This window comes from Methylobacterium sp. TK31 (assembly GCF_055361545.1).
Genome location: NZ_CM143964.1, coordinates 2941546 through 2998754, shown reverse-complemented (window position 1 = coordinate 2998754; position 57209 = coordinate 2941546). Strand labels below are relative to the sequence as shown.

Genomic DNA, 57209 nt, shown 5'->3' with positions numbered 1-57209 from the left:
GGTTACTTCATGCCATGCCGAAGCTCTGTGTCCGTCTCTGGCGCGGGGCTTCGGCGGTGTAGACGATCCGCCTCGCCAGCCCTGCTGCAGGCTGTTTCGTCTCGTCTCAGAGCCAGCGCTCGTCGAGATCCGTTGCATTGCGGGCGGCGATCGCCTGCGTCTCGTCACCGTTGGCGAAGATCACGACGTCGTCCGGGCCAACGTCGCGGGTCGCATAGAAATCCCAGCGGCGGTGAATGACCCGCGGTCCGCCGAAAACCCGATACGCATTCCAATATCGATCGTCGCGAAAACCGACATAGTGGATACTCCGCGGCGGTTGCCCGGATGCCATGTCGGCGCCGGCAGGATGCTGCGCTGATGCGCGGTCGGCCAGCATGGCGATCTTAGCGTCCTGCCAGAGAGGCAGGCTGGCCCGGCAGCGCCAGCCGGTTGCCCGTGTCGATGAGACTGTCGCCGGCGACGCGGTAGACGCCCAGGTTACGGTCGACGTAGTTTCCGACGTAGACGAAGGCCCCGGACGGACTGAACGCGATGCCCTGGGTGACCGCACCCGCCTCGGCCGTCGAAACGAGACGGACACCGTCGGGGGAAATCGCCAACAGGGCGACCGCGCCGGTGGGCGTGTAGGCCGGACTTCTGTGCGGTGCACTTGAGCCTCGGACCACGGAGACGGCCGCATGACGTCCATCGGGTGCGATCGCCAAGGCTTCGGGGGTGTCACCGATGCCCAGATGATCGATGACGCGGGGGCGAGGGCCGTCAACTCGGATCACACTTACCGTATCGGCGTGACCATCGCTCGGCTCCGGTCCGGTATTACCGGTCAGAGCGAGAGAGCCATCGGGTGTCAGGTCGAGTCCATACACGCCGGGGCCCACCGGCATGTCGAGATCGTGCTCGTAGCGTATCTGCGGCCCATCGATCGCCAGTATACCGATGCGCCCAACCTTATTCTTCGCCACGAGGGCGCGTCGTCCGTCGGGCGCGAAAGCAACCGCCGCCGCTTCGTCGCCGACATCGATCGTTGCGACAGGCCTTACCTCCATGCCTCGGATCGTGAGGGCCGTCACGCTGCGTCCCTCACGGTTCGCCACGAGGGCGAGGTCACCGGCCTTCGAGATCGCGAGACCAGACGGCTGAGGCCCGATCCTCACTGTCTCGACGAGGCGGGCCGGGCTCGCTTGCAGATCGATGACGTGGAGCCGGTCGTCGGCCCGGGCGTACCAAGCCGTTCCTTCTCGGTGCATTAGGACCGAGCTCGCGACCAAGCCGACCTTGCCGTCGGGCGTGATCCGGAGATTGGTCGGCGGACCGTAGACCGAATTGTCGAGCGGCAGAGTCTGGACGAGGCGGGGCTGGGCCTCATCGGTGACATCGATGATCCCGACCGCGTCCTCGCCGTTCGGTCCATTCCGACTGCCATCCGGTTCGAAGAAGGTCTTGCCGTCCAAACCGACGAGCATCAGGGCCGGCGCGTCGGCCGCGGCTGGCACCATGCTTGAGAGGACAAGCATCAGAAGGGCGGCTGGCCAGAAGCGAGCGGGATGCGAGAGGATCATGCTGCCCATCTAGGGCACTGATGGTGCAGATCCCGCCTCCACCGGATCCGAAACCCTGAATGGCCTCCGGCTCGGCATGAGCTCAGCTCTCACCGAAACAGCCGCAGTCCCGCACCCAAGAGTCCCAGGCCTGCGATCACCAGGGTGCCGCCGGCCCATTCGAGCGCAGCGCGTCGATGAGGAATATTCTGAGCCGCCGCTGCCAGCGCGGTACCGGCCAGCAGGCAGCTTGCGCTGATCGTAAACATCACGAACCGCCTCCCTTCAGACCTGAAGCCATTGCGGTCCTCATCGATTGATTGCCGGATTCTCCCAGTGCCTGGGTTCGCTTTTCTCCTTGAAATGACGGGTCGGCCGCATACCCCATTTGGGGGATCTGCGCAGCTTTCTCACAAGACAGATTACGTATCCCGCCCGCCGATGATCGGGATATTCAGTCGGTGCGAAGCCTCGTCGTTCTTCATGCGGACTAAAACAGGGGCGTTCGCAAAAAATTTTCGGCACGAAATCGAGTGGCCGGTTAGTCGCTAGTCACCCTTCTTTGACTGAACATCGCATTCGAGGTGAGCTCAGGTCTAGAAAATCGACAAAACACATATACAATCTCAGGTTGCTTAAAAATGAATTTGTCGGGACTTCCCGACGAAATGAAACACTCCTGACTTGTCGTATTGAACTTGAGAACTACGACCCGAACATGTCTCTAGCGATGCCGATTGCGTGAACTAAAACCGCTTCGCAGGTGGAAGTACACTTCGTTCGCCTATTAGAGGTCAATTTGTGATTCGCAGGTGGCCGATCTAGGGCAAAGTTTTCTGTGAGAAACATTGGCTCAGGGGCCAGGCCTCCAACGGGATTGGCAGTGCAGGCGGCAAGCGGAGAGGCGACGTACCAAGTTGCCTGATGGGCACAGGTGGTGCCTCTTCAGGGATGGTCGATGTCAGCGAGTGCCGGGCGTGACCCGTGCGGCGGCTCCGCTGAAGCGAGAGGCGGCCAAGTCGTCGCCGGGGCTACGTGCCGAGAAGCGTGTCGCGACGCCGGCTGGCGGCGTGACGATAGCACCCGGAGCCCCGTCGAGCTTCGCCTTGGCATTGGCGAGCTTCACTGGGGCGGCGCGGCTCGCTGGTTCGGCGTCCGCGGCCGCCGCAGCAAAGAGGGCACGAAGCTGGGTGCGTGAGTCGGCATTCGCCGGGACGAGGGCTGCGCGGGCGGGTGTCTGCGTCGTGACCGGAGCCAGGTTTACCATGCCTGCCATGCCGAGGCCGGCGACCTGCACAGCGGGCCGTGGCGGCGGCAGGGGCATCGTCAGTGCGGCGGTGACGGCCGCGAATTCCGCCGGGCGCCGGGGCGGGAGAGGCAGGGCGGCCAAGACGGCCGCCTCGGGAGCCGGCGTCCCGGCCGTGACCGGTGTTTCGCCTGTCAGCAGGCTCTGTGCATCGCGTCCGTCACGGCGAAGGAGATTACCCTTGAGCGCCTCGTCGCTGGCAGGAGCCGCGTAAGCGAGGGCGGCGCGGGCGCCGACCGGATCCTCCGGATCGGCGCTGGCGACGACGACTGGTGTCGGCTTGCCCCGCGTCCGCTCGGGCGCCTTGGTGGCCACCTGAATCGGCGGTGCCGTTTCCTGGGCACGTCCGCCGCCGAACAGGCTGGCGAAGAAGCCCTTGATGCTCGGGCCGTCATCCTCGTCCATCTGCGCCAATTCCGTAACACCGAGAACGGTGCCGCCGCGCGAAAGAATCTCGGCGCGGGCCAGTTCGTAGCCGGGGAGGGGGCGATTGTCGGAGGGTAGGTGAACGGTTTTGCCGTCCGGGAACAGGCGGGCCAGCTGGTCGTGCGTCATGCGCGGCCAGGACCGGACCGAGCCGACATCGAGGTGCACGAAGGGCGAATTCGAGCGCGGATACCAGCCGACGCCGCCGCGCTGCATCCGCATGCCGACCGCGCGAATCTGATCGATCGAGATGTCCGGCAGATAAAAGTCCATGGCCTTGCCGAGCATATGCTGGCTGTACTCGGCGACCATTCTCGACCGGCGCCGCAGCATCGCGTTGGTTCCGGGTGAGCGATAGGCGGAGACGACGTTGATCGGCTCCTGCGAGCCTACCGAACGGTAGGCCTCCCAGACCGTGTCGAACAGCCGGGGATCCATCTTGATCGGCTCATCGACGCGCCAGTCGCGCAGGAGCCAATTCAACTGCTCGAGAGCCGCCCGGTCATAGCGCCCGTCGCGCTTGAACGTGACGGTCAAGCTTTCCTTGGTGTGCGTGTGGTAGATCGAGATCGTGCGGGTGTCACCGTTGGCGACGGCATCCTGGGTGCCGCGCGTTCCAACGACCAGGGCGAGTCCGAAGCTGACGGCGACGCCGATAAGGCGCCCGGCTCGCTTCGAAACGGAAAGGTGCAGCACCGAACGGTCGTGTCGCAGAAGCTTACCCACCGTGGTCTCACCCTCTACCCAATCGCGCGCGGTGCACGGATCATGGTGAACGCAAGGTTGCCGAAAACCGTAAACGTCCGGTTATCGGGTCCTCGGCGCGTCGCCGCTCGTCGAGCGAATGGCTAAGTCTGAACCGTGGCAAAATCGTGCCGCGATGTGCGCGGCCGCACTGGAGAGATTTTCTTCCTTTCGGTGAGACTTTTCAGACAAGTCGAATGGAAAGCTCTGACGATTCTCCAGACTCCCTTGTGGAGAGCGCGGCGGCGATCGTCATGCGTCGCTGGTCTTACCACCACCCGTTTGAGGGACGGGTCTGACGCGGCGTCCAAAGGTCGGGCTCTCCAAAATCGGCGGGCGGACGGACGGCGGCGCGGGCCGCCGTCACGCCTTCGGAATTCACCTCACGTACCCGCTGGCGCCGGGCCTCGACCACCGGCTTCGGCGTACCATTCAGGGCCGGGCCAGTTCGCGCCGTCACCGCCGGCTTCTTCTGCGTTCCGCGCCGGGAATCGGGCGTCTTGCCGTCCGTCCCGCGGGCCACGAGGAGGCTGCCCGGGCTGAGGCCAAGAGCGACCTTCATGCGCGAATCGTAGCCGTAGAGGTCGGGCAGCGTGCGGACCATTCCAGCTTCATCGACCGAGGTCGTGAAGTAGGCGAGATGGACCGGGAGCTTCTCGGTCAGCCGGATCTGGCGTTCGCCCTTGCCGATGAGCTTCTTCAGGCGCTCGCTCGACCACGCCTCCGGCAGGACCGCGTCAGCGAATCGGAACGGGTCCTCGACGCGCACGCAGCCATGGCTGAGCGCACGATGGGCGGACGAGAACAGACTGCGGTTGGGCGTGTCGTGCAAATAGACCGCGTGGTTGTTCGGGAACATAAACTTGATGAAACCGAGGGCGTTGCGCTCGCCTGGCGGCTGGCGCACCGATACGTTTCCGTTGCGGTAGACTACCTCGTAGCCGCGGCGCGCGGCATAGTTCGGGTCGCGAGCGAGCCCGGGCAGGAACTCGTTCTTCAGGATCGACGGCGGTACATTCCAAGACGGATTGACGACGGCGTATTCCATCATACCCGAGAAGATCGGGGTCGGGGATTCGGTCTTGCCGACGATGACCCTTGCCTCGTCGCGCTGACGTCCATCTCGGATCACCCGCACGCGGAACTCGGGGATGTTGACCATGACGTAGTCGCGACCGAGGTCCGACGGTAGCCAGCGCCAACGCTCCATATTGACAAGGAGTGCAGCTTCCGCGTCGTCGGTGCGCGTTGCGGCCTCTGGCCGGGCAAGGGCGGCGACCGTCTGCACGGTCAGGGCGCCGTTAGCGGGCAGGCCCCGCGAACGCTGGAAGGCCGTCACCGCTGCGACTACGCCGGCATCGTAGAAATCTGGATCGCCCGGTGCTGCATCGAGAGTGCCAGCCGTCCGGGCCTCCAGGCCGAAGCGGCTGCGCAGGGTCGGAACTCGCGGGTCAGTCATGCCGAGCTTCAGTACCGGCCCAGGAGGCAGTTGCACGCTGGGTGCGGAGAGAACCTGCCCATGCCCACGCAGTGTCGCGAGACGTGCCTTCAGGGCGAGATAGCCGGGCTGGGCCGGATTGTAGCCTTGGAGCAGGGATCCGGCAGTTGGCCCACCCAAGGCGACGCGAGAGAGGACGGCGTCCGGCGCCGGCAGGTCGAGGGCTGGCGTGATCAGGCGCGACAGGCTGGCGAGATGGACGCGGCCACCCCGTGCGTCGCGGGCATAGAGTACCACGGCGGCCGAAAGCTTGAGATCCGCCTCGGCGATCTGGGACTCGGTAGCCCTCTGTGTGCCGAGGACCGGTACGGGATAGGCCGAGGCGGCCAACCCGTCCTCGCCAGCGGCGGCCAGACGCGCGGCGGCAGACTTCGCCGCGGGGGTCAGGGCTCCGTCGACAATCCAGACCGGTCTGAAGGCGCCGAGCGCATAGAAGGCCTGGATCGCCTCTCGGTCCTTCGTCGAGAGCCTTGCCAGGAGAGGAGCCGGATCGGCCAGCCGCGCGGCGATGGCCGCGGCCTGCGGATCTGTCGGCAGGGGCGGCGGTGCCGTCGCCTCGGTGGTGGGCGATGTTCCCGCCGTGGATGGGTTCGCGTCCGCCGCCGGAGCCGAGATCGGCACGCTCCCATTGACGCCGGTCGCTGAAGGGTCGGGCTTGGCCGGCTCAGGTGCAGCCGGATCGACCGAGGCCCTATGCATGACGGGGCCCGAGACCGGTGTCTCTTGAGCCGGTGTGGGCTGGACTCGAGGGCTTCGGACCTCGGGAGCCGGATCAGGCGTTCGCCCGTCGGAGACCTGGGCGTGAGCCCCGTAGCCGACGCAGCCTGCCAGGAGGGCGGACAGCGCGACGGAGGCAGAGCGCAAAACGCCCATGGTGGCAACTCCTCGGAACCGACCATTCCGGCCGATGGGACTAGGATAATCGGATCATGCGGGCGCGTGCGCAATCGCACGCTTTCCACGGGGTATTCGTCAGGCGGCGGCCTCGTCGGCCTTTTCCTCGTCCGCGAGCCCGAGGTCCTTGAGCTTGCGATAGAGGGTGGATCGGCCAATTCCGAGGCGGCGCGACACTTCCGACATCCGGCCGCGATAGAACTGAAGCGCGAAGCGGATGATCTCCGCCTCCAGCCCCTCCATGGTCTTCATCTCACCGGTTTCCTCGGCGACGAGACTCATGGCGTGCGGGTCGCGCACTTCCACTCGGACGATCTCGCGCACCGGCTCGGGCGCGCCGCCCTGGACCATCGGCTGAACGGGTGCGGCGGGGATGCGGATGTCGAAGCCTTCGACCTGCGCGGCGATTTGGGGGAATTCGGAGACGGTGAGCTCGTCCCCATCCGCCAGCACGACCGCGCGAAACAGTGCGTTCTCCAACTGGCGGACATTGCCGGGCCAACCGTAGCGGGTCAGCAGCGCCATCGCCTCGGGCGTGATGGCCCGGACCTTCTTGCCCTCCTCGGCGGCGAAGCGCGCGCAGAACGATCGAACCAGATCCGGAATATCCTCCCGGCGGGCGCGCAAGGGCGGCAGGGTCATGGGGAAGACGTTGAGGCGGTAATAGAGATCTTCGCGAAATCGGCCCTGCTTCACGAGGTCGAGGAGCGAACGGTTCGTCGCCGAGATCAGACGGATGTCCACGCGCACGCTGCGCTTGCCGCCGACCGGGTCGACCTCGCCTTCCTGCAGGGCACGCAGGAGCTTGACCTGCGCGTCGAGGGGCAACTCACCGATTTCGTCGAGGAAGAGCGTTCCGCCCGAGGCCTCCACGAACTTGCCGACATGTCGCTCGGTCGCCCCGGTGAACGCGCCTTTCTCGTGGCCGAACAGGGTAGATTCGACGAGGTTGTCGGGAATCGCCCCGCAATTGACGGTGACGAAGGCCTTTCCGCGCCGGTCGCCGGACCCCTGGATCGCCCGGGCCAGCACTTCCTTGCCGACGCCGGATTCACCCTCGATGAGCACGGGGATGTTCGATTTGGCCGACCGTTCTGCGAGGCGGATCACGCGCTCCATGTCCGGGCTGCGAGATGTCAGGTCCTTGAAGGTGAGGGCGCCGGAGGCGCGCCGACGCATGCGCCGGACTTCCTCCTCGAGCTGATCGACCTTCAGAGCGTTCTTGATCGAGACCTGGAGGCGCTCGGCCCCGGCGGGTTTGACTACGAAGTCGGTGGCCCCGGCCCGCATCGCCGTGACGACGGCGTCGATCGAGCCGTTCGAGGTTTGCACGATCACCGGAACGTCGAGGCCGGTCTTTCGCATCTCGGCCATCACGCCGAGGCCGTCGAGGCCGCCGGGCATGACGAGGTCGAGGAGCACCACGTCGACCGCATCGCCGGACCGAAGCGTTTCGAGGCCCTGCTCGCCGCTTTCGGCCACCTTTGCTTCGAAGCCGAGACGGCGGACCATCGCCTCGGCGAGGCGGCGCTGCACGGGATCATCGTCGACGATCAGGACCGTTGTCGACATGGGGCAGCCTCGCTATTCGCAAGCGCAGGGTGGCCGGCGACGGGGAGTCGTCCGAGCGCCATCTTCGCTGGCGTGTTTCGTTTCGAACCGCAGGGTGGCCCAAGAGCGTAAAGCCGCGCTTAACGACGATCCGACTTTTCCGACGGCGGCGATCTCGCGTCGTGAGGGCGGCTCGCCAGTCCCCTGACAAACCGTCTCGGCCCTCAGGTTTCTGCCGGTTTCGGATTGATCGGACGGCCCCTGCACTCGATATCACCGCGCACGGCACTCACCGGGCCGAGAGGGAACGAGACCATCATGTCGAGCCGAGCCGTCGCCCATGCCACTCGTTCGGGCATCGTCGCGAATGCCGAAGGGGCCAGTGCCGCCAGGGCCGCCGCGCACGCGGCCGATCTCGGGGCGTTGCCGGAATGGGATCTGACGGACCTCTACGCGGGGATCGATTCTCCGGATTTCACAGCCGATCTCGCACGGGCGGAAAGCGCATGCGCCGAGTTCTCCGAGCGCTATGCCGGACGTCTTCAGGTGATCGCCGAAGGACCCGAGGCCCCGGTCGAACTTGCCGAGGCGATAGCAGCTTATGAAGGGATCGAGGATCTACTCGGCCGTCTGATGTCCTTCGCGGGCCTGGTCTATTCCGGCGACACCACCGACGAACTACGCGAGAAATTCTACGGCGACACCCAGGAGCGCCTGACCACGGCCTCCAGCCACTTGCTGTTCTTCGCCCTCGAGCTCAACCGCATCCCCGATGCAGCGATGGATCGGGCGATGACAGCCGGCCCGCTCGCCCATTACGCGCCTTGGATCGAAGACCTGCGGCGAGAGAAGCCGTTCCAGCTCGACGACCGGACCGAGAAGCTCTTCCTCGAGAAGTCCGTGACTGGGCGCTCGGCCTGGAACCGCCTGTTCGACGGCACCATCGCCTCACTGCGCTTCTCCGTTCAAGGCGAGCAACTCACCCTGGAGCCGACCCTCAACAAGCTTCAGGATCCGGACGGTGCCATCCGCCACGAGGCGGCGGGCGCTCTCAGCGAAGTCTTTCGTGCCAACCTGCGCACCTTCACGCTGATCACCAACACGCTCGCGAAGGACAAGGAAATTTCCGATCGCTGGCGCGGCTTCAAGGACGTGGCCGACGCGCGCCACCTCTCGAACCGCGTCGAGCCTGAGGTAGTCGCCGCCATGGTCGAGGCTGTCCAGGCGGCGTATCCACGCCTGTCGCATCGCTATTATCGTCTGAAAGCGAAGTGGTTCGGTCGCGACACGTTACCGTATTGGGACCGCAACGCGCCGTTGCCGAAGGTCGACCAGCGTACCATCTCCTGGAGCGAGGCGCGCGATACCGTTCTCGATGCCTACCGGGCCTTCTCGCCCCGCATGGCCGACATCGCCCGGACGTTCTTCGACCGCAACTGGATCGATGCGCCGACCCGGCCCGGCAAGGCGCCCGGCGCCTTCGCGCACCCGACCGTGCCCTCCGCCCATCCCTACGTTCTGGTCAACTACCAGGGGAAACCGCGCGATGTGATGACTCTCGCGCATGAACTCGGCCACGGGGTGCATCAGGTGCTCGCTGCCTCGAACGGGGCCTTGATGGCGCCGACGCCCCTGACCCTGGCCGAGACCGCCAGCGTGTTCGGCGAAATGCTGACCTTCCGCCGCCTGCTAGCTGCGACCGCGAACCCGAGCCAGCGCCGCGCCATGCTGGCGGCGAAGGTCGAGGACATGATCAACACGGTCGTGCGTCAAATCGCGTTCTATGCCTTCGAGCGAAAAGTTCACCTTGCCCGCGCACAGGGTGAGTTGACGGCTGAGCAGATCAACGGTCTCTGGATGTCGGTACAGGCGGAGAGCCTGGGGCCGGCGATCGCGCTCGACACGGGTTATGAACCGTTCTGGGCGTATATCCCGCACTTCATCCACTCGCCATTCTACGTCTACGCCTATGCCTTCGGTGATTGCCTGGTGAATTCGCTCTACGGCGTCTACGCGAAGGCCGAGGATGGGTTCGTCGATCGCTACTTCGCGCTGCTTTCGGCCGGCGGCGCCAAGCCCTACGGTGAACTTCTTGCTCCCTTCGGTCTCGACGCCCGAGACCCGGGCTTCTGGCAGATCGGCTTGTCGATGATCGAGGGTATGATCGTCGAATTGGAGTCGATGGAGGCCACGTAGGCACCTTTGTCATGACCACCTTGCATTTAACATTCTGTGCAATGCAAGGTGGTACGCCATTGAACTCGAAGTCGAGAAGCCAAGAGATTCGGTTAGATTGGCGGGCGACGAAGTCCTATAGCGATCTTCAGGTCGAATCCGTAGAACGAGACGATGCCTTTTCGAGAAAATATCATCGGGTTGAGAAGACTGAATCGTCGCTTGATTGGTAGCGGCATATGCATTCAAGCATCGCGAATGCCGCTGCTCCTATATAGAATAGACCGTGCGCTGTTCCGCTGGCATCGATCGCGTCCTCGGATCGTGCACACTGGTTTTCCTGCGGGAGATCCTAAGCCTTGGTGATCATCCGGTGGCGCAGCTCGTGAATTTGATCCAGACTGTGTTCACGCAGCGGACACGTGAGGATTGGCTGGAATCCAGGCCGTCGAGCCGCGACCCATGAGCCCGCTGCCCTGGCAGGCGACGCGGCTGCGCTTATCTCGGGAAAAGCTTTTCCCGACGAGTTGATTGATCCCAATGGCCGACACCGATCGTGAAGCCAACCGCTTCTCCGCCAGAGCCAGCCGCTATGCCCGCGTCGGCGCCAATGTCGGCGGGGTGGCGGCGCGGATGGCCGGCGCCAAGCTGTTCGGCAGTAAGGAAGCACCGACCAACGCGGCGGCCCTGGCGCAAGCCCTCGGTGGCCTGAAAGGTCCGATCATGAAGGTCGCGCAGCTACTGGCCACGGTGCCGGATCTGCTGCCGCCGGAATACGCCACCGAACTTCAGAAGCTTCAGGCCGATGCGCCGCCGATGGGGGCGGCCTTCGTGAAGCGCCGCATGATGGCCGAGCTCGGAACAGATTGGCAGCGCCGCTTTCAGAGCTTCGACCTGAAGCCCGCTGCGGCGGCGTCCCTCGGACAGGTCCATCGCGCCACGGCGCAGGATGGTACGCACCTCGCCTGCAAGCTCCAGTATCCCGATATGCAGTCGGCGGTGGAGGCCGACCTGAAGCAGCTCGAAGTGGCCTTCGCGTTGCACCGTCGGCTCTCGTCCTGGCTCGACACCCGCGAGATCGCCAAGGAAATCGGCGCCCGGGTGCGGGAGGAGCTCGATTATGAGCGCGAAGCCAAGCACGCTGTCCTCTACGGCAACGTTTTACGCGACGTCGACGCGGTACGGGTCCCCGCCATCCACAAGGATCTCTCGACGAAACGCCTGCTGACGCTCGGCTGGCTCGAAGGCCAGCGGATCCTGGATTTTGCCGATGCGCCGGTTGAGATCCGCAACCGGTTGGCGCAGTCGATGTTCAAGGCTTGGTGGCATCCATTCAGCCGCGCCGCGGTCATCCACGGCGATCCCCACCTCGGAAACTACACGGTCTTCTCGGAAGGCGGTGAAGCACAGGGTATCAACCTGCTTGATTATGGCTGCGTCCGCATCTTCCATCCGCGTTTCGTCGGCGGCGTCGTCGACCTGTACCGGGGTCTCCTCGACAACGACAACGCTCGGATCGTGCACGCTTACGAGACCTGGGGTTTTAAGAACCTGAACAAAGAGCTCGTCGAGATCCTCAACATCTGGGCGCGCTTCATCTATGGACCGATCCTCGAGGATCGGACCCGAACCGTGGCCGATGGCGTCAAGCCCGGTGAGTACGGCCGTCGCCAGGCCTTCGAAGTGCACCAAGCTCTCAAGGCGCGCGGCCCGGTCACGATCCCGCAGGAATTCGTGTTCATGGACCGCGCTGCGGTCGGGCTCGGCGCCGTGTTCCTCCACCTTCGCTCGGAGTTGAACTACCATCGGTTGTTTGAGGCCGAGATCGATCGTTTCTCCCTCTCGGACCTCGAAGCCCGCCAGGGCGAGGCGCTGACGACGGCGGGACTTGGATTGCCGGCTTGAAAGCGTGGCCACAAAAAGCCGTTTGAGGCGATTGCGGGGCACGCATGTCGATTGCGAGCGACCTTGGCTTGCGCTAAATCCCCTTGGAACAAATCAAGATGATGCCCTAGGGGACGCCCACAAGATGGCCGATACCAAGACCGTGTCCGGCGCGCATTACAGCCCGGCGATGGATGAGAAGACCCACGAGCAGACCTATCGCGGGTTCGTTCGGTTCGTGGAGATCGGCACTGGTGTCGTGCTGTGCTGGGTTCTGGCCCTCGCCGTCGGCGGAATCCGTGAGGCTTGGCTAACGGCCATCTTCGGCGTGATCCTGTCTGGTGTCGCCGGTGCGGTCGGTGCTCTCGCACCAGCCATCGGTTGGAAGGCCCCTCTGGCGGTCGGTATTCTGCTCGCCCTCTATCTCGCCTTCGCCTGACCCTCTCCGAACGACATCTTGACTGATTTTGCGGGTCGCCTTCGGGCCGTCCTCTAAGGAGCATTCCTGCATGCGCATCGCTGTATTATCGGAAACCGATCCCGCGGAGCCGCGGGTTGCGGCGGTGCCAGAGACGGTCAAGAAATTCATCGGTCTCGGAGCCGATGTGACCGTGCAGTCCGGAGCCGGCCTTAAAGCTGGGGTCCCGGACTCGGAGTACGAGGCCGCCGGGGCGTCCATCTCCGGTTCGGCCGCGGATGCGGCCGGGTCCGCCGATCTCGTGCTCAAAGTGCGCCGCCCGTCCGCCGATGAGATCGGCCTGCTGAAGCGCGGCGCCAGCGTCATCGCGATCATGGATCCCTACGGCCACGAAGCCGAGCTCGGAGCCATGGCGGATGCCGGTCTCGATGCCTTCGCGATGGAGTTGATGCCCCGCATCACCCGTGCGCAGGTGATGGACGTACTGTCCTCGCAGGCGAACCTCGCCGGCTACCGCGCCGTCGTCGACGGCGCTGCGGAGTATGGCCGTGCCATGCCGATGATGATGACTGCCGCCGGGACCGTTCCGGCCGCCCGCGTCTTCGTCATGGGCGTCGGCGTCGCCGGCCTTCAGGCGATCGCCACCGCGCGTCGGATGGGTGCGGTCGTCACCGCGACCGATGTGCGACCCGCTACCAAGGAGCAGGTCGAATCCCTCGGCGCGAAGTTCGTCGCCGTCGAGGACGAGGAGTTCAAGCAGGCCGAGACCTCCGGCGGCTATGCCAAGGAGATGTCGGCGGAATACAAGAAGAAGCAGGCCAATCTCGTCACGACCCACATCGCCAAGCAGGACATCGTCATCACGACGGCGTTGATTCCCGGTCGGCCGGCTCCTCAGCTCGTCTCGGAGGCGATGGTCGCCTCGATGAAGCCGGGTTCGGTCCTCGTCGATCTTGCCGTCGAGCGCGGCGGCAACGTCGAGGGCGCCAAGGCCGGTGAGGTCGTTACCACCGAGAAGGGTGTCAAGATCGTCGGCCACCTCAACGTACCAGGCCGCCTCGCGGCCACGGCCTCCAGCCTCTACGCCCGCAACCTCTACGCTTTCGTCGAGACGCTGATCGACAAGGAGGCCAAGACCCTGGCGGTCAAGTGGGACGATGAGCTCGTCAAGGCGACCAACCTGACCCGTGACGGTCAGGTCTCGCATCCCTCGTTCCAGCCCAAATCCTGATCCCGCCGGAGGATACGATGGCCACGCTTCCCCCCGATCAGGCCGCCGAGCAGGCGCGCGCCGCCGCCGCTGCGGCCCGAACCGCTGCCGACATAGCGCAGCAGCACGCGCTTCAGGCGCAGAAATACGCCGACGGATTGGGTCACGGTCTCAGCGCCGTGACCCACGGCGCCGTCGACCCCACGGTATTCCAGCTCGCGATCTTCGTGCTGGCGATCTTCGTCGGCTACTACGTGGTCTGGTCTGTGACCCCGGCCCTCCACACCCCTCTGATGTCCGTCACCAACGCGATTTCGTCCGTGATCATTGTCGGTGCGCTCCTGGCTGCCGGCGTTCCGTACGTTGAGCATGGCACCGGTTGGGCCCGTTTCTTCGGTTTCGTCGGCATCATCCTCGCCAGCGTGAACATCTTCGGCGGGTTCCTCGTGACGCAGCGCATGCTCGGCATGTACAAGAAGAAGGCCTGAGACATGTCCCAGAACGTCTCATCCCTTCTCTACATCGTCTCCGGCGTCCTGTTCATCATGGCGCTGCGGGGGCTCTCGCATCCGACGACATCGCGTCAGGGCAACCTGTACGGCATGATCGGCATGGGCCTCGCCATGCTCACCACCCTGGTCGGTCATCCGCCGGCCGGGCTCGGGGCTTGGGTCATCGTGATCCTCGGCCTCGCGATCGGTGGTGGTGCCGGCGCGGTGATCGCCAAGCGCGTACCGATGACGGCCATGCCGCAGCTCGTCGCCGCCTTCCATTCGCTTGTCGGCCTCGCCGCCGTGATGGGTGCGGCCGCGACCCTCTACGCCCCGCAGGCAGTGGGCATCCTCGAAAACGGCCACATCCACAAGGAGTCGCTGTTCGAGATGGCGCTGGGCGTCGCCATTGGCGCCATCACCTTCACGGGCTCTGTCATCGCCTTCGCCAAGCTCGACGGGCGTATGTCCGGCAAGCCGATCATGCTGCCCCAGCGTCATCTCATCAACATCGGCCTCGGTATCGCGCTGGTGGTGCTGATCGCGATCTTCATCGGCAGTGAGAGCAAGGCGATCTTCTGGCTGATCGTCGTGCTGTCATTCGTGCTCGGTGGACTGCTCATCATCCCGATCGGCGGGGCGGACATGCCCGTCGTGGTCTCGATGCTGAATTCCTATTCCGGCTGGGCAGCGGCCGGCATCGGCTTCACGCTGGGCAACCTCGCGCTGATCATCACTGGTGCTCTGGTGGGTTCTTCCGGCGCGATCCTATCCTACATCATGTGCAAGGCGATGAACCGGTCGTTCTTCTCGGTCATCCTCGGCGGTTTCGGTGGTGATACCGCGGCGGTGGCCGGTGGTGCCGTCGAGACCCGTCCGGTCAAGCAGGGCTCTGCCGACGACGCGGCCTACATCATGAAGAACGCCGAGCGTGTCATCATCGTGCCGGGCTACGGCATGGCGGTGGCCCAGGCCCAGCATAGCCTTCGCGAGATGGTCGACATGCTGAAAAAGGAAGGCGTGGACGTGAAATATGCGATCCACCCCGTCGCCGGCCGCATGCCTGGCCACATGAACGTGCTGCTCGCCGAAGCGAACGTGCCCTACGACGAGGTCTTCGAACTCGAGGACATCAACGGTGAGTTCCCGCAGGCCGATGTGGCTTTCGTGATCGGCGCCAACGACGTCACCAACCCGGCCGCCAAGACGGACAAGGCCTCGCCGATCTACGGGATGCCGATCCTCGACGTGGAGAAAGCCAAGACCGTGCTGTTCATCAAGCGCGGCATGGGTTCCGGTTACGCCGGCGTCGAGAACGAGGTGTTCTTCCGCGACAACACCATGATGCTGTTCGGCGACGCCAAGAAGGTGGTCGACAGCATTCTCAAGAACCTCTGATCGGCAGTTCGGGCGACGGTCCGAACGACGTTCAGGTCACGCTCCATGAGGGGCCGGCGCAGGTTCGCCGGCCCCTTTCTCGTTTTAGGATGCAGCCCTGCGGTGCGCATGGCGCTATGATCCCTCCGTGTCAGCCGCCATCGCCATCCACACGCCCCGCGCGTTCCTCGATGTGACCCGTTCGGTCCTCGGCCGGCCCTGGCGAGACCGGTGCGCCGATCCCGCCCTCCAAGCCTATGCGGCGACGATGGTCCAGGCACATGCCCTCCCCGAACTTCTGGCGCGGGTCCTGGCCGGTCGCGGGATCCGACCATCCGAAGCCGATGCGTACCTCCAGCCGCGCCTTCGCGACCTGATGCCGGACCCGGATTGCCTCGTGGATATGCCGGCGGCCACCGAACGACTCGCTCAGGCGGTGCTGACCGGCGAGCAAGTCGCGGTCTTCGGCGATTACGATGTCGACGGGGCCGCCAGCGCTGCGCTCCTGGCTGGATACCTGCGAAGCGTCGGCCTGACGGTTCAGATCCATATCCCCGACCGGATCACGGAGGGCTATGGCCCCAACGTTGCCGCCGTGGAGGCTTTACGGGCGGCCGGTGCCACGCTGCTCGTCACTGTCGACTGCGGGACCAGCGGGCATGCCCCCCTCGAAACCGCAGCGGCCTTCGGCCTCGACGTGGTCGTACTCGATCACCACGGCGCACCCGAGCACTTGCCGCCGGCCCGCGCCGTCGTGAATCCGAACCGTCTCGATGATCTTTCCGGTCTCGGACATCTCTGTGCCGCCGGTGTCGTTTTCCTCACCCTGGTGGCTCTCAACCGCCGCCTCCGGCGAGAGACCGGCTACGCGGATCAACTGCCCGATCTCGCCGCTGCCCTGGACCTCGTCGCCCTGGCGACAGTGGCGGACGTGGTGCCGCTCACCGGCCTCAACCGCGCTTTTGTGGTCCAGGGTCTTAAGGTAATGCGGACCCGTGGTCGCGTCGGCCTTGCAGCGCTTCTGGACGCCGCATCCCTGACCGAGCCGCCGGAGGCCTGGCACCTCGGGTACCTCGTCGGACCGCGCATCAATGCCGGCGGCCGTATCGGAGATGCGGGCCTGGGCGCGACTCTCCTCACCACGTCGGATCCCGCCGAGGCCGCACGAATCGCGGCGGAACTCGACCGGCTCAATCGCGAGCGGCAGGTGATCGAAGCCGAGGCGGTCGCCGCCGCGGAGGCCGAGATGGACCATGCCCTCATCCTCGATCCGGACCGGCCGGTGCTGGTAGCCGCCTCGGCGGACTGGCATCCCGGCGTCGTCGGGCTCATCGCGGCTCGTCTAAAGGAACGCTTCGGTCGCCCGGCCTTCGCCTTCGCCCTGCGGCCGGACGGTACCGCCACCGGCTCGGGCCGTTCGATCGTGGGGGCGGATCTGGGGGAGGCGGTTCGGAGCGCGGTCGAAGCGGGCCTTGCCCTTAAGGGTGGCGGCCATGCCATGGCGGCAGGCGTCACGCTGCCGAGCCCAGACGTCAGGGGCTTTCGTGACCACCTCGCGGCGTCGCTGTCCGCGACCGTGGCAGAGGCACGGGCGGTGGAGGCGCTGCTCGTGGACGGGGCGATGAGTGCGGGCGGCGTCACGGCCGAGCTCGTTCGCACGATCCACCGGGCAGGCCCTTTCGGATCCGCTGCGCCGGAGCCGACCTTCGTCCTCCCGCGCCACCGCCTCGTCGACGCCGCGGTCGTCGGCAACGGGCATGTGCGAGCTCGCCTGCGTAGCCGCGATGGCCAGGCCATCGGTGCCATCGCGTTCCGTGCCGCGCAGGGACCTCTCGGACAGGCCATCCTTTCTAGCATCGGTCGCGAGGTGCACGTCGCCGGCACGCTCTCGGTGGACACTTGGCGCGGAGCCGAACGGGCGCAAATGCGGATTTGCGATCTCGCGTATTTCGATTGATCGACGCGGTTGACTCGGCGTCGAGCGGTCATCATAAGGACGGCGCGCCGTCGAGAGGCGGTCGGTTTGGGGGAATGTCCCGAGCGGCAAAGGGGGCGGACTGTAAATCCGCTGCGTAAGCTTCGTAGGTTCGAGTCCTACTTCCCCCACCAAACCTTTACCGAGATCCCGAGCTCTTTCGGGCTGTCTCGAGCCTCGGTGACCTGCTACGAAGGTCGGCGATGCGGGTGTAGCTCAATGGTAGAGCAGCAGCCTTCCAAGCTGAATACCCGGGTTCGATTCCCGGTACCCGCTCCAATCTCTCCGTTGACGACGTATTGAGCCTGGCCAGCATCATGTGAACTGTGCCATCGGTGGGATTTATTATTTAAATCCGCCCATTATTGTTTTCGTCGAGGCGCCGTCTAGTACCGAATTTAGGATCGGTGTGCTTGCGGGGATTTATGTAAACGCTGAGTAGTGTTTTGTCCTGTAGAGGTTTTCTGAATACAGCAGACAGATAGTAGCTGCGTTGCGAATTTTTGATCGGCGTCGTAGGTCAAAGACTTGTATTGAGCACTTAAATTCCAGATCTGTGCGCGCGGTCAACTAAGATTTGCGATTTGCGAGGGCGCGATTTCGATTGCTTCTCTGTCATATTCAGATGATTGCTTGATCATATGTTTCAAGCCTTTGTCATAATTTTTGAGACCATACTTATAATAGGTCTGCGTTACGATAAGTACGACCTTACATGAATTTAAATAATATTCATGCGCAGAAAGCTGTAAATGCCTTTATATTTCATTTTTCCAGGGCGGCAATGTGCATTTTGATGCAATTACTCGCCTCCGCGCCGTCGAAATTCCTTAGTATGGTTTATGAGATATGTGGACCGATCTTTGCTGAGGAAAGATCGGTTGCCAATCTTTGAAGCGAAATGGGACGGAACTGCCCCGTTTCGCTTCAGCGCCAACGGGCTGATGCGAACCGATGTCTGCTTATCCAGAGGGCTCCGTCACGATGGACACCACTTCTGCTCGGAAGAGCCTCGCGGCCGGATCGGACACCGCCGTCCTGGCCCGGTCGCGCCCGAGCCTGTCCGCCGTCCGTCCCGCCCTCGATCCCGCCCTGGCGGCCCTCGCCCTGTTCCTGGTGGCCCCGCTGCTGATCCTCGTGGCCCTGCTGGTGCGCCTCGACAGCCAGGGCCCGGTCCTGTTCCGCCAGACCCGCACCGGCAAGGACGGGCGCCCCTTCCAGATCTACAAGTTCCGCACCATGCGGGTGCTGGACGACGGGGCGGTCGTGCACCAGGCCACGCGCGGCGATGCCCGGGTGACCCGGGTCGGCGCCCTCCTGCGCCGCACCAGCATCGACGAGCTGCCCCAGCTCCTCAACGTGCTGCAGGGCGACATGGCCCTGGTCGGCCCGCGCCCCCACGCCCTGGCCCACGACCTCTACTACGGCGCCGAGATCCCGACCTACCGCCACCGCTTCGCCGTCAAGCCCGGCATCACCGGCTGGGCCCAGATCAACGGCTCGCGCGGGCCCACCCCCACCCTGGCCGACATGCAGCGCCGGGCCGCCCTCGACCTGTGGTACATCGAGAACCAGAGCCTGCGCCTCGACCTCCAGATCCTCGTGCGCACCGTCCTGGCCGAAATCACCCGCCGCACCAACGCCTTCTGAGCCTGACGCGAGACGCGGATCGGGTCCTTCAGGGGGGGGCGCTGTCGGAAGCACGACCTAAAGGCGGGAACGGAACTGGATTTATTTCTACAGTCTTCGTCAAACCAATCGGAGCTTAGGGATGCGCCGTGGCCCTATCCGATGCCTTAAGAGGTCAGAGGATTGAAATGGTGAAAGACACGGTGACGATCCATTTCCAGGATTCCGTGGTCTCGTCGGATCGACCAGACGATCAATCCTTTCTCCAGAAACTCACCTGCTACTGCTAACGCTTCTTCTTCGCCGCGCAGAGCGAGGTAGACGTGAGGCGTGATGTCTTCTTCCGTCGTTCCGGGGTCAACTGGCTCACTCCAATGGACAGTCCAGGACAATGTAGGATTCCTTTCGCGTGCCAACCCCGCGCGACCGATGGAACGGGGTTCGATGTCGGTTACATCCGCTTGCATCGAGTGAATGATGTAGTGATGCATTGGTTTAGGAAGACAGGCAATGAACGCGCCGACCACGGACAGTTCCGTTGCATCGCTACCGTTTCATGTCGAATGGCGAGCCGGTCGATCCGACTGAACGATGACAGGGCTTGATGCCGTAACACATTGACGATCGCATACCGTCGGACAGAGGACGCTGACATCCTATCCGAGCGAAGGCGGCCGGACCCGTTATCAATACGTTTCTCATGAGCACAGCCACCGCGATTGAATCCTTCCCGCTCCGGTGCTGGATTGGGAACGGATTCATTTCAAAGAACTTGTTGGCTGGATGCGCAATCGGCGCGTCGACGGAAGATGGAACTCATGACCAAACTTGCGATCGCTCTGGCCGCCAGCACGTTGCTCGGTGCCATCGGATTGACGTCCGCCTCGGCCGCTCCCGCGATGCCGGCACCCGCTGCCGCCGTGGCCGGTGACCAGGGCATCGATCAGGTGGTTTACCGCCGTCACCATCATGGCATGCGCCACCATCGTCACCACCGCGGCATGCACCGCATGCCGCGTTCGCGCATGATGAGCGATCCAAATTCCCGCAACCCGTCGCAGCCCGGCTACCAGCAGCAAAAGGGCAACACTTCGGGCGGCCCGCGCTACTGATAGCTGTTCAAGGTCCAGGCGAACGGTGTCGATCGGGGGCTGGTGTGCAGGGCACGCCGGCCCCCTCTCGTTGGGAGACGGGTCTCGCCCCGGTTTCTCCCCAGGCCAAACGCAGCGCCGCGATGATCCTAACGCGTGCGCTCTGCTATGCTGGCGTCATGTCACAGCGTCCCGCCCGCTCCGTCGCCAAGACCGGTTCCGCCCCGTCGGACTACACCACCAGCGCTGCCGTCCTCGATACGGCCGGTGCCACACCGATGATGGCGCAGTACATCGAGATCAAGGCCGCCAATACGGACTGCCTCTTGTTCTACCGGATGGGCGACTTTTACGAGTTGTTCTTCGAGGATGCGGAGATCGCTTCGCGCGCTCTTGGGATCGTGCTCACCAAGCGCGGCAAGCACGGGGGCGCCGACATCCCCATGTGCGGCGTTCCCGTGGACCGCTCCGACGATTATCTCAGCCGCCTCATCGCCCTCGGTCACCGCGTCGCCGTCTGCGCGCAGACTGAGGATCCGGCCGAGGCGAAGAAGCGGGGACCAAAATCCGTCGTCCGACGTGAGGTCGTTCGCCTGGTCACGCCCGGAACCATCACGGAAGACCGGTTGCTCGACCCCACCCGCGCCAACGTCCTGCTGGCGATCGGCCGCCGCAAGGCCGGCGAGACCGCCTCCGTCTACGGCCTCGCCGCCGTGGATATCTCTACCGGACGCTTCTCCCTGAGCGAGGTGCCGGCCGGCGAACTCGGTTCGGCGATCGCCCGCCACGATCCGCGCGAGATCGTCCTGTCTGAGGCGATCCATTCCGATCCGTCCCTGGCGCGGCTGTGGCGCGAATGCCCGGCGCCCGTGACCCCGCTGGCCGAGGCCGAGCTGGAACCGTCTGCAGCCGAGCGCCGGATCAAGGCACAGTTCGGAGTCTCTACCTTGGAGGGGTTTGGCCAGTTCGGACGGGCCGAGATTGCCGCTGCCGGAGCTGCTTTGCTCTACATCGAGCGTACGCAGATCGGTGCACGCCCGACCCTGTCGCCGCCGACGCGGGAAAACTCCGGTGCATCTCTCTCGATCGATGCGTCCACCCGCGCCAACCTCGAGCTCACCCGAACCCTCTCCGGCGAACGCAGGGGCAGCCTGCTCGACGCTATCGACCGGACCGTCTCCGCCGGCGGGGCCCGTCTCCTCGCAGAGCACCTCGCTGGGCCCCTGACGGACCTCGAAGCGATCCGACACCGACATGCGGCCGTGGAGTTCCTGGCCGACGACGCTGCGACCCGCGCGGCTTTTCGCGACAGCCTCGCCCGGGCGCCGGACCTCGCGCGCGCGCTCTCGCGTCTCGCCCTCGGACGGGGTGGCCCGCGCGATCTCGCAGCCCTGCGCGATGGCCTCGACGCGGCGCAGGACCTGGCGGTCCGCTGTGCGACCCTCGACGGCCTGCCGGAGGACCTCGTTACTGCTGCGACCCGGCTGGCGGCGGTGGACCGCACCCTGGCGGCGGAACTCCGCGCGGCACTGGCCGACGACCTCCCCCTGAAGCGTCAGGATGGTGGCTTCGTGCGCGCAGGCTTCGATCCCGAGATCGACGAGAGCCGCCTGCTCGGTCAGGATTCGCGAAAGGTGATCGCTGCCCTGCAAGCGCGCTACGCCGAGGAGACCGGCTGCCGCACGCTGCGGATCAAGCACAACAACATGCTTGGCTACTACATCGAGGTGCCGCAGGGGGTGGGCGAGGCCTGCCTGAAAGGCGTGATGCGCGAGACTTTCATTCATCGGCAGACCATGGTCGATGCGATGCGCTTCACCAGTGTCGAGCTCGGGCAACTCGAAAGCCGGATTTCGGGCGCGGCCGACCGAGCACTCGCCCTGGAAAGCGCGGTATTCGATTCGCTAGCGGGACAGGTTCTCGCGCAGGCGGCCGCCATTGCGGCGGTGGCCGAAGCGCTGGCATGCCTCGATGTGGCGGCCTCGCACGCGGAATTGGCGGTCGAACGCGACTGGCGCCGGCCCCAGGTCGACGAGAGTTACGCCTTCGTGGTGGAAGGCGGCCGCCACCCGGTGGTGGAGGCGGCGCTACGGCTCTCCGGCGCGCCGTTCATCGCCAATGACTGCGACCTGTCGGGGGAGGGACGCGGACGCATCCGACTCGTCACGGGGCCGAACATGGGCGGCAAGTCGACCTTCCTGCGCCAGAACGCTCTGATCGCCGTACTGGCGCAGATCGGAGCCTTCGTGCCGGCGACGCGGGTTCGCCTCGGCCTCGTCGATCGGCTGTTCTCCCGTGTCGGTGCCGCCGACGATCTCGCGCGCGGGCAATCGACCTTCATGGTGGAGATGGTCGAGACCGCCGCGATCCTGAACCAGGCCAGCCGGCGCTCTCTCGTCATCCTCGACGAGATCGGCCGCGGAACCGCCACCTTCGACGGCCTCTCCATCGCCTGGGCCTGTCTGGAGCACCTGCATGAGCAGAATGGCTGCCGGGCCCTATTCGCCACCCATTTTCACGAACTCACCGCGCTCGGACAGCGTCTCTCTCACCTCGACAACGCGACCCTGCGGGTGGCCGAGCACAAGGGCGAGGTCGTCTTCCTGCACGAGGTCGTCCCGGGCGTGGCCGAGCGTTCCTACGGGCTTCAGGTGGCCCGGCTAGCAGGCCTGCCCGCCAGCGTCATCGCGCGGGCGGGATCGATCCTGAAACATCTCGAGAAGGCCGAGCGCGACCGCCCGTCACGCCCGCGTATCGACGACCTGCCGCTCTTTGCCAACCTTGCGCCGCCGCCCATGCCGGAGCCCGCTCCCGAGGCGCGCGACGATACGCTGCGCCGCGCACTCGACGCCATCGACCCGGACGCCCTGACGCCGCGCGAGGCCCTGGAGGCTCTGTACAGGCTCAAGGCCGTCGGCAGGCAGGGTGATTAGGGCCGGGCCCGAAAATCTCGTCGTGTCGTGCCCAGGATTGGGAAGGAGCGCCTGGGTCATCCGCCATGCTTCCCGAGCTGACCTTGAGGGCCCGCCAACTCACCCGCGCAGGGTGAGCCTGCCGCCATTCATGCTGAATTCGTTCAATCGCTTCAGGAACGACATACCGAGTAGGCTGGTGGACAAGCGCCCGCGCGGCATCACCATGCCGTTGACACCCTGAACGGTGATGGTGCCGATCCGCATCTCGGGAATTCGGATTGCCGCTGCCATGGTGATACCGTTTGCGGTCTGAACGGGGACGCGGAAGTCGCTTTCGCTGACCCGCAGTCCGGCGCGCTGCGCATCCTCGTAGGTCAAGGCACAGGTCGTAGCGCCGGTATCAACGAGCATGCGCAGCCGCTGCCCGTCGATCACGACATCCGTCGAAAAATGGCCCTGCGCGTCTGCGAAGAGCGTCATGGTGCTCGGGCCGCTTCGGGCGGGTGCGGGGGGCGAACGCTCCGCCAGCGGCGTGGCGACCGTGGCGCTCGCTGGCGCCGGGCGCTGGAATCGATCTGCCAAGCCGACAGCCCAGATTGCCGCTGCCGCCGTCACGCCGAGCGCCCACACGATCGGTCGCGTCATCGAATCCATCCCTCTCCCAAGCTGAAGGCTAAGACAGGAAGGGTAAACGAGCCGTCGGCAGCGGGTCGCATATTATGCGCGATCGCGGGTGACCCTGCCTTATGGTGTCGAAGTCGCTGATGGTCGCAATCGGATCGCGGGAGTTCAAACCGAGCCAGTTGCAGGCAAAGTGGGCGGCGACCGCGGATGGAAAGGTGTCCCATCCGGTGCCTGCAACTCGCTTCACAGACCGGCTCAGGCACGTGCCGGACCGGGTCGGTCTCGTTCAGCCGGTGATCGTCCTCGTCCGCCAGTACGACGCGCCGGTTGTCCCATGCAACTGAGTTGCCGAAAGCCCTCGGCGCTTGAAAGGCTTCGGCTTCGTCTTGATTGGCGCTCAATCAGAGGGCCGTGCCTGCGCGAGCGCGGAGCCGGTGAGCGCCTCCGCGCACTCCCACGCATTGGTAGATTGAGCTGCTGATGGCTCTGTCCGCAGCGCGGCGCATCGAAGGGGCCGGACCAAATCTTCGAGGTGACAGACCAGGGCGGTCAAGGCGGCTCTCGTGACGGTCCACCCCAGCCACCTTAGAGCCGACGCCGTGGTCGCACCAAAGCGGGCCTAGACGTCCGACGGTACCGTCGCCGCGAACGAAGCTGCAGCGTCAAACCGGAATTTGAGCACCGGAGCGCAAGGCGCTCCGTGATCGAAAATTGCCGAACCGAACACGCTGTCGACACAGCTCCAGCGTCATTGATGTGATCAATACTCGCTATCGAATGCATCTGTTTGAATGATGCCGTGGCGCAAATACATTCCGATCACCGAACGGGGCAAGAGCCCCTGGGAAACCAAGGATTTACATCATGACGTTCCGTACTCTCGTCCTCGCCGCACTCGCCACGGCCAGTCTGGCGAACACTGCATTGGCGGACGACCGCATCTTCCTCACCCCGCCGCTGTATCGCGAGCAGGCCCGCGCGACGGCCACCCTGCGTCCCGCATCCGAACTGACCACGACGCCTTCCCTGACTCAGCGCGTTCCGGCGACCCGGCGGAGCGTTGCCGAGACTGCCGACGCGTCGATCCGTTAGGACGGCTGCCCCGTGTATCCGGGCAACATTCCTCTGACCTACGCTCCGATGAGATTCCTCTCATCGGAGCGTTCGGATCACCGCAGTGCGGTGGGCACGACGTCGACATGGCGGATCAAAATCCAAGGTAAGTTCGCAGAAACATGATGTGTGCTGGAATCGAGCTAATCTCGCAGACCCCCATGGCACGCAGCATGAGCCCGATGGCGACGCGCCATTGTAGTTCTGATCTGTTCGACCGCCTCAGGGCGATTGCTCAGCTCGAAATGACGCTCTTGGCGAGACGCTCCGGTTGCGCCGCCCGACGCTTGAGGGTATAGGCCGCGCCAGCGCCCGCCAGACACCCTTGGAGGCACGGGCGCTTCGGGGATCGGGGTATGGCCGTCCGTTTCGGGCGGCCTTTCGCGTTTCCCCGGGTTTTCAATTTCAAAAGGATCACGCCATGAGCGCAGTCAAGACGCTTGAGGCCGTGGCACGCGACCGGGTCGGCAAGGGGGCCGCCCGGGCCGTTCGTCGCCAGGGTCAAGTTCCCGCCGTCATCTACGGAGGCGGTCAGGCCCCGCAATCCATCGCCGTGGACCTCGTCCGCGTCCGCACGCTGATCTACACCGGTGGCTTCAAGACCACGCTGTTCGAGATCAATGCCGGCGGCAAGAAGACCCGCGCGATCCCGCGGGACTTCCATCTCGATCCGGTATCCGGCGTGCCGATCCATGTCGACTTCCTGCGCGTCGTCGCCGGGCAGTCGATCACGGTCGAGGTTCCGGTGCACTTCTTGAACGAGGACGCGGCCCCCGGCATCAAGCAGAAGGGCGGCACGCTCAACGTCGTGCTCCACACGTTGCCTCTCGAGGTCGCGCCCGACGCGATTCCGGATGCGATCGAGATCGATCTCACTGGCCGCGAGATCGGCGACGCGATCCACATCACCGACGTGAAGCTGCCCTCCGGCGCCACCTTCACGGGTGAACCCGACGCCACCGTCGCCAACATCGTGCCGCCGACCGTTCTCGGCGCCGAGGTCGAGGCCGAGGAGGCTGCGATCGCCGAGGCACAGTCCGCCGAGGCCGCCGAGGAGAAGGCCGAGGAAGAGGCTTCCGAGGAAGCCGCCGAGGACGAGAAGAAGGAGGATTGAGGTCAGGGCGCAAGCCCTGTCTCACCCCATCTCTGCGGGTGCCCCGGCCATCAGGCTGGGGCATCTCCGTTTCCGGGGCCGCGCTTCGTGGCTTCCTCCGCAAACCTGTCTGGATCGATTCGCGCCATGCGCCTGATCGTCGGCCTCGGCAATCCTGGTGCCCGCTACGCCAAAAATCGCCATAACATCGGCTTTCTCGCCGTGGATGAGATTGCGCGCGTGCACCGCGCCGGACCATGGCGCCGCAAGTTCCAGGGTGAGATCGCCGAGGTGGCCCTCGGCCCCGAGCGGGCGATCCTGCTGAAGCCGCAGACATTTATGAATGAGTCCGGGCGCGCGGTGCAGGAAGCGCAGCGCTTCTACAAGATCGCCCTCTCCGACGTCATCGTGCTGCACGACGAACTCGACCTCGCCCCGGCCAAGCTGCGGGTGAAGACGGGGGGCGGCAACGCTGGGCATAACGGCCTGCGTTCGATCACAGCGCAATGCGGCAACGACTATCGCCGGGTCCGCCTCGGCATCGGGCATCCGGGGGACAAGGCCCTGGTACACGCCTATGTCCTGAACGACTTCGGCAAGGGCGAGGAGGCCTGGGTCGACGACCTCTGCCGGGCCGTCGCCGATCATGCGCCTCAGCTGGCGGCCGGCGAGGATGCGAGCTTCCAGAACAAGTTCCATCTCGCCATGGCGGGGCGCGGCTGGGACGACGTCAAGCAGGTCAACGCGCGCGATTGACCGCGGCGGCCACATCGGATTTCACGCGGGCAGGCTTTCAGCGGACCCGCGAACGGACAGGTGACCCATGGGCTTCAAATGCGGCATCGTCGGCCTGCCGAACGTTGGCAAGTCGACCCTCTTCAACGCGCTGACGCAGACCGCTGCGGCGCAGGCGGCGAACTACCCGTTCTGCACCATCGAACCCAATGTCGGCGAGGTCGCTGTGCCGGATCCGCGCCTCGACGATCTCGCGAAGATCGCCGCGTCGAAGGAGATCATCCCGACCCGGCTCACCTTCGTGGACATCGCCGGCCTCGTGCGCGGCGCCTCGAAGGGCGAGGGCCTGGGAAACCAGTTCCTCGCCAACATCCGCGAGGTGGACGCCATCGCCCATGTGGTCCGCTGCTTCACCGACGGTGACGTGACCCATGTCGAGGGCAAGGTCGATCCGGCTGCCGACATCGAGACCATCGAGACCGAGCTGATGCTGGCCGACCTCGATAGCCTCGAGAAGCGCGTCATCGCCCTGGAGAAGAAGGCCAAGGGCGCAGACAAGGAAGCCAAGGAAACCCTTGATCTCGTCCAGCGCGCCCTGCCGCTGCTGCGTGAAGGCAAGCCGGCGCGGCTCGTGCAGCGCAAGCCCGAGGAGGAGCGCCTGTTCCAGAGCCTCGGCCTGATGACGGCGAAGCCCGTCCTCTACGTCTGCAACGTCGACGAGGGCGACGCCGACAAGGGCAACACCTATTCGGAGGCGGTGATGGCCCGTGCCAAGGTGGAAGGGGCCAAGGCCGTGGTGGTGTCTGCCAAGATCGAGAGCGAGATCGCGGTGATGCCGCTGGCCGACCAGGGCGATTTCCTGGAGGCGGTCGGCCTCGCCGAGCCCGGCCTCAACCGCGTCATCCGCGCCGGCTACGAGCTCCTCGGCCTCATCACCTACTTCACCGTCGGCCCCAAGGAAGCGCGCGCCTGGACCATCGAGAAGGGTACCCGTGCCCCGGCCGCCGCCGGCGTGATCCATACGGATTTCGAGAAGGGCTTCATCCGTGCCGAGACCATCGCGTTCCACGACTACACGAGCCTGAAGGGCGAGGCCGGCGCCAAGGAGGCCGGCAAATTCCGCCTGGAGGGCAAGGAGTACGTGGTGCAGGACGGCGACGTGCTGCACTTCCGCTTCGCCAACTGATCCGACGCGGGTGGGAGCGGCACCGCTCCCGCATCGCCGGATGCATATCGGCGATTTGCTCCCCAGAGCCTGAGAGAATCCGCATGACCGGCATCGCGTTCGAGGACTTCACGCCCGGGACGGTGATCGAGGGTGGTCCGGTGACGGTGACGCAGGCCGAGATCGTCGCCTTTGCGCAGGAATTCGATCCACAGCCCTTCCACCTCGACCCGGAGGCCGCCAAGGCGACCTTCGTCGGCCAGCTGATCGGCTCCGGATGGCAGACCGCCGGCTTCGGGATGCGCCTGCTGCAGAAGCACGTCTTCCGCGGCGCCACCTCGATGGGCTCGCCCGGGATCAACGAGCTGCGCTGGCTCCGGCCGGTGCTGCCGGGCGACCGCCTCAGCATCTCGGTTCGGGTCGACACCTGTCGGGCCTCGAACACCAAGCCGGACCGCGGCTTCGTCGGCTTCGCCATGACCGTCCTGAACGGTGACGGCGAGCGCGTCATGACGCAGATCTTCACCGTAATGTTTCCCCGGCGCGGCGCGACCCCTCTGCCGCCGCGGACCGTCTCCCCGGCGGACACGGCACCGCCCGTGGAGGCCGACGACGCCGAACGGCTCGACTTCCTCGAAGCGGCCCCCATCGGCAGCGTACGGGACCTCGGCGGCCACCACTTCACGCCGGAGGCCGTCACGGCCTTCGCCCGGGCCTACGACCCGCAGGCCTTCCATCTCGATCCAGAGGCCGCCCGGCACACGCATTTCGGCGCGCTCTGCGCCTCGGGCTGGCACACGGCCGCCGCCTGGATGAAGCGGCTGCACATCACCCGCGGCCGCGACGTCGCCCATACGGGCAAGTCCGGACCGGTCCCGCAGCTCGGTCCGTCGCCGGGCTTTCGCGACATGCGGTGGCTCGCGCCGGTCTATGCCGGCGACACCATACGCTACAGCTGCACCCTGATCGACAAGCGCGAGACGGCGTCCCGCCCCGGCTGGGGCCTCGCCACGCACCAGAATACCGGCCTAAACCAGCGCGGCGAGAAGGTCTTCGCCTTCACCGGTTCGGTGTTCTGGCAGTGGGAGCCCGAATCCTGAGGCGTCAGGCGGCCTTGCGCCGCTCCGGGTAGAGGCGCAGCAGCCCCTCGGCATCGGCCGAGGCAATGCCGCGCTCGGTGATGATGCCGGTGACGAGGCGCGCCGGCGTGACGTCGAAGGCCGGGTTCGCCACGGGGCTTCCCGGCGAGACGACCTCGACGGTGGCGAAGCCGCCATCCGCGAGGCGTCCGGTGAGGTGCGTGACCTCCCGGCCGTCGCGCTCCTCGATCGGGATCTCGCGCACGCCGTCGTCCAGCGTCCAGTCGATCGTCGAGAAGGGCAGGGCGGCGTAGAACGGCACCCGGTTGTCGCTGGCGGCCAAGGCCTTGAGATAGGTGCCGATCTTGTTGCAGACGTCGCCCGAGGCCGTGGTCCGGTCCGAGCCGACGATGCAGACGTCGATGGCGCCGTGCTGCATCAGGTGCCCACCGGCATTGTCGGCGATGACCGTGTGCGGGACGCCGTGGGCGTTGAGCTCGAAGGCCGTCAGGGCCGCGCCCTGGTTGCGCGGGCGGGTCTCGTCCACGAAGACATGGACCGGCACGCCGGCATCGTGCGCCACGTAGATCGGCGCCAGGGCCGTTCCCCAGTCGACCGTGGCGAGCCAGCCGGCGTTACAGTGGGTTAAAACGTTGATGGTGCGGCCCTTTTGGCGATGCAGATCGCCGAGGATCCGTGCGCCGTGGACGCCGATGGCGTGGCAGCTCTCGACGTCCTCCTCGGCGATACGGCCGGCCTCCGCGTAGGCGAAGGCGGCCCGCTCGGCCTCCGGGACCGTGCGGAGCTTGGCGGCGACTCGGTCGAGGGCCCAGCGCAGGTTGATCGCCGTGGGCCGCGTGGCGGCGAGCGTCGCGACGGCCTGGTCGAGCCCGGCCTCGGAGGCATCGGCGCGCAGGCCGAGGGCGAGCCCGTAGGCGGCGGTGACGCCGATGAGCGGGGCGCCGCGCACCACCATGGTGCGGATCGCCACGGCGGCGTCGTCCAGGGTCGAGAGTGTCTTCAACTCGAAGGCGAAGGGCAGGCGGGTCTGGTCGATCACCGCCACGGAGGCGCCGTCCTCGGCGGGGAAGATGGTGCGGTAGGGCTTGCCGTCGATCTTCATGAGGGGCGTCCGAATGCTGGCGGGCGGGAGGCCGGCGCGCGGTCCCGGCCGAGATCGGGGCCGCGCATCGGCGTTTTTCGCGCGTGGAATACGACGGGGGTCTCGTCGAGGTCGCGCGGGTTTTCAGGCCGCGCGGGCGAGTTTCGCCTTCTCGGCGGCGAAGGCCCAGTCGAGCCACGGAGTCAGGGCCTCGAGGTCCGAGGACTCGACCGTGCCGCCGCACCAGATCCGCAGGCCGGCCGGGGCGTCGCGGTAGGCGCCGATGTCGTAGGCGATGCCCTCGCGGTCCAGGGTGTCGGCGATGCCCTTGGCGACCGCACCGACCGCGGCGTCGCCGTGGGCGAGCACGTCCGGGTCGGTGATGACCAGGCAGACGCCGGTGTTGCTGTAGGTGCCGGCATCGGCCGCGAGATGTCCGATCCAGGGAGTCCGGGCCACCCAGTCGTGGATGATCCGGGCGTTGGCGTCGGCCCGGGCGTGGAGCGCCGGGAGGCCGCCGATTCGCTCGGCCCATCTCAGGGTGTCGAGGTAGTCCTCGACCGCCAGCATCGAGGGCGTGTTGATGGTGTCGCCCTTGAAGATGCCCTCGATCAGCTTGCCGTCCTTGGCGAGGCGGAAGACCTTCGGCACGGGCCAGGCCGGGACGTTGGACTCGATCCGGGCGACGGCGCGGGGCGAGAGCACGATCATGCCGTGCGCGGCCTCGCCGCCCATGACCTTCTGCCAGGAGAAGGTGACGACATCGAGCTTGGCCCAGTCCAGCGGCATCGCGAAGGCGGCCGAGGTGGCGTCGCAGATGGTGATGCCCGCGCGGTCGGCCGCGATCCAGTCGCCATTCGGCACGCGGACGCCGGCGGCGGTGCCGTTCCAGGTGAAGATCACATCGTTGTGCTGGGTGTCGACGGCCGAGAGGTCGGGCAGGATGCCGTAGGCGCCGACATGCACCCGGGGCGCGATCTTGAGTTCCTTGAGGGCGTCCGTGACCCATTCGAGGCCGAAGGCCTCCCAGGCCACGACCTCGACGGTCTTCGGCCCCAGCATCGACCACATCGCCATCTCGACGGCACCGGTGTCGGAGGCCGGCACGATGCCGATGCGATAATCGACCGGCACCTGCAGCACGCTGCGGGTGAGGTCGATCGCCTCCGCGAGCTTGGCCTTGCCGATGGCCGAGCGGTGCGAGCGGCCGAGCGGCGCGCCGGCCAGCGCCTCGAGGCTCCAGCCGGGACGCTTGGCGCAGGGGCCGGACGAGAAATTCGGCACGCGGGGGCGCGTGGCGGGTCGGTTGGTCACGTGCGTCATCCTTCCAGATGAGAGCTCCTCGTCGGGGAGGAGTCACCTGGAGACGCCAATGGACCCGCGCCGTTCGCGACGCAAGCGGGCGCCCGTCCGGGCAGGATCGAACGGCATGCATGCCGGTCAGGCTTCGCTGAGGAAGCTCCAGAGCTGGTCCGCGGCGTGGTTCCGGCAGGCCAGCGACCGGAAGAGGCGGATCTCGATGGGCACGTCGAAGGCTTCGGCTCCGGCCCGCACCAGGCGGCCCTGGGCCTGGTCGTCGGCCGCCAGCGTCCGGGGCAGCCAGGCGACGCCGTGCCCTTCCCGCGCCATGGTGGTGAGGGTGGCGGCCAGGTGCGAGGTGAAGCGCGTCGCGGGGTGGAACGCCGCCCCCGCCTGGCGCTGCGCCAGGATGCGGCCGAGGCCCGAGGCCTGGCTGTAGGCGAGGTAGGGGATCGGATCGGCCGCCGAGCCGGGCAGCGACCACAGGCCCCGTCCGTCCGGGGCCGGCGCGCAGAGCGGGACCAGGCGGTCGTCGCCCACGCGCAGGCTCTCGAACCGGTCCGGCTCGAAGCGCGTGGGCGCGTCCGGGTGGAAGTGGCAGAGCAGGAAGTGCACCTCGCCCGAGAGCATGATCTGCTCGCAGGCCTCCATGCTGTCCGAGACCAGGTTGAGGGTGCCGAGCGTGCGCGCCTGCATCACCCGCCGGACCCAGCCGGGGAAGAAGGTGAAGGACAGGGCGTGGGTCGCCGCGATCGACAGCGTCGCGGTGTCTTGGCTGCCCACCTCCCGGGTCGCGCGCCGGGCCCGTTCGAGGTCGCGCAGCAGGTCCTGGGCGGCCGGCTGGAAATGCGCCCCCGCCGGCGTCAGCGCCGCCCCTTGCGCGCCGCGCACGAATAGGGGGGTCCCGACCCAGTCCTCGAGCGCCCGGATGCGCCGGCTGAAGGCCGGCTGCGTCACGCAGCGCGCCTCGGCCGCGCGCGAGAACGTCTTCTGCTCGGACAGCGCCAGGAAGTCCTTCAGCCAGTCCAGGTCCATCCCCGCGCCCGAATTCCGTTCCCGCCTCCGATGCCGTTCGCGCATGGCGCGCACCGAACATGGCATTGGCCCGTCGCGGGTGTCCAGGCGTAGCACGGCCCCAAGCCCCGCAGGCGGCACCAAGCCCCGCAGACGGCCCCAAGCTCCGGAGAGGGTACCAAGCCCCGCAGAGGGATCACCGACAAAGCTGCCCGATCCGCGGCAGACAGGAGGAAACCGGGCATGACGTCATGGCTCAGCCGGCTCTACGTCCAAGTCTTCATCGCCATCGTCCTGGGCGCTCTCGTCGGCGTGCTGGCGCCCGATGTCGCCGTGACGCTCCAGCCCCTGGCGGACGGCTTCATCAAGCTCATCAAGATGCTGCTCGCGCCGGTGATCTTCGGCACCATCGTGGTGGGCATCGCCAAGATGGGCAACATGAAGGAGGTCGGCCGCATCGGCGTGCGGGCGCTGATCTACTTCGAGATCGTCTCGACGCTGGCCCTCGTCATCGGCCTCGTGGTGGTCAACCTGATGCAGCCGGGCGCCGGCATGAACATCGATGCCAGCCACATCGACGGCAGCGCCATCGCGGCCTACGCCAAGCGGGCGGAGGCCCAGCCGGGCCTCGTCGGCTTCCTGATGGACATCATCCCCACCACCATCGTGGACGCCTTCGCCAAGGGCGCCATGCTGCAGATCATCCTGATCTCGCTGCTGCTGGGCCTCGCCCTGGTCCAGGCCGGGGAGCGCGGCCGGCCCGTAGTCGCCGTCATCGACAGCCTGCTCGACGCGCTCTTCCGCATCGTCGCCATGGTGATGCGGCTGGCCCCAATCGGGGCCGGGGCGGGCGCGGCCTTCACCATCGGCAAGTACGGCTTCGGCACGGTCTGGTCGCTCGCCAACCTGATGCTCGGGGTCTACGTCACCTCGATCCTGTTCGTGGTGCTGGTGCTCGGCTCCGTCTGCGCCTGGACCGGGTTCTCGCTGGTCAAGGTCCTCGGCTACTTCAAGGACGAGATCCTGATCACCTTCGGGACCTGCTCCACCGAGGCCGTCATGCCGCGCATGATGGCCAAGCTGGAGCGCCTCGGCTGCGAGAAGTCGGTGGTCGGCCTGGTGCTGCCCACGGGCTACACCTTCAACGCGGACGGCACCTGCATCTACCTGACCATGGCGGCGATCTTCGTCGCCCAGGCCACCAACACGCCGCTCGGCCTCGCCGACCAGCTCGTCGTGCTGGGCGTGCTGCTCCTGACCTCGAAGGGCTCCGCGGGGGTGGCCGGCGCCGGCTTCGTCACCCTGGCTGCCACCCTGTCGAGCATCCACACCGTGCCGGTCGCCGGCCTCGTGCTGCTGCTGGGCGTCGACCGCTTCATGAACGAGGCGCGGGCGGTGACGAACCTCATCGGCAACGCCGTGGCCACCATCGCCATCGCCAAGTGGGAGGGCGCCTTCGACCGAGACCGGGCGGAGGCCGCTTACCGCGACCGGGCCGCCCTGGCCGCCGGCGCCGTCGTGCCCGGCCCGCAGGCACCGGTGCCCGCCGCCCTCGCCACGTAGGGCCGCGCGCCTAGCCCCGTCACCCCGTCGTCGGACCCGTCCTGCGACCGGACCCCGTCCCCCGCCAATTCCGGAGAACTCCCATGCGCATCGTCGACGTCTGCGAAGTCACCAAGCCGATCGCCTCGCCCATCCGCAACGCCTATATCGACTTCTCGAAGATGACCGCCAGCCTGGTGGCCGTGGTCACCGATGTCGAGCGCGACGGCCGCCGGGTGGTGGGCTACGGCTTCAACTCCAACGGCCGCTACGGCCAGGGCGGCCTCATCCGCGAGCGCTTCCGCAATCGCCTGCTGGAGGCCGAGCCGGGCAGCGTGCTCAACGAGGCCGGCGACAACCTCGACCCGCACAAGCTCTGGGCGGCGATGATGACCAACGAGAAGCCCGGCGGCCACGGCGAGCGCTCGGTGGCGGTGGGCACCCTCGACATGGCGATCTGGGACGCCACCGCGAAGATCGCCGGCAAGCCCCTGTTCCGGATGCTGGCCGAGCAGAAGGGCATCGAGGCCGACCCGCGCGTCTTCGTCTACGCGGCCGGGGGCTACTACTATCCGGGCAAGGACGACACCCAGCTGCGCGCCGAGATGCGCAGCTACCTCGACCGGGGCTACACCGTGGTCAAGATGAAGATCGGCGGCGTCCCGATCGCGGAGGACCAGCGCCGGATCGAGGCCGTGCTCGCCGAGATCGGCCCGGCCGCGCAGCTCGCCGTCGACGTGAACGGGCGCTTCGACCTCGAGACCGCCATCGCCTACGCCAAGATGCTGCGCCAGTACCCGCTGTTCTGGTACGAGGAGATCGGCGATCCCCTCGACTACGCCCTGCAGGCGGCGATGTCGGAGTTCTATTCGGGCCCGATGGCCACCGGCGAGAACCTGTTCTCGCACCAGGACGCGCGCAACCTGCTGCGCTACGGCGGCATGCGGCCCGACCGCGACTTCCTACAGTTCGACTGCGCCCTGTCCTACGGCCTGGTGGAGTACCTGCGCACCCTCGACGTGCTGGAGCAGTTCGGCTGGTCGCCCCGCCGCTGCATCCCGCATGGCGGGCACCAGATGTCGCTGAACATCGCGGCGGGCCTCGGTCTCGGCGGCAACGAGAGCTACCCCGACCTGTTCCAGCCCTATGGCGGCTTCCCCGACGGGGTCCGGGTCGAGAACGGCCACATCGTGATGCCCGAGCTGCCCGGCATCGGCTTCGAGGGCAAGTCCGACCTGATCCGGGTCATGCGCGAACTGGCCGCGTAAGATCCCGGGGCGGCCGCGCGGGGCGAAGGCTCCCGCGCGGCCGGAAGGGCAGTCTCACGGATCGGCGTGCAGGGTCCGGCGGAACAGGGCGCGCATCGCGGCCCATCCGCGCTCGGCGGCCTGCGGATCGTGGACGGGGAAGTCCGGCATCATCCAGCCATGGGCGGCCGGGTAGGTCTCGGCCGCATACCGCACGCCGGCCTGCCTCAGCGCATCCTCCAGGCGCTCGGCCATCGCGGGCGGGTAGCTGCCGTCGTTCTCGGCCGCCGCGATGTAGACCTCCGCCCGCAGCTTCGGCACGGACCGATGCGGGCTCGTCGGCGCGTCGGTGGCGAGGTTGCCGCCGTGGAAGCTCGCCACGGCGGCGAACCGGTCGGGTTCGGTGCCCGCCGCGGCCAGCGCCATGCCGCCGCCCATGCAGAAGCCCACCGCGCCGATCCGGCGGCCCGCCACGTCGTCGCGCGTGTCGAGATAGGCCAGGAAGGCGCCCGTATCCTCCGCCGCCTTGACGGGGCTGGTGGTGGCCATCAGCGGACCCAGGACGGCGCGGAAATCGCCCGCGAACACCTCCCTCGGCACGAAGGGCCCGTAGGGGCCGTAGCGGTAGAACAGGTCCGGCAGCAGCACGGCGTAGCCGGCCTCGGACAGGTGCCGGGCCATCTCCCGCATGCCCGGCCGGATGCCGCCGGCATCCATGTAGAGGATCACCGCCGGCCAGGGTCCCGCGCCGGGCGGAACCAGGACCTCGGCCGGGCAATCCCCGTCCCGCGTGCGGATCGTGACGGATTCGTTCGGCATGGCCTCTCCTCGGGCGGCATCTCGTCGGACGACAACGTGTCGGACGGTCTCTCGGCGCTTCGCGTTTCCCCGCGCCGACGATGACCCCTCGCGGGGGGAGGCCGCAATCCGGCCCGCCTGCGACCCGTCAGCCCTCGCGCGGCCGCAGCAGGTCGGGCCGGCGCTCGCGGGTGAGGCGCAGGGCCTCCTCCCGGCGCCAGCGGGCGATGGCGCCGTGGTTGCCGCCGGTGAGCACGTCGGGGATCGGCCGGCCCTCCCAGTCCCGCGGGCGGGTGTAGTGCGGGTATTCGAGATGGCCCGTCTCGAAGCTCTCCTCCTCGCCGGAGACGACCTTGCCCATCACGCCGGGCAGCAGGCGCACGCAGGCATCGAGCACCACCAGGGCGGCGATCTCGCCGCCGGACAGGATGTAGTCGCCGATCGAGACCTCCTCCAGGCCGCGCCCCGCGATGACCCGCTCGTCCACGCCCTCGAAGCGGCCGCAGACGATGAGCACGCCGGGTCCCTCGCTGAGGGCCCGGACGCGGGCCTGGCTCAGGGGCCGCCCGCGCGGGCTCATCAGGAGCCGGGGCCGGGAATCCTCCGGCGCGGCGGCGGCGTCGATGGCGGCGGCGAGGACGTCGCAGCGCAGGACCATGCCGGCGCCGCCCCCGGCGGGGGTGTCGTCCACCGCCCGGTGCCGCCCGAGGCCGTGCTCGCGGATGTCGCGGGCCTCCAGGCTCCAGGTGCCCCGCGCCAGCGCGTCCCCGGACAGGGACATTCCGAGCGGCCCCGGAAACATCTCCGGGTAGAGGGTGAGGATCGTGGCGTTCCAGGGGCAGACGGTCATGGCGCTTGATGGCGCCTGCACGTCCTTCGGGTCAACGGGCGGCGGGGGCTCGGTCGATCGGGCCTGGGTCGATGTGCCCTGCGTCGGTCCTTCCCGGCACCGAAGCGGCGGCGGCGGGTTGTCCTGCCATGGTCGCTTCCCGCCCGCTCCGCTCCCGCGCCGTCGTCCCGATCGCCCGGACCCTCACCCTGGCCCTCGCGCTGGCCGGGTTCGCCCTGGCGAAGCCCCTGCGGGCGGCCGAGCCCCTGGCCCCGGCGGGCGCGCCCGCCTCGGCCTTTCCGAAGCCCGACCGGCCGGTGGCCGAGATCGTCGCGCCGCTCTGGGCCTCAGAGGCGCAGCGCGATTCGGTCGACGAGGTCGGCCAGGTGATGCGGCTGATGGGGATCGCGGCCGGCCAGACCGTCGCCGATATCGGCGCGGGCAGCGGCTACTACACGGTGCGGATGGCCGAGCGCGTCGGCCCACAGGGCCACGTCTATGCCGAGGACGTGACGCCCCGCTACCTGGCGGGGCTGGAGACGCGGATCGCCAAGAGTGCGCTCACCAACGTCACGGTGGTGCGCGGCGAGCCGCACGACCCGCGCCTGCCGGCGGCCTCCCTCGACGCGGCCGTGCTGGTCCACATGTACCACGAGATCGCCCAGCCCTTCGGGCTGCTGCACAACCTGGCGCCGATGATGAAGCCGGGCGGCAGGATCGGGATCGTCGATGCCGACGACGTGCCCTCGCGGCACGGCACGCCGCCGGCGCTGCTGGCCTGCGAGCTCACCGCGGCCGGCTATCGCCAGACCGGGTTCTCGGTGCTCGAGGGCGGCGTCGGCTACCTCGCGTTGTTCGAGGCACCTGCGGCGGCCGAGCGGCCGGCCCCGGGCGCGATCCGCCCCTGCCGGGACGAGACCACCCGGCGCGGTGCGACGGGGAGCGGCAAGACTCCGCGTTAGACCGACCCCACGCTAAACCGACCCCGCGTTGAACCGACCGCGCGTTGAGCCCGAAAAAGCGGTGGTCCGCGTCCCGGGCCCTGCCGCCGCGCCGGCCGGTGCAACCTCAGCGTTAAGAATTGGCGGGTTAGGAGCTTCCCCAGGGCAGTGACGGGAGGGTGCGCGGGGCGGCGATGCGGAGGCTGGCGACACTTCCATGCCGGGCCGATGGCCGGCGCCGGCCGTCTTCCGCCCGGTTCGGGATTGCGCTGGGCGTGCTGGCGCCCCTCGGCCTGCTCGTGGTCTCCGGGCTGATGCTGCTCGACCTGCGGGACGATGCCTGGGAGCGGGCGATCCAGACCTCGCGCAACCTGGTCCAGGTGATCGAGCGCGACATCGCCATCAACGTCGAGATCATCGACCTGTCCCTGCGCGGGGTGGTCGACAACCTCGCGGTGCCGGGCCTTTCCGAGACGAGCCCGGAGCACCGCCAGCTCATCCTGTTCGACCGGGCCGCGACCGCGCGGCACATCGGGGTGATGCTCGTCGTCGACGAGCATGGCCGCACCGTCTTCGATGCCGGCGCGGTCCCGCCCCGGCCCCTCGACAATTCCGACCGGAGTTACTTCCAGGTCCATCGCGACCGGCCCGATGTCGGGCTCTTCATCAGCGAGCCCATCGTCTCGCGGCTGCGCGGGGTGCCGGTAATCGTGCTCAGCCGCCGGATCAACAAGCCGGACGGCAGCTTCGGCGGCGTGGTCCACGCCTCCCTGAAGCTCTCCTATTTCAGCCGGCTCTTCGCCAATATCGGCCTCGGCACCAAGGGCGCGATCAACCTCTACCTGACGGACGGCCGGCGCATCATGCGCCACCCCGACTTCGCGGGCGCGGTCGGCGGCAGCGTCGCGGCGGCGCCGACCTTCCAGCGCTTCGTGCGGGAGGGCAGGGGCGCCTTTGTCGCCGATTCGGTGCGCGTGAAAGAGAGCCGGCACCACACCTTCACGCGGATCGGCGACCTGCCCCTGATCCTGGACGTCACCCTGGCGCCGGACGAGATCGAGGGTGAGTGGCGCGCCAAGGCCCTGGTGCTCGGCAGCGTCGTGCTGATCCTGTGCGGGCTCTGCGCCGGCCTCTCGCTGCTGTTCGGGCGGGAATTGCGGAACCGGGCCCGGATGCAGGTGGAACTGGCGCGCCTGTCGCTCACCGACGCGCTGACCGGGCTGCCGAACCGGCGCCGCTTCGAGGACGCCCTGGCGGAGCTCGAAGGGTCCGGCCCGGCCCGCGACGCGCCCGTGTCGCTGCTCGTGGTCGACGCGGACCACTTCAAGGCGGTCAACGACCGCCACGGTCACGCCGTCGGCGACGAGGTCCTGAAGGGCCTGGCGCGTTGCCTCCAGGCGAGCGCGCGGAGCCCGGGCGACCTCGTCTGCCGGATCGGCGGCGAGGAATTCGTGATGCTGCTCGCGGCCACCGACCTGGCAAGCGCCCATCGGGTGGCGGACCGGGTCCATGTCGAGGTCGCGCGGCTCGCCCTGCCGGCGGCCGGCATTCCCGCCGGTGCGCTGACGGTGAGCATCGGCCTCGCCGGCAGGGCCGGGGGCGGCGACGGGCCGGGGGCGGCCGCGGATCTCTACCGGGCCGCCGACGGCGCCCTCTACAGCGCCAAGACGCGCGGCCGGAACCGGACCTGCGCTGCGCCGCGGCCGTCGCGCGCGGCGGTGCCGGCCGGGTCCCCGGCGTGGGACTACGCCCCGGCGCGGGAGCCGGCCCTGTCCTGAGCGGTCTCCGCGCCGCTCAGGCCGGCTCGTCCGGCGGGCGGGGCTGGGCCGGCGCGAACAGGTCCTCCGGCGGATCGACCACGACGCGGCCGCCGGCGATGTCGAGCTCGGGCACGAAGGCCTTGGTGAAGGGCAGGAGCGCGGTGGCGCCGCCCAGCGCCGGCTTGATCTCCAGGAGATCGCCGCCGCCGTAATTCGGCACGTCCTGGACGGTGCCGATGACCGTGCCGGCGGTGTCCACCACCGAGAGGCCGACGAGGTCGGCCGTGAAGAATTCGTCCGCGTCCGACACGGTGCCGAGGCGCTCGCGCGGCAGGAACAGGGCGAGGCGGTTCAGGCCCTCCGCGCCGGTGCGGTCGGTGACGCCCTTCACGCGCACGACCAGGAGGTCGGGGGAGGCGCCGCCGGCCTGGCGGACGTCGGTGAACTCGATGCGGCGGCCGTCGGCGCCGATCAGCGGCCCGTAGGCGGCGATCGCCTGCGGGTCGCCGGTGTAGGATTTCAGCCGGACCTCGCCGTTGAGCCCGTGCGCCCGCCCGAACTCGCCCATCTGGACGAGGCTCGGGTCGGTGGGCGGCAGGGGCGCGTCGGCGTCGGGCCGCGGCCGGTGGGCCGAGGTGGCCGCGTCGTTGCCGATGCGGCCGGGCCGCGCACGGCGGCCGCCGTCACCGTGGGGTGAATTGCCTCCGGGACGGCGGGCCATGCGCGGGCTCTCAGCCTCAGGCCGCGGCGTCTTCGGCCGGGGCGGCGGCCTTCTCGGCGCGCTTGGCGGCGCGCTCCTTGGCCTTCTCGCCCGGCTCGGCCTTCTGCGGGTTGTTGCGCGCGGGGCGCTTGGCGAGGCCGGCGGCGTCGAGGAAGCGCAGGACGCGGTCGGTGGGCTGGGCGCCCTTGGCGAGCCAGGCCTGGATCTTGTCGGCCTCGAGCACGATGCGGGCCGGATCGTCCTTGGCCTTCATCGGGTCGTAGACGCCGACCTTGTCGATGAAGCGGCCGTCGCGGGGGGCGCGGGCGTCGGCGACGACGATGCGGTAGTACGGGCGCTTCTTGGCGCCGCCACGGGTGAGGCGGATCTTGAGGGACATGGTCTACTCCAAAGGTCGGTGTGTGGTGTGAGGGCGAGAAGCGCGTAGCGAATGGCGAGTCCGTGGGGGCAAACCCGACTCGCTATGCGCTACGCCCCCCGTCGCTACTTCTTCTTCCCGAAGGGAAATCCGCCGAGACCCGGCAGGCCGCCGGGGCCCTTGGGACCCCCGAGCCCGGGCAGGCCCGGCATCTTGCCCCCGAGGCCCGGGGGCATCGGGGGGAGCTTGCCGCCGAGCTGCTTCTGCATGTCGGCGATCATTTCCGGCGTCGGCTCCGCCATGCCGGGGGGCAGGCCGGGCATGCCGCCCATTCCGCCGCCGCCACCCATGCCGAACATCGATCCGAGGGCCTGGCCGATGCCGCGCTTGCCCGAGCCCATCGCCTTCATCATGTCGGCCATGGTCCGGTGCATCTTGAGGAGCTTGTTGAGCTCCTCCACCTTCGTCCCCGAGCCCGCCGCGATGCGCTTCTTGCGGGAATTCTTGAGGATGTCGGGATTCTTGCGCTCCTGCGCGGTCATCGACGAGATGATGGCCCGCTGGCGCTTGAACATGTTCTCGTCGAGATTGGCGTTCTCGACCTGCTTCTTCATCTGGCCCATGCCCGGGAGCATGCCCATCAGGCCGCCGATGCCGCCCATCTTCTCCATCTGGGCAAGCTGCATCGACAGGTCGTCGAGGTCGAACTTGCCCTTGCGCATCTTCTCCGCGGTGCGGAGCGCCTGCTCGTGGTCGATGGTCTCGGCCGCCTTCTCGACCAGGCTGACGATGTCGCCCATGCCGAGGATGCGGTTGGCGACGCGGGAGGGGTGGAACTCCTCCAGGGCATCGACTTTCTCGCCGGTGCCGACGAGCTTGATCGGCTTGCCGGTGACGGCCCGCATCGACAGAGCCGCGCCGCCGCGGGAATCGCCGTCCATGCGGGTCAGCACGATGCCGGTGACGCCCAGGCGCTCGTCGAAGGCGCGGGCGGTATTCACCGCGTCCTGGCCGGTCAGGGCGTCGGCGACGAGGAGCACCTCGTGCGGGTTGGTGGCGGACTTGACCTCGGCCGCCTCCGCCATCAGCGCCTCGTCGAGGGTGATGCGGCCGGCGGTATCGAGCATGACCACGTCGAAGCCGCCGAGGCGGGCCGCGTCCATGGCGCGGCGGGCGATCTGCACCGCCGACTGACCGGCCACGATCGGCAGGCTCTCGACCTCGACCTGCTTGGCCAGGATCGCGAGCTGCTCCATCGCCGCCGGGCGGCGGGTGTCGAGGGAGGCCAGCAGCACCCGGCGCTTGTCGCGGGCCACCAGCCGGCGCGCGATCTTGGCGGTGGTGGTGGTCTTGCCCGAGCCCTGCAGGCCGACCATCAGGATGGCGACGGGGGCGGGGGCGTTCAGGTCGATGATGCCGGCTTCCGAGCCGAGCATCGCCACGAGTTCGTCGTTGACGATCTTGACGACCATCTGGCCGGGGGTGACCGACTTCAGGACGACGGCGCCGACCGCCTTCTCGCGCACTTTCTCGGTGAAGCCGCGCACCACCTCGAGGGCGACGTCGGCCTCCAGCAGGGCGCGCCGGACCTCGCGCAGGGCGGCGGTGACGTCGGCCTCGGTCAGCGCGCCGCGGCGCGTGAGGCCGGAGAGAATCCCGGAGAGGCGATCGGACAGGCCTTCGAACATGCGTCAGGCTCCCTGGACCGGCATCGTCATCGGGCCGGTCACTGGTTGACGCCCGCGCTCTCGGCCCGGCGCGCCTGGAGCGCGTCCTCGAAGCCGCGGATCGCCTTAGCGAACTTGTCCCGGCATTCCGGGTTGCAGAAGCCCACCACCGCGCCGTTGTAGAGGGTCAGCGAGTCGGCCGCGATCGGCTTGCCCGACCAGGGACAGGTGTCGTTCACCGCATCCTCGATGCGCAGGATCGTGTTCGCGGCAGCGTTGGGCATCGGGACTCGACGACGACGGGTGGACCGGGGCCGACGCCCTGTCCCCAACGCGAAACCCGCCCGAGGGCGCATCGCGCTGTCGGGCGTTGACCTCCGGCCTCGCAGGGCCGGTCGGCGTTCGTGATGACGATCAGACCGTCGAATGAATAGGGAGGCGGTTAGTCCGACGGCGGGGGCAAGTCAAGTTTTGCGATTGATGCACACGGCCTGTACGTGCATCCTGCCCCTCACACACGCGACGCGGGTTTACCGGCATCGGGAGTCCCGCCATCGAGGGTTCGGCCATGGACACCCAGATCCTCACTCGGCTTCTCTACCCAATCGGCGCCCTGGCGCTGGGCCTCGGGACGCTGTGGCTGGCCCGGCGATACCCCTGATATAGCCTCTGGCCGAAGCGTTCGGGTTCCGGCGCGGGTCCCCTCTCCTGGAAGGAGAGGGACAGGGTGAGGTGCGTGACCTTTCCGGAGATGGACCACACCTCTCCCCAACCCTCTCCTTCCAGGAGTGGGAGACCGGCGCGCGCAGGCGGACCGGAGCCATCGACCGGAGCCCGTCTGACACGTCTGGGCTTCAACGCCCCGCCGGCGGGAGCCCCGGCAGCGCCGTCAGCGTCGCGTCCGAGAACGCCATCGCCTTGAACAGGCTGCCCATGCCGCGCCGGGACGGGTCGGTCAGGCGGGTCGCCGCCGCCGTGATCGCGTCGCGCTGCGCCGGTGACGCGTCCCGCCCCAACCGCCCGGCCCGCTCGCGCAGACCGAGGGCGAGGAGGAATTCGCGCTGGTCGACGGGGCCGTGCAGGATCGCGCCTTCGCCGGCGGCGGCGCGGCCGAGGGCGGTGAAATCCACGTGGGTGGTGAGGTCGGCCTCGCCGGGGGCGGCGAGCGGCGGGACGAAGGCGTGGCCGCGCAAAGCCTGGAGCGAATCGCCGAAGCCCGGCCGGACATGGCCGTAATCGATGGCCAGCACCGCGCCCCGGTCGGCGACGACGCGGCGGGCGAGGCCGCGCACGGCGTCGAGGGCCGCGCCCGGCAGGGTCATCAGGACGCCGTTCGGGCCGCTGGCGGCGATGCGGGTGTCGGGCTCGGCCGCGAGGCCGAAGGCGAGGGCGCCGCCATCCGCCGAGAGGCCGACGAGGCGCTCGAACCAGCCGCGCTCGGCGCGCTGGAACTGGCGCACGGGCAGGGCGTCGAAGAACTCGTTGGCGACGACCAGGGTCGGGCCGTGCGGCAGGGTGTCGATGGTGTCGTGCCAGGTCGGGGCGGCGCCCGAAAGGCGGGATTCCTGCTCGGCCCGGAGCACCGGGCTCGTCTCCACGAGGTGCAGGGCCGGGCGCAGGCCCGGCGCGGCGCGCGCCAGGGCCCGCAGGGCGTCCTGCATCAGGGTGCCGCGGCCGGGTCCGAGTTCCACCAGGGCGAGCGCGGCCGGCGCGCCCATGGCGGCCCAGCTCGCAGCGATCCAGACCCCGATCAGCTCGCCGAACATCTGGCTGATCTCGGGGGCGGTGACGAAGTCGCCCTTCGCCCCGAGGGGATCGCAGGTGCGGTAATAGCCGTGCACGGGGTGGCCCAGGCAGAGGCCCATGTAGCGGTCGAGGCCGATCGGCCCCGAGGCCAGGATCTCGTCGCGGATCTCGGCGAAGAGCGGGCTCGTCACGCCGCGTCGACCTTCGCGGGTCGCACGGCGACGTCCTCCGCCGCCACGCGGGGACGGGTGGCGCCCCGCAGGGCGAGCGCGATGGCTGTCAGGCCGACCAGCGCCATCGGCACGCACAGCACCATGCCCATGGTGATGCCGCCGGTGGACCAGCTCTCGGTGCCGAACAGGTAGCCGAGCTGGCGGTCCGGCTCGCGGAAGAACTCGCAGAACGTCCGCGCGATCGCGTAGCCGAGGACGAAGAGGCCGCCCATCAGGCCGGGCTTGCGGAAACCGTAGGCGCGCACCGCCACCAGCATCACGACGAACAGGAGCGCGCCCTCGGTGGCGGCCTCGTAGAGCTGGCTCGGGTGGCGGGGCAGGGGGCCGCCGGTGGGGAAGACGATGGCGTAGCGGAAGTCCGGGGCGATCCGGCCCCAGAGCTCGCCATTCACGAAATTGGCGATGCGCCCGAAGAACAGCCCGATCGGCACCACCACGGCGGCGAGGTCGAGGAGGGTGAGGGCCTGGAGCTTGCGGGCGCGGGCGAACAGCACCATCGCCAGCACGGCGCCGAGGAAGCCGCCATGGAAGGACATGCCGCCGTTGCGGATGGCCAGGATCTCGATGGGGTCGGCGAGGTAGAGCGGCAGGTTGTAGAACAGCACGTAGCCGATGCGGCCGCCGAGGACGACGCCGAGCGCCACCCAGACGATGAGGTCGTCGATGTCGTTCAGGCTCGGGCGGCGCACCACCCCCCAGTGGCGGTCCGCCGCCACCAGGCGGCGGGCATAGTACCAGCCGCCGAGCAGGCCGACGATGTAGGCGAGCGCGTACCACTTGATGGTGATCGGCCCGATCGCCACCGCCACCGGATCGATGGCGGGGAAGGGCAGGGCGAGGAGCGGCGGCATCGGCAGGGCGTCCCGGTTGAGCCGGGGCATTGGGCCCGAGCCCGCCGGGGGGTCAAGACCGGCGGACGCCGCCGGCCCATGCGGCGATGGCCCTGCCGGCCCGCTCAGGCCGCCCGGACGGTGGCGAGGAAGCCCGCGACTTCCGTGCGCAGCTGCTCGGACTGGCGGGAGAGGTCCGCCGATGCGCGCTGGACCCGGTCGGCAGTGGCGCCGGCCTCCGCCGCCGAGCGGGCCACGGCCTCGATGTCCTGGCTCATGGCGCCGGTGCCGGAGGAGGCCTGGCCCATGTTGCGCACGATCTCCTGAGTCGTCACGCCCTGCTCCTCCACCGCGGCGGCGATGCTGCCGGTGACGACGCTCATGCCCTCGATCCGCGTCACGATGCTGCGGATGGCGCCGGTGGCGCCGGTGGTGGCGGAGCGGATGGCGTCCACCTGCCCGGCGATCTCGGTGGTGGCGCGGCTGGTCTGCTCGGCGAGGTTTTTCACCTCGGCGGCGACGACCGCGAAGCCGCGTCCGGCTTCGCCCGCGCGGGCCGCCTCGATGGTGGCGTTGAGCGCGAGAAGGTTGGTCTGGCTGGCGATCTGCGAGACGAGGCCGACGACGTCGCCGATCCGGGTCGCGGCCTCGGACAGGACCTGCATGGTGGCGGCGGTGCGCCCCGCCTCCTCGACGGCCTGGGAGGACATGGTGGCGGCCTGCTCGACCTGCCGGCCGATCTCGCCCACCGTGGCGCCGAGTTCCTCGGCCGCCACCGCCACCGCGTTGACGTTGCCGGCGGTCTCCTGCGCGGTGGCCGCGGCGGAGCTGGAGCGGCGGGCCGTGCCGGCCACCGCGTCGGTCATGCCGGTGGCGGCGCCCTGCAGGTCGGTGGAGGCCTGCGAGACGGTGCCGACGATGCCGCCGACGGAGCGCTCGAAGCGGTCGGCGAGGTCGCGCAGCAGGGCGCGGCGCTCGGTCTCCTCGCGCAGGCGGGCGGCCTCGGTGGTCTTCAGCTGCTGGGCGGCCTCCTCCAGGGAGATGTCCCGGATGGTGACGACGGCCCGGGCGATGTCGCCGATCTCGTCGGCGCGGCGGCTGCCCGGCACCTCGGCCAGGGTCTCGCGCCGGGCGAGGGCCTGGAGGGCGCGGGTGAGGGCGCCGAGGGGACCCACGATGGTGCGGGCGAACAGGAGGCCGAGGAGCGTCGTCACGGCGAGGACCGCGAGGGCGGTCGCCGCCAGGGCCTTCGTCAGCGTGCCGACCGCCGCCAGGGTCTCGTCCTCGGCCTGCTCGGCGAGGATCGTCCAGGGCGCGCCGAGCACCGAGACCCGGGCGGTCGCCACCATCCGCTGGCCGCTGCCGTCCGTGTAGGTGAAGGGGCGCTCGCCCGCGAGGTCGGCCTTGTCGAGGCCCAGCGCCGTGGCGGGCTTGCCGGCGGCGACGGAGCGGGACAGGGGCGGGTTGCTGCGCAGGGTGCCGTCCGCGCCGACGGCCATGACCTGGCCGGTCTCGCCGAGGCCGCCGCGATCCGACAGGGTCCGGTCGAACAGGGCGGGCGTCAGGCGAATCAGCACGAAGCCGATGCGCGAGGCCTCCTGGCCGGTGCCCATGGCGACGTTGGCGCGCCGGGCGATGGACCGGCCGATGAAGGCGGAGGGAACCGCCTCGGCCGGGTAGGCGGCGTAGTCCTCGTAGAGCGTCGCGTCGGCCTCGGCGCCCTTCAGGCGCGCGACCAGGCGGGCGAGCCCCGTCCCGGCGAGCTCAGGCTCGGCCAGCGAGCGGCCGAAATCGCCGCCCTTGGTGGTGGTGTAGACGATGCGGCCGTCCTCGGAGACGAAGACGAGGTCGGCGTAGCCGGGCCGCTCCAGGAGCTTGCGGGCGACCTCCTGCACCTTGGCGTGGCGGCGGCCGTACATCGTGCCCGCCGCCTCGGCGCCGAGGCGCGCCTCGCGGCTGGCCCCCTCCGTGTAGGTCCGGATAAGGCCGGCGAAGTCGGACTTGGCGGGATCGAGGGCTTCGACGAGGTCGCCGAAATTGCCGCCGACCTGCGGGTTGCCTGCCACCGTAACGAGGTCGCCGCCGACCCGCTCGGCCACCAGCTCGATCCCGGCCTTGCGGGCCGAGGCGGCGAATTGCAGGCGCTCCTGGGCGGCGTCGACGAGGCCCGACCGGGCGCTGTACCAGCTCAGTCCCCCCATGACGCTGGCGCTGACGAGGGCCAGCCCGACGGTGATCGCCGGCAAGCGGAAGTTGAGGCTGGTGAGACGCGGCATTCGGGACGACCGGTGAGAAGTTCGGGCGTCCGTCCTATGCAGAAAACCTCAATCAAAACTTTCGCGATTTCAAAATCGCGCAAGCATTCAAAATACCACGGGCGTCGATCGTCGCGGAGCGCGCCCGATCCCGGGCCGCGATGTCTCGGTTCGACTGTCCGGGATCAGGCCGCCGCCTCGGCCGGGCCGCGGCCATCGTCGAGGAACATCCGGTAGGCGGGATTGTCGGTCTCGTCGAAGCAGGGATAGTCCAGCGCCGCGATGGCCGCGTCGAAGCGGGCGCGCTCGGCCGGCGGCACGTCGATGCCGGCCAGCACCCGGCCGTAATCGGCCCCATGGTTGCGGTAGTGGAACAGGGTGATGTCGAACCCGTCCCCCAGCGCGTCGAGGAACTTCATCAGCGCGCCCGGCCGCTCCGGGAACTGGAATCGGTAGAGGCGCTCGTCGGCGAGGCCGGTGGCGCGTCCGCCGACCATGTAGCGGATATGGACCTTGGCCATCTCGTTGTCGCTCATGTCGACGGCGCGGTAGCCGGCCGCCCGCAGCGAATCGAGCAGGGCGTGCTTCTCGCGCAGGCCGCCCGCGAGGTTGATGCCCACGAAGATCTGCGCATCGGCCGCCGCCGCGTGGCGGTAGTTGAACTCGGTGATCGCCCGGGGCCCGAGGGTCTGGATGAAGGCGCGGTAGGCGCCCGGCCGCTCCGGGATGGTGACGCCGAGCAGGACCTCGCGCTGCTCGCCGATCTCGGCGCGCTCGGCGATGTGGCGCAAGCGGTCGAAGTTGAGGTTCGCCCCGCTGGAGATCGCCACCAGCGTCCCGGTGCCGTCCTCCTGCCGGGCCGCGTAGGCCTTGGCGCCGGCGAGCGCCAGGGCGCCGGAGGGCTCCGAGATGGCGCGGGTGTCGTCGAAGATGTCCTTGACCGCCGCGCACATGGCGTCGGTGTCGACGGTGATGACCTCGTCGAGGAATTCGCGGCAGAGCCGAAAGGTCTCGGCGCCGGCCTCCCGCACCGCGACGCCGTCGGCGAAGAGACCCACGGTCGGCAGCACCACGCGTTCGCCGGCGGCGAGCGCGGCGGCCATGCAGGCGGCGTCGTCGGGCTCGACGCCGATGACCTTGGTCTCGGGCCGGAGATACTTGACGAAGGTGGCGATGCCGGCCGCGAGCCCGCCGCCGCCGATGGGCACGAAGATCGCCTCGATCGGCCCGGAATGCTGGGTCAGGATCTCCATCCCGATGGTGCCCTGGCCCGCGATCACGTCCGGATCGTCAAAGGGATGCAGGAAGGTCAGGCCGTCGCGCGCCTCGAGTTCCCGGGCATGGCCCAGGGCCTCGTCGAAGGCATCGCCGAACAGGATGACCTCGGCGCCCCGGGCCCGGCAGGCATCGACCTTGATCGCCGGGGTGGTGCGCGGCATCACGATCACCGCGCGCACGTTGAGGCGGGCGGCGGCGAGCGCCACCCCCTGCGCGTGGTTGCCGGCCGAGGCGCAGACGACGCCCTTGGCCAGCAGCTCCGGGGCGAGGCCCGACATCTTGTTGTAGGCGCCGCGCAGCTTGAACGAGAAGACCGGCTGCAGGTCCTCGCGCTTGAGCAGCACCGGGCGGGCGAGGCGCGCCGACATGCGCGGCATTGGGTCGAGCGGGCTCTCGATGGCGACGTCGTAGACGCGGGCGGTGAGGATCTTGCGGATGTAGTCGGTCAAGGAGACACGGGCTCCGGCGGTGGTGCGGCGCGGTGGAATTCGCTCCGCACATAGGCGCTTGGCGCGCGAGAAGCGAGCGAGGCGCTGTCGCGGGCCGCCGGCCCGGTCCCGTCCCGCGACGGCGGCGTGGGCGCCGTCCGTTGCGGGTGCCGTCCGTCGCGGGTGTGGGGCCGCTACCTGTCGAACAGCGCCTGCAGCGCCGCGCGGTCCTTGGTCTTCGGGAGCGCGATCAGGGTCAGGATGCGCGCCTTGTCCGGCGTCAGGTCGTCGGCGAAGACGGCGCCGGCCTTCAGCAGCGTGTTGCCGCCGCCCTTGAAGCCGTACACGGGCAGGGCGCGGCCGTTATAGACCTTGGTGGCCACGACGACCGGCACGCCCTTGCCGATGACCTCCGCGATCGCGTCGTGCATCTCGGCGTTCATGTTGCCCCAGCCATAGGCCTCGACCACGATGGCTTCGGCGCCGGTCTCGGCCGCGTGGCGGACCTGGCTGCCGTCGGCACCCGCATACATCGCCACCAGATCGACCCGGGGCATCCGGTCGGGCAGGGGCAGCGTCTGCCGGCGCAGGGACTTGCGGCTGAACACCACCCGATCCTCGTCGACGTAGCCGAGGAAGCCGGCATCGCCGGAATTGAAGGTCTCGACGTTGCTCGTATGCGTCTTGCGCACCTCGCGGGCGGCGTTGATGTGGTGGTTGAGCGTCACCGTGACGCCCATGCCGGTCGACCCGTCGGCGAGGATCTGCCGGGCCGCGTTGAGGAGATTGCGGGACCCGTCCGAATCCCAGTCGGAGGCGTTGCGCTGCGCGCCGACCAGCACGATCGGCTTGTCGCTGTTGACGGTGAGGTCGAGGAAGTAGGCGGTCTGGTCGAGGGTATCGGTGCCGTGCAGGACGATGGCGCCGCGGATCGCGGGATCGGCCAGGATCTCGTCGACCTTGCGCGACAGGCCGGGCCAGCGGTCCGGTCCCATGTAGTCGCTGGGGACGTTGCTGAACTCCGTCACGGCGATCGTGGCGAGGTCCTTGAGCTTCGGCACCGCCGCGACGAGATCCTCGCCCGAGAGGGCCGGCACCGGCGCATGGGTGGTGGGGTCGAGCTTCATCGCGATGGTGCCGCCGGTCGCGATCACGGCGATCTTCGGCAAGTCGGCTGCGCCCGCGGGAGGCATGAGAAGAAGTAGACCACCGAGGCCGAACAATGTTCGTCTCAGGATTGTGGCGACCGCCATGAACGCACCTCGATTGACTCAGGTCGTTCCAGCGGGGATCGACCGGGCCCGCAGGGTTGGAGGACCGCGTCGTCCCTGTCCAGGGCACGGCATCCCGAAGCGTCACCGTGCGACTCTTCGATTTCGTCTGCGCAGGTCTTTTTCTGTTCTGCGGAGCGCGTTCGCAGAACCGGTCAGGGCTGATCCGACAGCCGCTCGATCAGCGCCGCGATCCAGACCAGGGCCGCGATGCCCTGCGCCGAGAAGGTGCCGGCCGATGCGAGGTCCTTGACGATGCCGATCTTCGGGTGATGGCCCGGATGGAGGTGGTCGCAGAGCTTCTCCACCGCCGTGTTCAGGAATTCGGCCGCGAGCATCAGCAGCAGGGTCGCCACCAGGGCCACCCGGACCCAGAGGCCGGAGCCCAGCATGAGCGCCAGGGGCAGGCCGAGGACCAGGAGCGCGAGTTCGAGGCGCACCGCGCGCTCCGTCCGGGCGCCGTGCACGAGGCCGCGCCAGGAATTCAGGAAGGCGAGGTAGAGGGCGTGCATCTCAGGGCGCCGCCGGAGCGCCGCGGGCGATCCACTTCGCCACGATCGGGCCGGTGACCAGCACCACGAACAGGCGCAGGGTCTGCACCGCCAGGACGAAGGAGACGTCGACCTTGGACCCGACCGCGATGATCGCCACCGAATCGAGCCCGCCCGGGCTGGTGGCGAGATAGGCGGTGAGGAAGTCGATGGGCAGCAGGAAGGTCAGCCCGTAGGCCCAGCCGCCGCAGAGGGCGATGACCCCGAGGGTCGCGATCACGATGCCCGGCATGGCGCTGAGCGTCTCGCGCAGGGTCTCGCGGCGGAAGCGCAGGCCGACATACCAGCCGATGGTGGCGTAGGCGAGGTCGAGGACCGGCATCGGCAGCGCCATCGAGACCAGGCCGGAGGCGTGCAGCGCCGCCCCGAGCAGCATCGGCCCGGTCAGCGCGAAGGCCGGCAGGCGCAGGAGCCTGGCCAGCCCGGCGCCGCAGGCGGCGACCGCGAGGGTCGCCAGGAGCGCCAGGGGCGCCACCCGCATCGGATCGGGGGGCGGCACCACGTTGGAGACGTCGGTGAGCAGCCGGGCCATGATGGAGGCCGAGAGCACCACCGCCACCACCCGCACGTATTGCATGAAGGCGACGAGGCGCGGATCGGCGCCGTATTCCTCCGACATCGCCACCATGGCGGCCGCCCCGCCGGGCGACGAGCCCCAGGCGGCGGTGGAGCCCGGCAGGATGCGCAGGCGGGTCAGGGCCCAGCCCACGGCGCCGCCGACCAGGACGGTGACGAGCACCACGGCCAGGATCAGCGCGCCGTCGTCGACCACGGTGCCGACGATCTCGCCGGTCACGGTGTGGGCCACGAGGCAGCCGATCATCGCCTGCGCGGCCTGGAAGCCGAATTTCGGCACCGACAGGTTGGCGCCCCCGACCCCGAAGGCGATGGCCGCCACCATCGGCCCGAGCAGGAGGGCCGCCGGGAAATGCGCGCGGTCGAGGCCGTAGGCCAGGAGGGCGGAGGCGCCGAGGAGAGCCGCCCAACGGCCGATGAAGCGCAGTGAGAGCACGGTGATGCCGGGGATCGGATGCCGGAAGGGGCCGGGCAGAACGCCCGTCGCGCCGGGCGCTACACCGGATCGGCCACGCTGTCACGGCGCCCGGTGCGCGAACGCGGCATGCCGTCGTCGCGGCAGGCGGTGGTGCCCGCCGGCGCGTGGGCGCGGAAGAACGCGGCGAGATGCGCGAGCCCGTCGGCCCGCGGATCGCTGGTCCGCCAGGCCAGCGCCACGGTGCGGCCGGGGCCGTCGACATCGAAGCTGCGCGTCACCGTGAGGCCGCTCGGATCGGGGCCCGAGGGCACCGCCAGGGCGGGGAGCAGGGTGTAGCCGGCCCCCGCCGCCACCATGGAGCGCAGCGTCTCCAGGCTGGTGGCGTGGCGCCCGGCGGCCGAGCCGGCGCCGCAGGCGGCCACGGTCTGGTCGCGCAGGCAATTGCCCTCGTCGAGGAGGAGGAGGTCGGGGCCGGCGATGTCGGTGGCCCGCAGCGCCCCGCCCCGGGCGAGGGGGTGCTCGGCCGGGCAGGCGAGCTGGAACGGCTCGACGAAGAGCGGCGACACCGTCAGCCCCGAGGCCGGGACCGGCAGGGACACCAGCGCGGCATCGATGCGCCCGTTGCGCAGGCCCTCCAGGATCTCGGCGGTGCGCGCCTCGCTCAGCGCCAGGGCGAGGAGCGGATATTCCTGGCGCAGGGTGCGCAGGACCAGGGGGAACAGGTAGGGGCCGAGGGTCTGGATCGCCGCCAGGACGAGGCGGCCGGTGAGGGGGGCGCCGCGGCCCTCGCTCGCCAGCACCAGCAGGCGCTGGGCCTCCGCCATCACGATGCGGGCCTGGCGCACGATGGTCTGCCCCGCAGGCGTCAGCATCACCCGGCGATTGCCGCGCTCGAATAGGGCGAGGCCGAGCAGGTCCTCCAGCTTGCGCACCTGCACGCTGAGGGTCGGCTGGCTGACGTTGCAGCGCTCGGCGGCCCGGCCGAAATGCATCTCCTCGGCGACGGCGACGACGTATTCGAGGTCGCGCAACGACAGGCCGGACAGGTTCATAGGCGATGCCTATCACCCTATTCGCAACGATGCATTAGCCAAATGATGCGGCGCAGGTCATAAGGCTGTCTCAGAACCATTCCAGGTTTCCAGGGACAGGGTCTGGACGCGGCCACCGCCGCGTCGGCCCTATCCGAGCGAGAGAGCACCGCATGAGCGATCAGCGCCCGATTCTCACCACCCGCCAGGGCCACCCGGTTCGCGACAACCAGAGCACCCGCACGGTTGGCGAGCGCGGCCCCGCGACCCTCGAGAACTACCAGTTCATCGAGAAGATCACCCATTTCGACCGTGAGCGGATCCCCGAGCGCGTGGTGCATGCCCGCGGCGCCGGCGCGCACGGCTACTTCGAGGCCTACGGCAAGATCGGCAACGAGCCGGCCTCCAAGTACACCCGCGCCCGCGTCCTCAACGAGACCGGCGTGAAGACCCCGATGTTCGTGCGCTTCTCCACCGTGGCCGGCGCCAAGGAGAGCCCCGAGACCGAGCGCGACCCGCGCGGCTTCGCGGTGAAGTTCAAGACCGTCGACGGCAACTGGGACCTCGTGGGCAACAACCTGAAGGTCTTCTTCATCCGCGACGCGATCAAGTTCCCCGACATGATCCACGCCTTCAAGCCCGACCCGGTGACCAACCGCCAGGAGGCGTGGCGCTTCTTCGACTTCGTGGCGCAGCACCCCGAGTCGATCCACATGGTCACGCACCTGAAGTCGCCCTGGGGCATTCCGGCCAACTATCGCGAGATGGAAGGCTCGGGCGTGAACACCTACAAGCTGGTCAACGACCAGGGCGAGGCCGTGCTCTGCAAGTTCCACTGGGAGCCCAAGCAGGGCATCCGCAACCTGACCTCGGCCCAGGCGTCCGAGATCCAGGCCAAGGATGTCGGCCACGCCACGCGCGACCTCTACGACAACATCAAGGCCGGCAACTTCCCCGAGTGGGAGTTCTGCGTGCAGATCATGCCCGATGGCCCGAACGACCACCTGTCGTTCGATCCCCTCGACGACACGAAGCTCTGGCCGGTCGAGGACTTCCCCCTGCTGCCCGTCGGCCGCATGGTGCTGGACCGGGTGCCGGACAACTTCTTCGCCGAGGTCGAGCAGTCGGCCTTCGGAACCGGCGTCCTCGTGGACGGCATCGACTTCTCCGACGACAAGATGCTCCAGGGGCGCACGCTGTCCTACTCGGACACGCAGCGCTACCGCGTCGGTGCCAACTACCTGCAGCTGCCGATCAACGCGCCGCAGCCGGGCGTGAAGGTCTATTCCAACCAGCGCGACGGGCAGATGACCTACGGCGTCGACGGCACCGGCCCGAACAAGCACATCAACTACGAGCCCTCGACGCTGGCCGAGGGCCTGCGCGAGGCGCCCAAGCCGGCCAAGGACTATCACCAGCCGGTGCAGGGCAACCTCGGCCGCTACCAGACCTCGCGCACCGAGGACGACTACACCCAGGCCGGCGTGCGCTACCGCTCGTTCCAGGATTGGGAGCGCGACGACCTGATCGCCAACCTCGTCGGCGACATGAAGCAGTGCCCGGAAGCCATCCAGCTGCGGATGGTCTGGCACTTCCTCCATGCGGATGAGGATTACGGCCGCCGCGTCGCCGAGGGTGCGGGCATCGACCTCGAGAAGGCGCGCGCCCTGCCGCCACTGCCGGGCCGCGCCGCGCCGGGCAAGCGTCTCCAGGCCGAGACCTACACCGACGGCAGTCAGGCCCACAGCATCGCCGCCGAGTAAGTTGCGAGTCTGACTAGGCCGCAAGTCTAGCCCGGACGATGTCCAGAGCCCCGCAGGGTCACCCGACCCTGCGGGGCTTTCTCATGTTTGCATCGATCGAAACTCAGCTTGGCGGAGCACTCCGCCGCCCACAGGGACCCTGCGAAACCTTGCGCCTCTGGCGTCGGGTGCGATCGAAAGCTCCTAAGTAAGGGCGTGATCAGCCGCGGTTTAGGTTCGCCGGGGAAATGTTTCCGAAAGAGCTTATTTGGTTCATCGACGACCTAGATTGATCGTCCTCTTTCGACCCGGGCGCTTATTACAGACTTTTCATAACTTTCTGCGATCAAGCACGGAGGTGGGCACGTCGATACGTAGGCCGCATGGACGGATCGGGACCAGCACCGGCGATGACACAGCCTTTTCCGATCGATGCGGTCGTCCGGCGCGACCAGGCCCGGGCGATCCTAGGCGGGGTGCTCTCGACCCTGGTCTCCAACACCTTCGTCTCGTGCTCCCTGGTCGGCATGACCTGGGACACGATCCCCCGGTGGGAGCAGGCGCTGTTCTTCGGAGCCAACGCCGCCGTCAACCTGGCCCGCCTCGTGACCGCCTGGCGCTGGCAGTCCGACGGCTTCGTCGAACGGGCGCCCGAGCGGGTTCTCACCTGGGTCTGGATCGGCAGTCTGCTGACGGGCCTGTGCTGGGTCGGCGCCCTCGTCTCCTGTGCCTGGCACGGCCAAGCCTACACCACGGCGGTCGGGCTGGTCTTCTGCGGCATGAATGCCGGATCGGTCATCCAGAACAAGGTCGCCCGGCCGGCCGCCATCGCGTTCGTACTGCCGAACTTCCTGCTGATGGTACTGCTGTTCGTCGCGGAGGGCTCGCTCCAGTCGCAGATCATCGCGGTGAATCTCACCCTGCTCACGGCCCTGATGTTCCGCTGGTCCCGGCAGCAGGAGATCCATTACCTGCGGTCCCGCCGGCTCCATTACGAGGCGATCGCGCTGACGGAATCGCTGAAGGCCGCCAACCTCGCGGGCGGGGAGGCCCTGCGGAGGCTGGAGCACACGGCGACGCACGATCACCTCACCGGCCTGTTCAACCGCGCCGCCTACCAGGCGGCCGTCGATGCGCGGCTCGAGCGCGCGGCCGCGCCTCCGGCCTGGCTCATGCTGATCGACCTCGACCGGTTCAAGACGATCAACGACACCTTCGGGCATGCCGTCGGCGACGAGGTCCTCATCGCGGTCGGCGACCGGCTGAGGCAGGTCCTCGGGCCGGACGCGGTGGTCGCCCGTCTCGGCGGCGACGAGTTCGCCGCCCTGGTCGAGGGCGCGCCGACCGACGCGGCCGGCGCCGCCCTGGCGCGGGCGGTGGTTCTGCATCTCGGTGAGATCGTCACCCGTTCGGGCCGAACCCTGAATGCCGGGGCCAGCGTCGGCATCGCGCACCATCCGCGCGACGGCCGGACCCGGGCCGAACTGCAGGCCCATGCCGATCTCGCGCTCTATGCCGCGAAGTCCGAGGGCCGCGGCACCTGGCGACCCTTCGTCGAAGCGATGCACCAGAAGGCCCAGACCCGGCGCGAGATCGAGCGCGACCTGCCCGAGGCGCTGGAGACGGGTGCGATCCAGGCCTGGTTCCAACCGCAGATCGCTTGCGCCACCGGCCGGGTCGTCGGCTTCGAGGCGCTGCTGCGCTGGAAACACCCGAGCCTCGGCTGGATCGCGCCGCCGGATGCGATCGCGGCGGCGGCCGCCACGCGCCGGTCCCGGGATCTGACCCGGGCCATCCTGCGGGATGCCTGCGCCATGGTGCAGGCTCTCCAGGCGAACGCGCACCCCGACGCCATCGTCTCGATCAACGTCTCGCCCAACGAGTTCGGCACCTACCCGATCGCCGAGCTGATCGCCGCGGAACTGGACGCGCACCGGCTGCCGGCCTCGCGGCTCGCCATCGAGATCACCGAGGAGGCGGTGTATTCCAACGAGCGCGGCGGCAAGGACGTGGACGCCCTGAGCGCGATGGGGGTCGGCATCATCGTCGACGATTTCGGGGTCGCCTACTCGTCGATCGGCTCCCTGCGGGCCCTGCGCTTCGACAGCCTGAAGGTCGACCGCAGCTTCATCCGCGACATCGCCGAGAGCGCGCAGGACCGGATCCTGCTGGAGGCGATCCTGGCCTTCGCCCGCACCCTCGGAGTGACGGTGGTGGCCGAGGGCGTGGAGACGCGGGTGCAGTTCGAAATCCTGCGCCAGCTCGGATGCCCCGTCGTGCAGGGCTACCATTTCGCCCGGGCCATGCCGCGGATCGAGGCGCTCGCCTGGATCAGCGGCAACGACGACAGGGCCGGAATCGCGGTGCAGGACCGGATCGGCGCGAGCCTGGAGAGTGTGAAGCGCCGCAGTGGCGCGCGGGGCTGACGCCCCTTCCACGAGAAAGGCCCGCTCGATCGCTCGAACGGGCCTCCGAATGAAGCGAAGAAGGTTGCCGACCTTACTCGGCGGCAGTCTTCGCGGCGCTCTTGGCGGCCTTCTCGGCCTTGCGGGCGTCCTTGTTGGCCTTCGAGGCATCGGCCTTGGCGGCCTTCTCGGCGGGGCGGTCGGCGCGCTCGACGATACGGGCGGACTTACCG

The 57209-nt window shown here is 68.3% G+C and carries 46 protein-coding genes, 2 tRNA genes and 1 pseudogene (1 of these 49 running past the window's edge); 23 read left to right on the top strand and 26 right to left on the bottom strand.

All coding sequences use genetic code 11. From position 1 onward, the window contains the following. Positions 1 to 106: 106 nt before the first annotated feature. The 6 genes from ACXJY8_RS13885 to ACXJY8_RS13860 all read right to left on the bottom strand — a co-directional run bounded on the left by ACXJY8_RS13885 (position 107) and on the right by ACXJY8_RS13860 (position 7981). Positions 107 to 379, bottom strand: coding sequence for a hypothetical protein (locus ACXJY8_RS13885; RefSeq protein ID WP_463769805.1), 273 nt, complete (start codon positions 377 to 379; stop codon positions 107 to 109). Between the two features lie 7 nt (positions 380 to 386). Beyond that, positions 387 to 1571: a YncE family protein gene (locus ACXJY8_RS13880; RefSeq protein WP_463769803.1), complete on the bottom strand. Its 1185-nt coding sequence runs from the start codon at positions 1569 to 1571 to the stop codon at positions 387 to 389. 80 nt (positions 1572 to 1651) lie between these two features. Beyond that, a complete protein-coding gene (locus ACXJY8_RS13875; protein ID WP_463769801.1) occupies positions 1652 to 1810 on the bottom strand; it encodes a hypothetical protein in 159 nt (52 codons plus the stop codon). A 692-nt stretch (positions 1811 to 2502) separates the two neighbouring features. Further along, a complete protein-coding gene (locus tag ACXJY8_RS13870) occupies positions 2503 to 3999 on the bottom strand; it encodes a peptidoglycan L,D-endopeptidase MepK (RefSeq protein WP_463769799.1) in 1497 nt (498 codons plus the stop codon). 286 nt (positions 4000 to 4285) lie between these two features. After that, positions 4286 to 6388, bottom strand: a complete 2103-nt coding sequence (locus tag ACXJY8_RS13865) for a L,D-transpeptidase family protein (protein ID WP_463769797.1) — start codon at positions 6386 to 6388, stop codon at positions 4286 to 4288. A gap of 99 nt (positions 6389 to 6487) precedes the next feature. Continuing rightward, a complete protein-coding gene (locus tag ACXJY8_RS13860) occupies positions 6488 to 7981 on the bottom strand; it encodes a sigma-54-dependent transcriptional regulator (protein ID WP_463769795.1) in 1494 nt (497 codons plus the stop codon). Between the two features lie 297 nt (positions 7982 to 8278). On the opposite strand from ACXJY8_RS13860, the gene ACXJY8_RS13855 reads away from it, so the two are divergent. From ACXJY8_RS13855 to ACXJY8_RS13810, 10 genes are all read left to right on the top strand, one after another. Beyond that, complete coding sequence (locus tag ACXJY8_RS13855) at positions 8279 to 10156, top strand: M3 family oligoendopeptidase (RefSeq protein WP_463769793.1); 1878 nt, start codon at positions 8279 to 8281, stop codon at positions 10154 to 10156. Positions 10157 to 10675: 519 nt separating this feature from the next. Beyond that, positions 10676 to 12040, top strand: coding sequence for an ABC1 kinase family protein (locus ACXJY8_RS13850; RefSeq protein WP_463769791.1), 1365 nt, complete (start codon positions 10676 to 10678; stop codon positions 12038 to 12040). A 124-nt stretch (positions 12041 to 12164) separates the two neighbouring features. Then, positions 12165 to 12458 (top strand): aa3-type cytochrome c oxidase subunit IV, encoded by a 294-nt coding sequence (locus ACXJY8_RS13845; protein ID WP_055955629.1) that lies wholly within the window; start codon positions 12165 to 12167, stop codon positions 12456 to 12458. 70 nt (positions 12459 to 12528) lie between these two features. After that, positions 12529 to 13668: a Re/Si-specific NAD(P)(+) transhydrogenase subunit alpha gene (locus ACXJY8_RS13840; protein WP_463780620.1), complete on the top strand. Its 1140-nt coding sequence runs from the start codon at positions 12529 to 12531 to the stop codon at positions 13666 to 13668. A gap of 17 nt (positions 13669 to 13685) precedes the next feature. Next, positions 13686 to 14135, top strand: coding sequence for a proton-translocating transhydrogenase family protein (locus tag ACXJY8_RS13835; protein WP_108035050.1), 450 nt, complete (start codon positions 13686 to 13688; stop codon positions 14133 to 14135). Positions 14136 to 14138: 3 nt separating this feature from the next. Next, positions 14139 to 15536, top strand: coding sequence for an NAD(P)(+) transhydrogenase (Re/Si-specific) subunit beta (locus ACXJY8_RS13830; RefSeq protein WP_463769789.1), 1398 nt, complete (start codon positions 14139 to 14141; stop codon positions 15534 to 15536). Between the two features lie 247 nt (positions 15537 to 15783). Beyond that, positions 15784 to 17472: a single-stranded-DNA-specific exonuclease RecJ gene (gene recJ, locus ACXJY8_RS13825; protein ID WP_463780616.1), complete on the top strand. Its 1689-nt coding sequence runs from the start codon at positions 15784 to 15786 to the stop codon at positions 17470 to 17472. A gap of 68 nt (positions 17473 to 17540) precedes the next feature. Continuing rightward, positions 17541 to 17624: transfer RNA gene (locus tag ACXJY8_RS13820), tRNA-Tyr, on the top strand. 71 nt (positions 17625 to 17695) lie between these two features. Next, a tRNA-Gly gene (locus ACXJY8_RS13815) sits at positions 17696 to 17769 on the top strand. A 705-nt stretch (positions 17770 to 18474) separates the two neighbouring features. Then, positions 18475 to 19140: a sugar transferase gene (locus tag ACXJY8_RS13810; RefSeq protein ID WP_463769788.1), complete on the top strand. Its 666-nt coding sequence runs from the start codon at positions 18475 to 18477 to the stop codon at positions 19138 to 19140. Between the two features lie 146 nt (positions 19141 to 19286). Here ACXJY8_RS13810 and ACXJY8_RS13805 read toward each other — a convergent pair whose 3' ends face one another. Continuing rightward, positions 19287 to 19646: a hypothetical protein gene (locus ACXJY8_RS13805; protein ID WP_463769786.1), complete on the bottom strand. Its 360-nt coding sequence runs from the start codon at positions 19644 to 19646 to the stop codon at positions 19287 to 19289. Positions 19647 to 19928: 282 nt separating this feature from the next. Between ACXJY8_RS13805 and ACXJY8_RS13800 the strand changes: the two genes are divergently transcribed. Beyond that, entirely contained in the window at positions 19929 to 20231 is a 303-nt protein-coding gene (locus ACXJY8_RS13800) for a hypothetical protein (RefSeq protein WP_463769784.1), read from the top strand. A gap of 158 nt (positions 20232 to 20389) precedes the next feature. Then, positions 20390 to 23143, top strand: coding sequence for a DNA mismatch repair protein MutS (gene mutS / locus ACXJY8_RS13795; protein ID WP_463769783.1), 2754 nt, complete (start codon positions 20390 to 20392; stop codon positions 23141 to 23143). A 99-nt stretch (positions 23144 to 23242) separates the two neighbouring features. Here the strand turns inward: mutS and ACXJY8_RS13790 are convergent, their stop codons facing one another. Then, entirely contained in the window at positions 23243 to 23779 is a 537-nt protein-coding gene (locus ACXJY8_RS13790) for a retropepsin-like aspartic protease family protein (protein ID WP_463769781.1), read from the bottom strand. A gap of 834 nt (positions 23780 to 24613) precedes the next feature. Between ACXJY8_RS13790 and ACXJY8_RS13785 the strand changes: the two genes are divergently transcribed. The 5 genes from ACXJY8_RS13785 to ACXJY8_RS13765 all read left to right on the top strand — a co-directional run bounded on the left by ACXJY8_RS13785 (position 24614) and on the right by ACXJY8_RS13765 (position 28955). Beyond that, positions 24614 to 24841, top strand: coding sequence for a hypothetical protein (locus ACXJY8_RS13785; RefSeq protein ID WP_463769779.1), 228 nt, complete (start codon positions 24614 to 24616; stop codon positions 24839 to 24841). 442 nt (positions 24842 to 25283) lie between these two features. Further along, positions 25284 to 25976 (top strand): 50S ribosomal protein L25/general stress protein Ctc, encoded by a 693-nt coding sequence (locus tag ACXJY8_RS13780; RefSeq protein ID WP_463769777.1) that lies wholly within the window; start codon positions 25284 to 25286, stop codon positions 25974 to 25976. Between the two features lie 126 nt (positions 25977 to 26102). Then, entirely contained in the window at positions 26103 to 26711 is a 609-nt protein-coding gene (pth, locus tag ACXJY8_RS13775; RefSeq protein WP_463769775.1) for an aminoacyl-tRNA hydrolase, read from the top strand. Between the two features lie 67 nt (positions 26712 to 26778). Then, complete coding sequence (gene ychF, locus ACXJY8_RS13770; protein WP_463769773.1) at positions 26779 to 27876, top strand: redox-regulated ATPase YchF; 1098 nt, start codon at positions 26779 to 26781, stop codon at positions 27874 to 27876. Positions 27877 to 27959: 83 nt separating this feature from the next. Further along, positions 27960 to 28955 carry a MaoC family dehydratase gene (locus ACXJY8_RS13765; RefSeq protein ID WP_463769771.1) on the top strand — a complete coding sequence of 332 codons (996 nt, stop codon included), beginning with the start codon at positions 27960 to 27962 and terminating at the stop codon, positions 28953 to 28955. A gap of 4 nt (positions 28956 to 28959) precedes the next feature. Here ACXJY8_RS13765 and mtnA read toward each other — a convergent pair whose 3' ends face one another. From mtnA to ACXJY8_RS13750, 3 genes are all read right to left on the bottom strand, one after another. Further along, positions 28960 to 30057, bottom strand: coding sequence for an S-methyl-5-thioribose-1-phosphate isomerase (gene mtnA, locus ACXJY8_RS13760; protein WP_463769769.1), 1098 nt, complete (start codon positions 30055 to 30057; stop codon positions 28960 to 28962). A 123-nt stretch (positions 30058 to 30180) separates the two neighbouring features. Further along, positions 30181 to 31359, bottom strand: a complete 1179-nt coding sequence (locus tag ACXJY8_RS13755) for a phosphoserine transaminase (RefSeq protein WP_463769767.1) — start codon at positions 31357 to 31359, stop codon at positions 30181 to 30183. A 117-nt stretch (positions 31360 to 31476) separates the two neighbouring features. After that, entirely contained in the window at positions 31477 to 32370 is an 894-nt protein-coding gene (locus tag ACXJY8_RS13750) for a LysR family transcriptional regulator (protein ID WP_463769765.1), read from the bottom strand. A gap of 222 nt (positions 32371 to 32592) precedes the next feature. Between ACXJY8_RS13750 and dctA the strand changes: the two genes are divergently transcribed. Beyond that, entirely contained in the window at positions 32593 to 33912 is a 1320-nt protein-coding gene (dctA, locus tag ACXJY8_RS13745; protein WP_463769763.1) for a C4-dicarboxylate transporter DctA, read from the top strand. Between the two features lie 83 nt (positions 33913 to 33995). Next, positions 33996 to 35159: a mandelate racemase/muconate lactonizing enzyme family protein gene (locus ACXJY8_RS13740; protein WP_463769761.1), complete on the top strand. Its 1164-nt coding sequence runs from the start codon at positions 33996 to 33998 to the stop codon at positions 35157 to 35159. A 54-nt stretch (positions 35160 to 35213) separates the two neighbouring features. Here the strand turns inward: ACXJY8_RS13740 and ACXJY8_RS13735 are convergent, their stop codons facing one another. Beyond that, complete coding sequence (locus ACXJY8_RS13735) at positions 35214 to 35957, bottom strand: dienelactone hydrolase family protein (protein ID WP_463769759.1); 744 nt, start codon at positions 35955 to 35957, stop codon at positions 35214 to 35216. Positions 35958 to 36084: 127 nt separating this feature from the next. Next, positions 36085 to 36786, bottom strand: coding sequence for a tRNA (guanosine(37)-N1)-methyltransferase TrmD (trmD, locus tag ACXJY8_RS13730; RefSeq protein WP_463780612.1), 702 nt, complete (start codon positions 36784 to 36786; stop codon positions 36085 to 36087). 128 nt (positions 36787 to 36914) lie between these two features. Between trmD and ACXJY8_RS13725 the strand changes: the two genes are divergently transcribed. Together ACXJY8_RS13725 and ACXJY8_RS13720 are read left to right on the top strand one after the other, a co-directional pair. Continuing rightward, positions 36915 to 37727 (top strand): class I SAM-dependent methyltransferase, encoded by an 813-nt coding sequence (locus ACXJY8_RS13725; protein ID WP_463769757.1) that lies wholly within the window; start codon positions 36915 to 36917, stop codon positions 37725 to 37727. Positions 37728 to 37900: 173 nt separating this feature from the next. Beyond that, entirely contained in the window at positions 37901 to 39484 is a 1584-nt protein-coding gene (locus ACXJY8_RS13720) for a sensor domain-containing diguanylate cyclase (RefSeq protein WP_463769755.1), read from the top strand. A 16-nt stretch (positions 39485 to 39500) separates the two neighbouring features. Here the strand turns inward: ACXJY8_RS13720 and rimM are convergent, their stop codons facing one another. From rimM to ACXJY8_RS13660, 12 genes and pseudogenes are all read right to left on the bottom strand, one after another. Continuing rightward, on the bottom strand, positions 39501 to 40187 hold the full coding sequence (gene rimM, locus ACXJY8_RS13715) for a ribosome maturation factor RimM (protein WP_463769753.1): 687 nt from the start codon (positions 40185 to 40187) through the stop codon (positions 39501 to 39503). 16 nt (positions 40188 to 40203) lie between these two features. Continuing rightward, positions 40204 to 40566: a 30S ribosomal protein S16 gene (gene rpsP, locus ACXJY8_RS13710; protein WP_055957770.1), complete on the bottom strand. Its 363-nt coding sequence runs from the start codon at positions 40564 to 40566 to the stop codon at positions 40204 to 40206. Positions 40567 to 40670: 104 nt separating this feature from the next. Next, complete coding sequence (ffh, locus tag ACXJY8_RS13705) at positions 40671 to 42233, bottom strand: signal recognition particle protein (protein ID WP_463769751.1); 1563 nt, start codon at positions 42231 to 42233, stop codon at positions 40671 to 40673. A gap of 38 nt (positions 42234 to 42271) precedes the next feature. Then, positions 42272 to 42496 (bottom strand): glutathione S-transferase, encoded by a 225-nt coding sequence (locus ACXJY8_RS13700; protein WP_463769749.1) that lies wholly within the window; start codon positions 42494 to 42496, stop codon positions 42272 to 42274. A gap of 570 nt (positions 42497 to 43066) precedes the next feature. Further along, positions 43067 to 44149, bottom strand: coding sequence for a class I SAM-dependent methyltransferase (locus tag ACXJY8_RS13695; protein ID WP_463769747.1), 1083 nt, complete (start codon positions 44147 to 44149; stop codon positions 43067 to 43069). Further along, complete coding sequence (gene lgt / locus ACXJY8_RS13690; protein WP_463780610.1) at positions 44146 to 45042, bottom strand: prolipoprotein diacylglyceryl transferase; 897 nt, start codon at positions 45040 to 45042, stop codon at positions 44146 to 44148. The genes ACXJY8_RS13695 and lgt overlap by 4 nt, the downstream gene beginning before the upstream one ends. 104 nt (positions 45043 to 45146) lie before the next feature. Further along, the gene (locus ACXJY8_RS13685; protein WP_463769745.1) at positions 45147 to 47297 is read right to left on the bottom strand and encodes a methyl-accepting chemotaxis protein; all 2151 of its coding nucleotides are present in this window, start codon (positions 47295 to 47297) and stop codon (positions 45147 to 45149) included. A 164-nt stretch (positions 47298 to 47461) separates the two neighbouring features. Then, positions 47462 to 49072 (bottom strand): annotated as a pseudogene (ilvA, locus tag ACXJY8_RS13680) (threonine ammonia-lyase, biosynthetic); the annotation flags it as partial. A 104-nt stretch (positions 49073 to 49176) separates the two neighbouring features. Then, positions 49177 to 50175 (bottom strand): asparaginase, encoded by a 999-nt coding sequence (locus tag ACXJY8_RS13675; protein ID WP_463769743.1) that lies wholly within the window; start codon positions 50173 to 50175, stop codon positions 49177 to 49179. A 233-nt stretch (positions 50176 to 50408) separates the two neighbouring features. Further along, positions 50409 to 50765 carry a diacylglycerol kinase gene (locus ACXJY8_RS13670; protein WP_463769741.1) on the bottom strand — a complete coding sequence of 119 codons (357 nt, stop codon included), beginning with the start codon at positions 50763 to 50765 and terminating at the stop codon, positions 50409 to 50411. A gap of 1 nt (position 50766) precedes the next feature. Beyond that, positions 50767 to 51816: an AbrB family transcriptional regulator gene (locus ACXJY8_RS13665; protein WP_463769739.1), complete on the bottom strand. Its 1050-nt coding sequence runs from the start codon at positions 51814 to 51816 to the stop codon at positions 50767 to 50769. A 59-nt stretch (positions 51817 to 51875) separates the two neighbouring features. Then, on the bottom strand, positions 51876 to 52850 hold the full coding sequence (locus ACXJY8_RS13660; protein WP_463769738.1) for a LysR substrate-binding domain-containing protein: 975 nt from the start codon (positions 52848 to 52850) through the stop codon (positions 51876 to 51878). A gap of 152 nt (positions 52851 to 53002) precedes the next feature. Between ACXJY8_RS13660 and ACXJY8_RS13655 the strand changes: the two genes are divergently transcribed. Then, positions 53003 to 54592 (top strand): catalase, encoded by a 1590-nt coding sequence (locus tag ACXJY8_RS13655; protein WP_463769737.1) that lies wholly within the window; start codon positions 53003 to 53005, stop codon positions 54590 to 54592. A gap of 389 nt (positions 54593 to 54981) precedes the next feature. Next, positions 54982 to 56997 carry a putative bifunctional diguanylate cyclase/phosphodiesterase gene (locus tag ACXJY8_RS13650; RefSeq protein WP_463769735.1) on the top strand — a complete coding sequence of 672 codons (2016 nt, stop codon included), beginning with the start codon at positions 54982 to 54984 and terminating at the stop codon, positions 56995 to 56997. 73 nt (positions 56998 to 57070) lie between these two features. On the opposite strand, the gene rplS is transcribed toward ACXJY8_RS13650, so the two are convergent. Then, positions 57071 to 57209, bottom strand: the 3' portion of a protein-coding gene (rplS, locus tag ACXJY8_RS13645) for a 50S ribosomal protein L19 (RefSeq protein ID WP_055957797.1). It continues 317 nt past the right edge of the window; the window shows 139 of its 456 coding nt (coding positions 318-456); its start codon lies beyond the right edge, outside the window — the gene reads right to left on this strand; it ends in the stop codon at positions 57071 to 57073.

What these genes read in the sequence shown, in the direction of transcription:
- dctA (WP_463769763.1), top strand. Translation starts at nt 32,593, where the DNA reads ATGACGTCATGGCTCAGCCGGCTCTACGTCCAAGTCTTCATCGCCATC.
- ACXJY8_RS13810 (WP_463769788.1), top strand. Translation starts at nt 18,475, where the DNA reads ATGGACACCACTTCTGCTCGGAAGAGCCTCGCGGCCGGATCGGACACC.
- ACXJY8_RS13790 (WP_463769781.1), bottom strand. Translation starts at nt 23,779, where the DNA reads ATGGATTCGATGACGCGACCGATCGTGTGGGCGCTCGGCGTGACGGCG.
- ACXJY8_RS13850 (WP_463769791.1), top strand. Translation starts at nt 10,676, where the DNA reads ATGGCCGACACCGATCGTGAAGCCAACCGCTTCTCCGCCAGAGCCAGC.
- rpsP (WP_055957770.1), bottom strand. Translation starts at nt 40,566, where the DNA reads ATGTCCCTCAAGATCCGCCTCACCCGTGGCGGCGCCAAGAAGCGCCCG.
- ACXJY8_RS13860 (WP_463769795.1), bottom strand. Translation starts at nt 7,981, where the DNA reads ATGTCGACAACGGTCCTGATCGTCGACGATGATCCCGTGCAGCGCCGC.
- ACXJY8_RS13845 (WP_055955629.1), top strand. Translation starts at nt 12,165, where the DNA reads ATGGCCGATACCAAGACCGTGTCCGGCGCGCATTACAGCCCGGCGATG.
- ACXJY8_RS13755 (WP_463769767.1), bottom strand. Translation starts at nt 31,359, where the DNA reads ATGACGCACGTGACCAACCGACCCGCCACGCGCCCCCGCGTGCCGAAT.
- pth (WP_463769775.1), top strand. Translation starts at nt 26,103, where the DNA reads ATGCGCCTGATCGTCGGCCTCGGCAATCCTGGTGCCCGCTACGCCAAA.
- ACXJY8_RS13655 (WP_463769737.1), top strand. Translation starts at nt 53,003, where the DNA reads ATGAGCGATCAGCGCCCGATTCTCACCACCCGCCAGGGCCACCCGGTT.
- ACXJY8_RS13855 (WP_463769793.1), top strand. Translation starts at nt 8,279, where the DNA reads ATGTCGAGCCGAGCCGTCGCCCATGCCACTCGTTCGGGCATCGTCGCG.
- ACXJY8_RS13885 (WP_463769805.1), bottom strand. Translation starts at nt 379, where the DNA reads ATGCTGGCCGACCGCGCATCAGCGCAGCATCCTGCCGGCGCCGACATG.
- ACXJY8_RS13670 (WP_463769741.1), bottom strand. Translation starts at nt 50,765, where the DNA reads ATGCACGCCCTCTACCTCGCCTTCCTGAATTCCTGGCGCGGCCTCGTG.
- ACXJY8_RS13840 (WP_463780620.1), top strand. Translation starts at nt 12,529, where the DNA reads ATGCGCATCGCTGTATTATCGGAAACCGATCCCGCGGAGCCGCGGGTT.
- recJ (WP_463780616.1), top strand. Translation starts at nt 15,784, where the DNA reads ATGGTCCAGGCACATGCCCTCCCCGAACTTCTGGCGCGGGTCCTGGCC.
- ACXJY8_RS13780 (WP_463769777.1), top strand. Translation starts at nt 25,284, where the DNA reads ATGAGCGCAGTCAAGACGCTTGAGGCCGTGGCACGCGACCGGGTCGGC.
- ACXJY8_RS13740 (WP_463769761.1), top strand. Translation starts at nt 33,996, where the DNA reads ATGCGCATCGTCGACGTCTGCGAAGTCACCAAGCCGATCGCCTCGCCC.
- ACXJY8_RS13685 (WP_463769745.1), bottom strand. Translation starts at nt 47,297, where the DNA reads ATGCCGCGTCTCACCAGCCTCAACTTCCGCTTGCCGGCGATCACCGTC.
- ACXJY8_RS13865 (WP_463769797.1), bottom strand. Translation starts at nt 6,388, where the DNA reads ATGGGCGTTTTGCGCTCTGCCTCCGTCGCGCTGTCCGCCCTCCTGGCA.
- ACXJY8_RS13700 (WP_463769749.1), bottom strand. Translation starts at nt 42,496, where the DNA reads ATGCCCAACGCTGCCGCGAACACGATCCTGCGCATCGAGGATGCGGTG.
- ACXJY8_RS13830 (WP_463769789.1), top strand. Translation starts at nt 14,139, where the DNA reads ATGTCCCAGAACGTCTCATCCCTTCTCTACATCGTCTCCGGCGTCCTG.
- ACXJY8_RS13875 (WP_463769801.1), bottom strand. Translation starts at nt 1,810, where the DNA reads ATGTTTACGATCAGCGCAAGCTGCCTGCTGGCCGGTACCGCGCTGGCA.
- ACXJY8_RS13720 (WP_463769755.1), top strand. Translation starts at nt 37,901, where the DNA reads ATGCGGAGGCTGGCGACACTTCCATGCCGGGCCGATGGCCGGCGCCGG.
- ychF (WP_463769773.1), top strand. Translation starts at nt 26,779, where the DNA reads ATGGGCTTCAAATGCGGCATCGTCGGCCTGCCGAACGTTGGCAAGTCG.
- mutS (WP_463769783.1), top strand. Translation starts at nt 20,390, where the DNA reads ATGTCACAGCGTCCCGCCCGCTCCGTCGCCAAGACCGGTTCCGCCCCG.
- mtnA (WP_463769769.1), bottom strand. Translation starts at nt 30,057, where the DNA reads ATGAAGATCGACGGCAAGCCCTACCGCACCATCTTCCCCGCCGAGGAC.
- rimM (WP_463769753.1), bottom strand. Translation starts at nt 40,187, where the DNA reads ATGGCCCGCCGTCCCGGAGGCAATTCACCCCACGGTGACGGCGGCCGC.
- lgt (WP_463780610.1), bottom strand. Translation starts at nt 45,042, where the DNA reads ATGCCGCCGCTCCTCGCCCTGCCCTTCCCCGCCATCGATCCGGTGGCG.
- ACXJY8_RS13725 (WP_463769757.1), top strand. Translation starts at nt 36,915, where the DNA reads ATGGTCGCTTCCCGCCCGCTCCGCTCCCGCGCCGTCGTCCCGATCGCC.
- ACXJY8_RS13765 (WP_463769771.1), top strand. Translation starts at nt 27,960, where the DNA reads ATGACCGGCATCGCGTTCGAGGACTTCACGCCCGGGACGGTGATCGAG.
- ACXJY8_RS13750 (WP_463769765.1), bottom strand. Translation starts at nt 32,370, where the DNA reads ATGGACCTGGACTGGCTGAAGGACTTCCTGGCGCTGTCCGAGCAGAAG.
- ACXJY8_RS13800 (WP_463769784.1), top strand. Translation starts at nt 19,929, where the DNA reads ATGGAACTCATGACCAAACTTGCGATCGCTCTGGCCGCCAGCACGTTG.
- ACXJY8_RS13675 (WP_463769743.1), bottom strand. Translation starts at nt 50,175, where the DNA reads ATGCCTCCCGCGGGCGCAGCCGACTTGCCGAAGATCGCCGTGATCGCG.
- ACXJY8_RS13835 (WP_108035050.1), top strand. Translation starts at nt 13,686, where the DNA reads ATGGCCACGCTTCCCCCCGATCAGGCCGCCGAGCAGGCGCGCGCCGCC.
- ACXJY8_RS13735 (WP_463769759.1), bottom strand. Translation starts at nt 35,957, where the DNA reads ATGCCGAACGAATCCGTCACGATCCGCACGCGGGACGGGGATTGCCCG.
- ACXJY8_RS13650 (WP_463769735.1), top strand. Translation starts at nt 54,982, where the DNA reads ATGACACAGCCTTTTCCGATCGATGCGGTCGTCCGGCGCGACCAGGCC.
- trmD (WP_463780612.1), bottom strand. Translation starts at nt 36,786, where the DNA reads ATGACCGTCTGCCCCTGGAACGCCACGATCCTCACCCTCTACCCGGAG.
- ACXJY8_RS13880 (WP_463769803.1), bottom strand. Translation starts at nt 1,571, where the DNA reads ATGGGCAGCATGATCCTCTCGCATCCCGCTCGCTTCTGGCCAGCCGCC.
- ACXJY8_RS13660 (WP_463769738.1), bottom strand. Translation starts at nt 52,850, where the DNA reads ATGAACCTGTCCGGCCTGTCGTTGCGCGACCTCGAATACGTCGTCGCC.
- ffh (WP_463769751.1), bottom strand. Translation starts at nt 42,233, where the DNA reads ATGTTCGAAGGCCTGTCCGATCGCCTCTCCGGGATTCTCTCCGGCCTC.
- ACXJY8_RS13785 (WP_463769779.1), top strand. Translation starts at nt 24,614, where the DNA reads ATGACGTTCCGTACTCTCGTCCTCGCCGCACTCGCCACGGCCAGTCTG.